Here is a 52,440-nt window from a genome sequence, read left to right on the forward strand (position 1 = left end):
GGTCTGGACTGCGCGGACGGAGCCGGGTTCGAGCCAGCCATCCACTTTCGTGCCGGAAACCCAGGTTCCCTGCCCGTCCTTGTAGAACAGGTAGGCGGGTTCCAGAGCGCTGGCATCCACCCCGTCGGGTACCGGAAGCTGTATGGTCACGGGCTCGCCATAAACCGTGCCGGGGTAAATTTCGTACGCGAAGCCAACGAACTCCGGCCGGTCCGCCGTTTCATCGGATTCCGCAATGGCAGCAGACCCTGCGTACACCGCGTCGCTTACAACAAACTCGTACGTGAAGGGCCCTATTGCCTGGCCGGAGACGGTGTAAGCGCCCGCCGTAAACGTGACGATTTCGTTGACCGCCCATGGCGTCTCGGGCTGGTATACGGCCCAGCCGTCGGCCTGATCAGCGTCAAGCGGCAGCCACAGCACGTTCTCGGATTCCGAAGCGCCCCAACTCACCGTGCCCCAGACCGAGTCCGCGGCGATGCCTGCGCTGCTGCGCAGACGGATCGCGAGCGGCGCAAGCGGAGCGCACAGGCGCATGCCGTTTTCGTCTTGCGCGGACGGCAGCACCGGCTCGAAGACCGTTGTCTCCGCAAACGGCTGGAACGCTTTGCTGACCCACGGACAGCCTGAGCCGTCTTGGGCGGTGTAGGCGCCCGTGACCAAAGCGGTGTCGCCGACTTCCACCGGAACGTCGATATTCTCGGGCGCGTTCCAGCCGGAGACGACCTGGAATTCGACGGTGCACAACCCAGCGGGAACACCTTCCTCGACAAACCCGCTGTCACGCCATTCCGCCGTTCCGACGCGCCGCCATTGCGCGCCGGCATCGACAGCCTCCTGCGGCGTAATGACCACCCAGAGCGAACCGGCGGGAACGATTTCGGTGTACGCCCCGGCTGCCGTCGTAGTTTCGCCGGCCGTAATGGCGACCGTCTGGTTCTCGGGCGTATTCCATCCGGAGACCGTTTGGAACTCGACAACGTGAGAGCCCTCGGGAACGTCCTCTTCCGTGCTGCCGCTGTCAAGCCACTGCGCGGTACCCGCGCGCCGCCACTGAGCGCCGGCAGCTACCGCCTCCGGAGGCGTGATCGTTACCAGAAGCGACCCGGACGGGATCTCGACATAGGTTCCGGTTGCGGATGCTGTCTCGCCGCCGACGACATCCACTTCCTCGTCGTTCGGCGTGGTCCAACCCACAACATCCTTGAACTCGACCGTGTAGGTTCCGGGCGCGATATCGGTTTCGATGGCGCCGCTGGGCAGCCAGTCCGAACCGGTATCCAGCTTGAACACCGCCGATTGCGCCTCTACCGCATCGAGCATCTGCTCCCCGTCGGAGGCCACAACGTTCTGGATGAGAAGGGGCACCGACGCGTCCGCATCCAGCGAACAGTCGAAGTACATCGTGCCAAGCAGGAACGGATTCTGGGCATCCCCGGGATTGCCGCCGCTGCGCACATCGTCGCGGGTCGTAACCGGAGCATTGGAGACGGAATTCATGAACACCAGCCGTACCCGCCCGGCGTTGGAACCGTCGGGTTCGCTCACGCTCACTTCATGTCCGTACCAGTTCGTCAAGTTGTCCGAACACGTGACGCCTGTCTGCTGCCCGGACTCCTCCACGCCAGCTTCCTGTCCGTTGCTGAAATACAGGACCGACGGGTCATAGACCACGTCAAACCCGAACACGGCGGGGGCCGGTCCGTCCGCAAACAGGCCGTCCTTGCTGAAGATGTCCTGAGACGTCACGTCGTCGCCCCGGAATAGCAGCAGGGGCACTTCGAGCACGGCGCCGTTGAGCACGGGCGCGCCGATACGGAACACGTTGCCTGACGTGACCTCGGTCTCGGTCTTGGCGGTGATCGCTCCGATACGCCGCCACATGGCGCCGTCGTCCCGCGCGCCCTGCGGCATGATGGCCACCTGAAGCGCGCCGGTGGCTTTCTCGTATGTTCCTGTCGCCGTGGTTCGCTCATCGAGTTCGATGGTGACGGCGATATCGCCGGGTTCGAGCCAGCCTTCCACGGCGCTGAACTCGATGACATAATCGCCTATCGGCACGTCAGACTCGATATAGCTGCCGTTACGCCATGTCGTGGTTCCGGCGCGGCGCCACTGCGCCCCGGCCAGCCGGGCTTCCACCGGCTCTATCATTACTTGAAGCGAGCCGCTTTCGATAATCTCGACATAGACGCCTGTCGCGGCGGCAGTCTCGCCCTCGACAACACTTACCATCTGGCTTTGGGGCGTCCGCCACCCCTCCAAGGCCTTGAATTCGACGGTATAGTTGCCTTCGGGGAGATTGCGCTCGGTTTCTCCGCTGTCGAACCAGTCCGTCGTGCCCGAGCGCCGCCACTGCGCGCCCGCGCTCACGGCCCCAGCCGGAGTGATAAGCACCTGGAGCGAACCGTACGCGATTTGTTCGTACGTCCCGGCCGCTTCGGCGGTCTCGCTGCGCGGAATGGTCACGGTCTGTGTAGCGGGCGCATACCACCCTTCGATGGCCTTGAACTCGACCCTGCACGACCCCATAGGCACGTCGGCTTCGGTCGCGTCGCTGTTGAGCCATGTGGTCTGCCCCACCCGGCGCCACTGCGCGCCCGCAGACACGGCGGCCGGGGGCGTAATGACCACGTGCAGCGAGCCAACCGTGATCTCGGTGTAGGTCCCGCTTGCCGTGGCTGTCTTCCCGGCCTCGACGGTCACGCTCGTCTCAGCGGGCTTAACCCATCCCGTGACATCGCTGAACTCGACCGTTTGCGGACCTTCGGGCACGTTCGCCTCGGTTGCGCCGCTGGCGAACCATGTGGGGGTGTCCTTTCGATGCCATTGCGCACCAGCGGTAACCGCCGCGGCAGGCGTGATCGTCACCTTGAGGGAACCGACACGCACATACTGGGCGTTCACGGTGGAGATTTCGCCTTCCTTGATTTCCACGGGCTGATCCTGCGGCTTGCCCCAGCCGTCTATCGGCTTGAACTGGACCATCTGCGAGCCCACGGGCACGTTCTGCTCGGTCTCGCCGCTGTTAAGCCACGCCGGCTGCCCAGACCGTTGCCACTGCGCCCCTGCGGCGACCGCCTCGGGAGGCGTGATGTTCACCTTGAGCGCGCCGATACGATAATACTCGCCACTGGTGCTGCTCTCTTGATTATGGGTAATGTTGACCGTCTTACTTGACGGCTCCCGCCAGCCGGCGATGGGCTTGAATTCGACGGTGCACTGTCCAGTAGGCACATCCGGTTCGGTCGTGCCGCTATCGCGCCAGACGGCCTGCCCCTCCCGCCGCCACTGCGCCCCCGCAGTCACTGCTCCCTCAGGCGTGATCGTCACCTTCAACGAGCCATGCCCGACGTAAGCGGCGCTCTCGTCGGTGAGCTGAGCGAGACTGGTGGTCACCGTCTTGTTGGCAGGGGTATCCCACCCAGGCAGGGACTTGAACTCGATGGTGCATTCTCCTACAGGCACCTCGGGTTCGGTCGCGCCGCTATCGAGCCACGTCGGCTGCCCGACCCGCCGCCACTGGGCGCCCGCGGTAACGGCCTCAGCAGGCTGGATCGTCACGCGCAACCGGCTATAGCCAAGGTACACGCCGACCTCGTTAGTGGTTTGGCGGAAGACGATCGCGACCGTCTTGGGTAGCGGGGTGTCCCAATAGTCAGGATTCAGTTCTTTGAACTCCAGTTCACAATTCCCGGCAGGCACGTTCGAGTCGACCTGGCCGCTGTTGAAATACTGGGACCACGTGGTGTCATCACCGCCAGCCGGCCGCCAGCGCCACTGCGCGCCCGCGCCCGCGGCTTCAGTCGGACTGAGCGTGACATGCAGCGAGCCAAGCGGGACATAGGTGCCGGTCTTCGAAGCTGTTTCGCCGCCCACGATAGTGACGCTCGTCTGAGCGGGCGTGGCCCAGTTAGCCACCGATTTGAACTCGATACTGTACGTGCCGACGGGAATACCCGTCTCGGACACACCACTCTCGAGCCATGTGGCGGTTCCCACGCGGCGCCACCGGGCGCCGTCAGTGACCGCTCCCGCAGGCTCGATGGTCACCAGCAGAGAACCAGTGGGTATGAGCACGTAATCGCCGCTCGTCGCGGAGAGCTGATTGAAAGCGATGCTGACAGGTTGGCTGGGGGGCGTGGTCCACCCTGCCACGGGCTTGAACTCGACCGTGTAGGCCCCGGGCAACACCTGCTCCTCGGTGGCGCCGCTATCAAGCCACTGCGTGGTGCCCGCGCGCCGCCACTGGGCGCCTGCGGCGACCGCGCCCGGGGGAGTGAGTGTCGCTGTCAGGAAACCAGCCTGTCGATACGTCGCCTGTGTTGAGGCCTGCTGGCCATAATTGACCGTGACGGTCACATTGTCGGGCGTCCGCCACCAGCCCGCCGCATCTTTGAACTCGATTTCGTGCGTGCCTGCGGGAACATTGCCCTCGATTGCCCCCGCGACCGTTACGCTGTCAAGCCACTGGCTGGTACCCACGCGCCGCCACTGAGCGCCGTCGCTTATCGCTTCGGGAGGCAGAATGGTCACGTCTATCGACCCGACGCGCAAGTAGACGCCATACACGGCAACATCGTCGAGATTCCATCCGCAGAAACGGTCCAGCGAGTCCGTGGGTCCCATGCTCCAGCGAAACCAGACTCTCAGATGCTGATCGGCGTATTGGGAGATATCGTAGGTAACCAGTTCCCAGACGCCCCCGTCCCCATCGGTAATATCTTCGTCAAGAGGGTTGCCCCAGAGTTGGCTCCAAGCAGTGCCGTTGGTGCTGATTTCAAGAACGGCGCTATCCGTCTTCTCGACGCCGAGCCAGCGCCGGAAGGTGAGCCGCGTGTCCGCGAAGTCGGTGCAGTTGATTGGGCCAAGGACGGCATATTCGGTCCCCGCCATTGAATTCTCATAATTGCCTTCGAGGTTGTAACCGACTACGGTGCTGCCGCTGTAGCCTGCCGAGGGATCGGGATTGCCGACCCCGTCCGCGGCCCCGCCGCCTGCCGGCACGCCCCAGGCCCATCCACCCTCGAAGGTCCACAGCGTACCTTGGGGATCCTCGCTCATGTCCGTGCTGTAGGCAACGCGATAGATACGGATGTCGGCGTCGGATTCATCTTTGCAGGTTGAGGTATCCCAATCCGCGCCGGTAAAGATCCGGACGCGGTAGTCGCCTCCGGGGACCATATTGAGCGGCAACGACCAATCGTAGCGGCTCCGGCCGTCGGCATCGGGATCGCCGTCGTAGGCAAGTCCGCTCGCGATGTCCTCAACTACGACATACTCGGAAGCAACGGAATCCCATTTCATAAGCTGAATGTTGACCGGGTCGGTCACATTCGCGGCCCATTCGATGGGGACCGTCAGGTCTTTGTTGGGTTGCCACACTTCCCCGCCGTTGGGCGAGAGAAGCCTTATGAAACCGCCTACGGTAAGGTTTACGGTTACATTTGCCGGAGAATTCAGCGCGCCGGGGGCGGTCACCGTCACGGTCCCCTCGTATGTGCCCACGGGAAGCACGGGCGGATTCTGGGCAAGGTCTATTGCGCGGATGTTGAGGTAAACGGCTTCGGTCATGTTTGCAACGCAGAGGCTCGAGGTCAACGTCGGTTCCAGCCAGTTCCAGGGCGCGTCGGAACAACTGCTGGACACGGTGTATTTCATGGAACCGCCGCCGTTGTTGAGCACGTCGACATGGTAGTCCGTCGAAACCGCGTCGTACGTGAGGTCCACATTCAATTCGGGAGGCGTCACGACGAGAACGTGCCGCTCGGCAACATCGAGGGTGACGTTAACGTTCAACGGCGGCGCCGCCGGTTCGGAAACGAACGTGAGCGTGCCTGTATACGTGCCAGGCGCAAGACTCGTGGCGTTGAAGGACACCGTAAAGTCCGCCCCTCCCACCGGCGCCAAACCCGAGCCCGGAGAGACCAGGAGCCACGGCCGGTTGCTCGTGACCTCGAAATAGAGAGTGCCCTGTCCGCCCGCGTTGTACACCCTGAAGCTCTGGCTGGGAGGGTTCTGTCCCCAGTTGCACCGGGCAACAATGGACGAACACGTCGCGGCGATCTTGGGGCTCCCCGCCACGCCGAGCACCTGCCACTTCGCCACGCCATAAGGATTGACGCCGATCACGAACGGCATGAAATGCCCCTGCGCGCCGAACGAATGGACGGCAAGTTTCGACACGATCGTGCGCCCCGCGTCCAAGTCGTCCCGGTTCCAGAAGCATAGATCCGGGTTGCTCAAGAAGACCTTGTCGGGATTGTTGGGGTCGGTAACGCCAAAAATGGGGTAATACGGCAGCGGAGGGTATGAGTACACAGGGTCCGCGCCATGCCCGAAGTAAAATGTGTCTTTTTCGTCGGGCAACGGGCTCGGATTCGCGTACCAGGGAGTGGTCGCGCCAGGCTCTGCTTCGATGACAAAGGCATAGTAGGGCGTTTTGAAGATCTCTTCCTTCGGGACGGTCGGGTCCTGAATCGAGCTCTCCTTGTTGCTGCCGGTCTGGTCTACATGCCAGACCACGAGGCCGCGCCCCGGCGCCGTCGCGCCCGCGCCGCCATATGGGCCTTCATAACCCGTATCGTTGCGGTTTTCGAGAAGGTAGAACTCAGTCGGCCGATCGGGATTCGTATACTTGTAAAAGCGGTTGCGGTCCGCCTGCAACAATGCATTCATGGGCAGAGTGTCATAAGGGACCTCGACAATCTCGGCCCAATTACCGATGTATTTCAGAATTGGAGCGAAGTGCGGGGGATGTTTGCCTCCGCCTCCGCCCATGAGGCAGTACCAGCCCACGATCGATGCGGATGTGCCAAGATACGAGGCCGTGTACGAGTACAAGTCGGGGAACCCGCAGACTAAGTGGCCGTTCTCGTGGCAGAATGTGCCGAGGGTCAGGCTGTTGCCCATGTCTGTCATCTGGTAAAAACCGGTGGAATGCGGCCAGAGTCCCCGCATCCACCCGGAACTGCGAGTGCCCGCGTAGAAGATATTGATAGCGTCGACCGTCCCGAAATCGAACCCTTGCTGGTCGAGAATCTCGAGCGCGGTTTGAACAAGCAGTGACGCTTTCCCCCCGCCTATCGAATTGTCGTCGTAGAAGAACTTGGGATGCGGCATGCGAACCCACGGGGTAACGATGTTGGTGTAATCAAGCTTGCCGTTGGACTCGATGTGGAAATACTCGTTGACCGAACACGCGTTGCCGAAGTCGGAGTAACCCGACGCCTCGTTCAGGAAACGGCCCACGTCACCTCTCGAGATCACGCCCTCCTCATCGGGGAAATCCACCAGAATGCACAGGCCGACCACCGGGCCCACGCGCTTGGCCAGCGCCTCGCCCTCTTGCACGATTCCCGTGGGGGCGAGCAATTCGCGAGCGGCAGCTCCCATTGCCTCCTTGCGGGCTTTCGCAAGCGCCATAACCACATCCAGGGGAAGCGTTTGAAGAGGCTGCGCGGCGCCGGCCGACAACGCCCCGGTCTTGCCTGTGACGAGCGAGCTCTTGTCGCGGGTGATCACGGGCGCCCCGGTGGAGACGAAGGAGCGCCCGTCCCCGGCCAGTTTGGCATAGCACCAGAAACCGGTGGCCTCATCCAGGACGACCTCACGCCCCTCGTCCGCCGTGCGCTGGTAGGCGAAAAACTCGTCGCCGTATAGCCTTACCCCGAACGTCGAGCCGTCCGGCTGATGGTAAGTGAAGACCTCTTCCCCAAAATAAGGCACCGCCGATGCGGCAGGGGCCAAGACGGCAACTACCATCAAGACCATCCACAGAGACCGTCCCGCCCATCGCCCGCGCACGCCGCCAGAGAAACATTCTTCGAACTTGCACATACCTCTCATAGCCCCCTCGTCAGAGCGTTGTCCGCATGCTGACTCGCTCCATGCTTCACAGAGTACGCAAAAAGCCCGTATCGAAATGATTCTACACCTGTTTCACAGTAGCAGAGGTCCACTTTCATGTCAAGAATTATTCGAGAGTTGCCGCCCGTTTTCAATGGCGCGGACTTGTCGGGCCAGCCCTGCTCAGCGCGGCGGAAAAACGGCTCCTTCTGAGGCCATTTCCTTCCTGAGGCAGGGTGTTTCTCCGGAATGTGGGCACCGGTGCGGAACAGGCCAGTGTAAGCCGTTAGCCAAAAAACCGCTTAATTAATTCGATTTGGGCGTCCTATTTGGCGGCGATGTCATAGGCGATGAGCACGTCTCCGTGGCGGATGTAGAGGCGTCCGCCGGAGATGACCGGGTGTGCCCAGTGATTGCCGCTTCCCTGGGTTACCTTGAAGGCCCCTGTCCGGGAGAATCCTTCGGGAGCAGCTTTGACGAGGCTTACGGCGCCCCCGCCGGGACCCTCGTATACGTACAACATGCCGTCGGCATAAACCAGCGCCCCCTGGCGAACCTCCTTAGCCTCCCACATCAGTTTGCCTGTTTGGAGTTGAAGACACATCAGGTTCTGGTTCTTGTGGCCGGTGCCGTAAATGTATCCATCCAAGAGGACGACGCCGTGGTGCTGGCAGTCGAGATTCTTGTCCGCCCATTGGGGCGTTACGCTCGAGCCGTCTTCCGACAGGAGCAGCATGCCGCCTCCGGAACCGTATCCCCCGGTGTAATAGAGCATCCTGCCCTCGAGCACAGGCGTCACGGCGTGAATATCGTAGTCGGTTTCGTGGGTATGGCTCCAGAGCAGCGCGCCCGTGGCGGCATCCAAGCCGACAACCGACTTGGCGGTCATGGTCACGATAATCCTGTGGCCCCCCACCTCGAACAGAGCCGGCGAACAGTAGGCGGACGGCTCACTCCACCCCTTGCTGGTCCACACGGTTTGCCCGGTCATCTTGTTGAGAGCGGCGATGCTCGCATCGGGTCCGCCGGGCGTACAGATGAGATTTTCGCCATCAATGAGCGGAGATTCGGCAATCGCCCATGCAACGACCTGGCCGTTAAACCGTTTCATCATGTCGACCTGCCAGAGAATGCCGCATTCGGGCAGCTTGAAACAGGTGACAACGCCCAGCCCGGATATCAGATACAGCCGGTCGCCGTCGATGGTGGGGGTGGAGCGGGGCCCGGGCGCCTGTTTCGTCAGGGTCTCCGGCCCGTACGCATGCTTGCTCTTGATATTTCCCGCGAGGTCGAGAACGAAGAGATAGCCTTGCTCGCCTTCGAGCATGCCGGGCACGTAGAGCGTATCGCCGACAATCGAAGGCGAGGCATATCCCTCGCCAATCCCGTTCGCGACCCACAGGACCGGCGGGCCGTTTTCCGGCCATTCCTTGAGAAGACCCGTCTCCGGGAACTTTCCGTCGCGATTCGGCCCGCGGAACTGCGGCGAATCCGCCGCCGCGGCGGCCCCGGCAATCACAGCACAAATCAGGATGGAAACGGCCACGTTTTTCATAGAATACACTCCAGATCAGAGATGTCAGCCACGCGCGAGACATTACGCTATTCAGGAACCCAAAGGCAAGGTGACAGGGATAGAACATACCGCGAATGGCGCATATTCCGTGCCCGCCATGGTTTAACGACGGTTTCGAACGTGTATGCAGGAACGGTTGCACCAAAAATGTTGAAGCGGAGCGAGGATTTCCGCATAATCGCACCCGTGGACACTCCACGGACAGCAATATTGTTACCTGCCTTGTTGTTCGTATGAAGGGCTTAGGGCACCATCACTTTCACAGGAGACTCATCACTATGACCCATAAGGACTTACGAAACCTGTGCGCCGGCGCGGTTCTGGCATGCCTCGTGCTGGCCGGCACCGCCTCGGCTGACTGGTGGCAGTTCCAGGGACCCAACCGCAACGGGACGTCCCCAGAAACGGGCTTGATGCGGGCGTGGCCCGAGGGTGGACCGAAAGAATTGTGGTCTTTCCCGTTGGGGCAAGGGTTCGCAGGGCCGGCGGTGCGGGACGGTGAGGTCTACATTCTCGACCGTCTTGAGGATAAGCAGGATATCCTGCGTTGTCTCGAGCTGGCTACCGGAGCCGAACTTTGGAACTACCCCTACGACGCTCCCGGAACCGTGGGACATAGCGGTTCCCGCACGCCGCCGACCGTGTCCGAGAAATACGTCTATTCGGTCGGGATGCTGGGCGATTTCCTGTGTATCGACCGCAAGACCCGCCAGCCGGTGTGGCACAAGAACATCCTGGCTGATTTCGGCAGCAAGCCCGCCAGCTGGGGGGTGTCTCAGGCGCCCAGCCTGTGGCGCGACCTCGTCATTGTCGCGCCCCAGGCCAAGAACGCTTTCGTGGCGGCATATCGCCAGGAGACCGGGGAACTGGTATGGCAAAGTCCCGGTCTGGGCAACGTGGGGTACGTGACGCCCGTTGTGACCACGCTGGCAGGGGTCGAGCAGGCGGTCATGGTCTCGGCGTTCGGCAACACCGCCGGCATTTCGCTGGAGGACGGCCGTATCTTGTGGGCCTACGACGGGTTTCAATGCCAGATCCCCATCCCCTATCCGACACCGCTGCCTGACGGCCGGCTGTTCATCACGGGCGGGTACGATGCGGGTTCCGCTATGATTCAGATCACACGCGACGGCGGCGCGTTCAAGGTGACGGAACTTTTCAAGACGGACGAGTGCGAGAGCCAGATTCACCAGCCCCTGTTTTACGGGGGGTACTTGTACGCGAACAGCAACACGAACTCGCGCATGGATGGCATGGTCTGCATGACCCTGGACGGCGAGCTCAAGTGGCGCACGCGCGACTCGCGCGACTTGCCGAAGTTCGAGCGCGGCAACCTTTTGCTTGCCGACGGCATGATTATCAGCCTCGACGGCAAGACGGGCATACTTCATCTCATCGAGCCATCTCCGGAGGGATACAAGGAGCTGTCCCGCGCCAAAATCTTTGACGGCAACCAGATGTGGTCGCCCATGGCCCTGTCGCAAGGCAGACTGCTGCTGCGCGACCAAAAGCAGATCAAGTGTCTCGACCTGAAGAACCCATGAGATTCGCGAGCCGCATTCCGGCACCGTGAGGATGATTGCATGAGGGATTCAAGGGCAAGCCGTATGCTGGCGGCTGCTGCCGCAGTCGTGACTGCCATCGCCGCAGTCATCGCGCTCCAGCAGTGGCTTGCCTACAGTCCCGCTGTCGACCTTTCGGCAAGCCTTCCGGGCCGCGATGGACGCCCGGAGGGCGCGTCTTCCGCCGGCTTCGCCACGGACCTCTCGGGCACTCATCAGGAATTCGGAGGCGTTCCCGCGGACCTGCCGGGTTTCTGGCCCCGGTTCCGCGGCCCCGATTTCGACAATATATGCAAGGAAGAATACGCGCTCACGGATTCGTTTGATGACGGGGGCCCGAAGCTCTTGTGGTCCGTTGAATTGGGAGAAGGGCACGCCGCCCCCGCAGTTCTCAACGGGCGGGTCTATCTGTTGGACTACGACGAGTCTGCCCGCGCCGACGCGGTTCGGTGCTTCTCCCTCGCTGACGGTCAGGAGATCTGGCGGCACTCGTATCCGGTAACCATTAAGCGCAACCACGGCTTCTCGCGCACGGTCCCCGCGGTGACAGACGATTTCATCGTCACAATTGGTCCCCGGTGCCATGTTGTATGTCTCGATGCAAAGAGCGGCGCTTTTCGGTGGGGCATCTCGATGCAGGACGCGTACGGCACGACCGAGCCGCTCTGGTATACGGGACAGTGCCCGCTGATCGACAACGGGCTGGCCATTCTGGCCCCGGCAGGCCCTGAGGTCCTGATTGCCGCCCTGCGTTGCGAAACCGGCGAAACCGTGTGGCAAACGCCGAACCCCAGGGGCTGGAACATGTCCCATTCGTCGATTGTGCCCATGACGTTCGAGGGAACGCGGATGTTCGTGTATTGCGCGATCGGGGGCGCCGTCGGGATTGTCGCGGACGGCCCGGACGCCGGCCGGCTCCTTTGGGAGCTCCCGTGGGATGCGAATGTCGTAGCCCCTTCGCCGGTGCCGCTCGACGATGGGAAGGTGTTATTCACGGCGGGGTACGGCAACGGCAGCCTGATGGCGCAATTGCGCAGACAAGGCGATGGATTCGCCGCGGAAGTGCTCTATGACCGCGGCCCCGCGGAATGGCTCGCCTGCGAACAGCAGACGCCGATCTATTATGACGGCCTGCTTCATGCTATCATGCCGAAAGATGCAGGCGCCTTGCGCGGTCAGTTCGTCTGCTACGACCCACAAGGGTCTCTTGTATGGTCCAGCGGCCAGGCAAACCGGTTTGGTTTAGGCCCCTATATTCTGGCTGACGGCAAGTTCTATATCTTGAGCGACGACGGCGTCCTGACCGTCATCCAGCAAAGCCGCGAGCAGTACATTCCCCTGGGCCAGGCGCGCGTACTGGATGGACAGGATGCGTGGGGGCCCATCGCCATCGCAGGCACCCGGATGCTGTTGCGGGATTCCACGCGGATGATTTGTATCGAAGCAGGTGCGGCACACCAGGAGCATGTAAACCAGTGAGCGAGGAAAATCGCCGGCTGATACCTGTTTGGATATGGGTGGCCGTCGCGTTCGCGGCGGTCGGCACGGTCATCTGGCTGGCCTCGACCAGCAAACGCCCCAACCCGCCCGATTCGTTCCGCTACGATGTCGCCGAACACGAAGAGGTCGAGCCCTCGCTGGTGCTCGCGTCAGAATCCGCGCCGCTCAAGCCCGGGGTAGCCGGTTTGAAGGCACTTGCGGCCACGCCCGATGGGCATATCGTTGTTGCGGGGGACCACACGCTCGTCGTCTGCAACATGGACGGCGTGGAAACGGGGCGGTATGCTCTCTCCACCACGCCGGAATGCGTGGCGGCCGCTCCCGATGGCATGATCGTCCTGGGAATGTTGGACCACGTCGAAATCCTTGATGCGGCCGGAAAACCGGAAAAGGTGTGGGCGTCATTGGGAGAGCGGGCCCACATCACGTCGGTCGCGGCGGACGAGGAGAACCTCTACGTGGCCGACGCGGGAAATCGTGTCATTCTGCGCTTTGATTATGAAGGCAACCTGCAAACGCGCATCGGCGAAAAGGACGAGGAACGGGAAATCCCGGGCTTGGTCGTTCCGAGTCCCTATCTCGATGTGGCGTTCGACAACATGGGCGCGCTGTGGGCGGTCAATCCGGGCCGCCACGGCCTCGAGCAGTACCGCCCGAACGGCGATTTGGTATCCGCATGGTACCGCCCCTCGATGGACCCGGACGGGTTCTGCGGGTGCTGCAACCCCGCCCACGCGGCTTTTCGGTCCGACGGGACGCTGGTTACCGCCGAGAAGGGGCTGAACCGCGTAAAACTCTATTCGGTCGATCAGAAGTTGTTGGGTTTTGTGGCTGATCCGAAGGTGTTTCGCGCCTCGTCGGGGGGACCCTTCTCGCCGGAGCTGGAAACGCCGTTCCGCGATCTCGCGGTCGATGCGAAGGACCGGATACTTGTGCTCGACGCCAATGCGAATGCGGTCCGGGTATTCGAGGTGAAGGAGCCAAACTGAAATGGATACGCCAGACATGAAGCGGCGCGAGTTCTTCACCGGCGTGGTGCGGGCATGCCTGTTGGGCGGCCTGACCCTCGTGGGCGGAGTACTCGTATGGCGTTGCAGGAAAGCCGGCGCGTGCGTTGATACCCGGGCATGCAGTGCATGCCGGGTCTATGCGGCGTGCCCGATCCGGCAACAACGCGATGAGGCCAAACCATGAGCGGGAACAGGCAACTCCGCCGCCGCGACTTCATCCGTGTCGCGGCCGCCGCGGGCGCGGGGGGAATCATCTGGAAAGCCGCCGCCCCGGCGCCGGGCGACACGGTGTGGCAGCTCGATCCGCAGAAATGCGTGCAATGCGGACGATGCGCCACCGAGTGTGTGCTCAGCCCCTCCGCGGTGAAATGCGTGCATTCATACCGGATATGCGGCTACTGCGACCTGTGCGGGGGCTACCTTCAAGCCACTGCCAGGAAACGCGATACCGGCGCCGAGAATGAACTGTGCCCGGTGTCGGCGATCAAGCGCACATTCATCGAGGACCCCTTCTTCCAGTACACGATTGACGAAGCCCTCTGCGTCGGGTGCGGCAAGTGCGTGAAAGGGTGCGCGCTCTTTGGCAACGGTTCGCTATACCTGCAGGTCAAGCAGGAGCTCTGCGTCCACTGCAACGAATGCGCCATCGCGCGGTCATGTCCGGCTGGGGCATACCGCCGCATCCCTGCGGAAGAGGGGTACTTGTTGAAAACGAGGCCGGAAGGGGGCTCGGTGCAGGAATGAACACTTTGAGGACCCGTGCGCACATACTGATCGCCCTGCTTCTTCTTGGCGGCGGCGCATGGGCGGAGTTCCGTTTTCCGATGCCCGAGTTCGAGTCCGGGTACGAATACCCCGAGATGCACACGCCGCCGGCGGGCCGCACCAACGATCTTTGGGACGCCGCCATTCTGGCCGCCGCGCTCGGGTTGGCGTCGTGGCTGGTGTTGAAGCGCCGGTCGCGGCCGGCGGTTCTTGGTTTGACCCTCTGCTCGCTGGCGTATTTCGGATTCTGGCGCGAGGGCTGCGTTTGTCCGGTTGGCTCCATACAGAACGTTGCGGAAGGCATGCTCGGCCTGGGCGCCGTGCACATGGCGGTGGCGGCGTTCTTCCTGCTTCCGTTGGTTTTCGCGTTGTTCTTCGGGCGGGTATTCTGCGCGGCGGTATGTCCTCTCGGGGCAATCCAGGAGGTGGCCGCGGTTCGCCCGGCAACACTTCCCCGGGCGGTCGACCGGGTGCTGGGCATCATTCCCTATCTCTATCTCGGGATCACCATACTGGCGGTCGCCACCGGTTCCGGGTACCTGATATGCCTGTACGACCCCTTCGTCGGTTTCTTCCGGTTTGGGGCGAGTCTCAACATGTTCCTGGCGGGGGGCATTCTGTTGCTGGTGGGGTTGTTCATCGGGCGTCCGTACTGCCGGTTTCTGTGTCCTTACGGCGTGCTTCTGGGATGGATGAGCCGTTTTTCAAAATGGCACGCGAGTATTACCCCGCGGGAATGCATACAATGCCGCCTCTGCGAAGACGCCTGTCCCTACGGCGCTATCAACTTCCCCGCCCCGGAGAAAACTCCGGTCACGAGAAGAGAAGGCGGGCGCAGGCTTGGCGTGATGCTTGCCCTGGCGCCGATCATCGTTGGGTTCGGCGCGGTAACGGGGTACGCGTCTCATGCGATGCTGGCACGGCTTCACCCCACCGTGCGGCTCGCCGAACGCATCGCGGGCGAAGAAATGGGCTATTACGATAATATGACCATCGAGAGCGAAGCTTTCCGCGCAAGTGTGAAGACCAATGCCGAATTGTATGCCGAAGCGCGTGCGGTACGGGCGGATTTCAAGTGGAAGTCAGTCCTGCTGGGCGCGTTTCTGGGAGTTGTGATTGCCGGAAAACTGGTTGGCTTGTCTATCGCGCGCAGACGGGAAGACTACGAAACCGACCGGCAGGCGTGCGTCAGTTGCGCCCGGTGCTTCCCCTACTGCCCGGTTGAGAAGGATGATGTCGCAGTTGCAGAACAGAAAACCTGAGTTTGTGCCGGACAAGGCGAAGTGGCGTATCGCGGCCACGGTCGCGGCTGTCGCGGGGATATTCACGCTCGTGCTGGCAGCGTTGCTGATCATCAACTACGTGCAGATTCAGGCAACCAAGCCTCTGGACAACCCCGAGCTCTTGAAATTGCGCGAACAGCTGGCCGCGTCCTCCGAACAAGACGATGCGCTTGTCAACCAGATTCGGGCGCTGGACCTGCTCGTGCGCAAAGCGTTCTTCACGAGCCAGGCGCAATTGCGAATCGGCGGCCGGCTGCTGTTGGCGGGGGCGATCGTGTTTCTTGCCGCTTTTCGCCTCGCGGCGCGCTGGAATCCCAAGACGCCGGTACCGGGAGGCGCCCCCGACAGCGCCGGGTACTGGCGCGTCCTCGCGCAGTCCAAGGAACTCATCACGGGCGTAGCCGTCATCCTCATACTGGTAACGCTGGCCGCTGCCTACATGACCCCCACCGATATCCCCGCCCCGGGTGCGGAAATGGCGGCCGCCGCCGAACCGGCGGAGAACGGTACGCCGCCTGGCACGGTTGCCAAAGAGTTCCCAACGTGGGAAGAGATGCTCACACAATGGCCGTCATTCCGGGGACCCGGAGGTTTCGGCGTCGCTCATTTCACGACCGCGCCCACCCAGTGGGATATTCAGACAGGCGACGGTATCCGTTGGAACGTTGAAACGCCGCGGGTAGACTTCAATTCGCCGGTGGTGTGGGGCAACCGGCTCTTCCTCAGCGGCGCGACGGAAGACGTGCGCGAGGTCTACTGCTACGACACCGAGACCGGCGAATTGGTCTGGCGGCAAGCCCTGCCGACATTTCCCGGCACGCCTGAGACTCCGCCGAAGATCTCGGAAGACACCGGCTATGCGGCGCCCACCGTGGCCGTGGATGGCGCGCGCGTATTTGCCATCTTCGCCACGGCTGACATCGCGTGTTACGATTTCGAGGGCAACCTGGTCTGGGGGCGCAACCTCGGTGTGCCCGAGAACCACTACGGGCACGCGTCATCGTTGCTCGCGTTCGAAGACAAGGTCTATGTTCAGCTCGACGACAGCAAACAGCCCCGAATCATGGCCCTCGAGGCGGCGACCGGCAACGAAGTCTGGGTGACCGCCCGAAAGAAGATCTCGTGGGCATCCCCCGCGTGCCCGCCGACGCCTTTCGGATTTCAACTTATCCTCGCGTCCGAGCTGGACGTGGATGGGTATGAGCCGCGGACGGGCAAGTTGTTGTGGACACAGGAGGGGCTCGACGGCGAGGTCGCGCCTTCCCCAACCATTTCCGGGGACGTGGTGTTCGTGGCCAACGAATACGCCGTCGCGACGGCGGTCCGTCTCTCGGGGTCGAACGAGGCCCCGCAATCCGAGATCATCTGGCAATGGGAGGACGCCTTGCCCGAAGTGTCGAGTCCGACGAACAGCGACGACTATTTCTATATCGCGACGTCGCTGGGCGAAATCGCCTGCCTGGACAAACAGACCGGCGAAGAGGTGTGGCTACACGAATTTGAACAGGGATTCTACTCGTCTCCGATTCGCGTCGGTGACCGCATCTACGCGGCCGACCTGCAGGGGACCATGAACATCTTCGGGACAGGCAAGGAATTCGAGCTGATAGGCGCGCCGGGGATGGGCGAGCCCGTGTACGCCACCCCGGCATACCTCGATGGACGCATGTACGTGCGCACCGAGCGCCGCCTCATCTGCATTGAGACCCATGACGGAAATTAGATTCTGCATAGACGATATCGACCGGCTCGTGGCGGAGATTGGCCGCGGCAAAGAGGCCGTAATACCGATTCTCCACGCGATCCAGGACCGGTTTCACTACCTGCCCGACGCCGCCTTGAACCGCGTGTGCGAAATCACCGAGATCACGCCCGCGACGATCGAGGGCGTGGCCACGTTCTTCACCCGGTTCCGCAGGCGCCCGATGGGCAGACACACCATCCGGGTATGCGACGGCACGGCCTGCCACGTGAAAGGCGCGCCGGCGGTCTTCGAGGCCTTCGCCAAGGAACTCGGCCTAGGCAAGGGAGAAGACACCGACAAACAAGGCGTATTCACGGTCCAGCGGGTCGCCTGCCTGGGTTGCTGCACCCTCGCGCCCGCCGTACAGATCGACCGCGTAACCTACGGCCACGTTGAGCCCGAGAACGTCTCGCAGGTCATCGAGGACTTCCTGGCCAACGAGGCTGACAAGAAGGAGCGCCCCCTTCAGCACGGCAACGGTAAAACCGTGCCCGAGGGTGAAATCCGCGTCGGTCTCGGTTCCTGCTGCGTCGCGGGCGGCAGCGACAAGGTCCGCATCGCCCTGGAAGACGTGCTCCAATCGATCGACGCGCATATCCGGGTCAAACGCGTGAGCTGCGTGGGGATGTGCCACCAGACCCCGCTGTTGGAGGTGCATCTGCCGGACCGACCGCCTTGTCTGTATGCGAAAGTGCAGGCCGAAGACGTCCCCGAGATCGTCCGCCGTCATTTTGCGCCGCGCAAACGAAGCGTGCGCATTCGGAAAGGCATCAGTAAGTGGCTGGAGAACGCGTATACGGGCGACCATCGCGACGTGATCGAACGGCACGGCATCGACGTGCGCGACAAACCGGTCGCGGCGTTCCTGAGCAAACAGCAGCGTCTAGCCACGGAATATTGCGGCCAGCTCGACCCCACCGATCTTGAAGAGTACCTGCGGTTAAGAGGATTCGAAGCCCTGGCCAAATGCCTGCCGGGGCCTGTACCCCGGGTGTCCGGTTCGGGGGCCGGTCTGGAACCGGACGCGATTATCGGCATCGTGGGCGCAAGCGGGCTTCGGGGGAGAGGCGGGGCGGGATTTCCGACCGCGCGCAAGTGGGAAGCGGTGCGCGAGGCGGCGGGCGAGCCCAAATACGTGGTCTGCAACGGCGACGAGGGCGATCCCGGCGCCTTCATGGACCGCATGATCCTCGAATCGTACCCCTTCCGGGTCATCGAAGGGATAATCATCGCTTCGCTCGCCGTCGGAGCGCACGAGGGCCTGTTGTACATCCGCGCGGAATACCCCCTGGCCATCGCACGCATCGAAGAGGCGCTTCGCATCTGCGAGACGGCGGGATACCTCGGCGATACCATACGCGGCAGCGGCCACGCCTTCCGTCTTCGAGTCATGCCGGGCGCGGGCGCGTTCGTGTGCGGAGAAGAAACGGCCCTGCTGGCCGCGGTCGAGGGCCGCCGCGCCACGCCGAGCATCCGGCCGCCGTACCCCGCGCAGCAAGGACTCCACGGCTGCCCGACGCTGGTGAACAACACCGAGACCTTCGCGCTGGTGCCCTGGATCATCCGCCACGGGCCGGAAGCGTTCGCCGCGTTGGGGACCGCTCACAGCAAGGGCACAAAAGTCTTCTCGCTGGCGGGAAAAGTGAACCGCGGCGGGCTTATTGAAGTGCCCATGGGCACGACTATCCACGAGATCGTGGAAGATATCGGCGGCGGGGTCCAGGACGGAAAGAAGTTCAAGGCCGTCCAAGTGGGCGGTCCTTCAGGCGGCTGTATCCCCGCCTCATTAGGCGATACGCCGGTCGACTTTGAGGCTTTGGCGGCCGCGGGCGCGATGATGGGTTCCGGCGGACTGGTTGTGCTCGATGACAGCGACTGCATGGTCGAGATGACCCGGTATTTCCTCTCGTTCACGCAATTGGAATCGTGTGGGAAGTGTACCCCCTGCCGCGTGGGTACGAAGCGCATGCTCGAGATCCTCGATCGGCTGTGCGAGGGCAAGGCCGAGATTGGCGACCTCGCGGAATTGGAGAGCCTCGCCCACATCGTGAAGAACAACAGCCTGTGCGGACTGGGCAAGACGGCGCCGAATCCTGTATTGACCACGTTGCGGTATTTTCGCGAAGAATTCGAGGCGCATGTCGAGGGACGGTGCCCGGCGGGCAAATGCAAGGGACTGATCACCTATTCGATAACCGAGAAATGCATCGGCTGCACGAAATGCGCGCTGAATTGCCCCTCCGGCGCTATTGCGTTCCGGCCCTACGAACAACACGAAATCGACGCCGGAATATGCACCCGGTGCAATGGCTGTTTCGAGATTTGTCCCGTAGATGCAGTGAAAGTGGAATGACACGATGCCGCGATTGACCATAGACGGCCAAACCGTGGATGCGCCCCCCGGCGCGTCGGTAATGGACGCGGCCGCCCTGCTCGGGATCGAGATTCCCGCACTGTGCCACGTCCGCGGAGTGCGCCCCCTTACGTCGTGCATGGTTTGCGTCGTTGAAGATAAGCAGACGGGCAAGACATTCCCGTCCTGTTCCACGAGGGCCAGCGACGGCATGGTCATCGAAACCGGTACCGGGGCGATACGCGCTGCGCGCAAGGAGGTGTTGCAGCTTCTGTTGAGCGAGCATGTGGGCGATTGCGAAGCCCCGTGCCGGCGCATCTGCCCCGCCGCGCTCGACGTGCCCCTCATGATGCGAAAGACAGGGGCCGGAGACCTGGACGCGGCCGCGCGCCTCGCCAAGGATGCGTTGATCTTCCCCGGAACGCTGGGGTGGGTCTGCAACGCGCCGTGCGAACGCGGATGCCATCGCGGAACCTTTGACGAACCATTGCTCATCAAGGAGATGCACCGCCGCCTTGCGGAAGAAGTCATGGCGCCGGGCAACGTTGTGCCCGAGCGGCCCGAGTCCACAGGCAGGCGCGTCGCCATTGTCGGGAGTGGCATCGCGGGGCTGTCGGCGGCATGGACGCTCGCGCGAAGGGGCCACAGGTGCACGGTATTCGAGCGCGAGGACCGGCCGGGCGGGCCTCTGCGCGACCTGAGCGAAGAGGAGCTGCCCGCGCGCGTATTCCAGTCCGAGGTCGAGTCTATCTTGAGCCTGGGGGTGGAACTGCGCACCAATTGCATGGTTGGGAGGGAGATTGCCATCGAGGAAGTGTTGAAAACCTATGATGCCGTGGTCCTGGCCTGCCAGGACGATGCCCTCGAGGACGCCGAAGACGAGGATCGCGTGTTCACGGCCATTGAATTCCCGATGGCGGTGAATGCTGTAGGAGAAGGCAAGGAAGTGGCGGACGAGGCGGACCGGTTTCTCCGGGGCCAGCCGTCCGCGTTCCACGAAAAACCGTTCGATTGCCGCCTTGTCGAGATCCATGAATCCGAGATGGCCGCGTTCGCCGCGCATCGCATGGAGGCCGCCACGCACGGGCGGGGACGCCAGCACGGCGTCATCGAAGACGAGGCAAGACGGTGTCTGCATTGCGACTGTCTGAAAAAGGTTTCCTGCAAGTTGAGGCAGTGCGCGACCGAGTATGGGGCGAAGCAGTTCGCATACCGTGAGGTGAACCGTCCGCCCATAGCAGCGTCCGAGGTAACCGGCTCCGTCTTCTTCGAGCCGGGGAAATGTATTCGCTGCGGTCTTTGTGTTGAGATCACGGCCGTCCGGGGGGAGCCGTTTGGCATGGCATTCGTCCAGCGCGGGTTTGATGTGCGCGTGCAGCCTCCTTTGGGACGGTCCCTCGAGGAAGCGTTGACCAAGACCGCGCGCGAGTGCGCCGAGGCCTGTCCCACGGCCGCATTGGCATGGCGGAATCAAGAGGAGCGGGAATCGTGAAAGTCGTGCAGTTGATTCCGGGAACCGGCGGGACATTCTACTGCCAGAATTGCATACGCGACGGCGCGTTGATGCGGGCCCTGCGCAGACGCGGGGTGGAGGTTACGCTGGTCCCCCTCTATTTGCCGTTGAAGGTGGACGCCGAAGGTCTTGAGGACCATGCGCCAGTGTTCTTTGGCGGGATCAACGTGTATCTGCAGCAGAAGTTCGGCCTGTTTCGGAGGACGCCGCGCTGGCTTGACAGGTTCTTTGACTCCGGCTGGATGCTGAAACAAGCGGCCGCCCGCGAAGGCTCGACCAATGCCGCCGCCCTAGGTCCGATGACTCTTTCCATGCTGCAGGGGCGTTTGGGCAACCAGCGCAAGGAAATTGACCGCCTCACCGAATGGCTCAAGAACCACGAAAGACCGGCTTTGATTCACGCGTCCAACTCGCTTCTGCTGGGCGTTGCCACGGAACTGAAACGCGCGCTCAACATCCCTCTGGTGTGCAGCCTCCAGGATGAGGACACCTGGCTCGACGCCATTCCCGAGCCCCACGGCAGCCAATGCTGGAAGACCATGTCCGAGCGCGCCCGCGAAGTCGACGGGTTCATCGCGGTAAGCAACTGGTACGCCGGTGTCATGACCCGCCGCATGAATATCCCGCCTGAAAAGCTCGCCGTCGCGCCCGTAGGCATTGAATTCGAAGACATCGAGCCCGCGCCGGCGCCGTCGGACCCGCCCGCGATCGGGTATCTGTCGCGCATGAGCGAATGCCTTGGCCTCGGACTTCTGGTAGACGCCTTCATCCAATTGAAACAGCGCGGCAAGATACCAGGCCTCAAGCTGCGGGTCACCGGCGGGCAGACCGCCGAAGACACCGCTTTTCTGAATCACATCCAATCCGAATTGCGCAAACGCCATATGGAGGCGGACGTCGAGTTCCTCGAACACTTCGACAGGGCATCGCGCCACGCATTTCTGCGTTCGCTGTCGGTCCTGTCGGTGCCGGTTCCAGGCGGCGAAGCGTTCGGCGCCTTTATCATCGAAGCGCTGGCGTGCGGGGTGCCTGTCGTGCAACCGGCCGCTGGCGCGTTCCCTGAGATCATGGAGAAGACCGGCGGAGGCACCGTGTACGAGCCGAACACGGAACATGGCCTGAGAGACGCCCTTGAACAGCTCTTGCTCGACCGTGCTGGCGCGCATGAACTCGGACGGCGCGGACGCGAGGCCGTCCTCGCCCAGTATAGCGTCGAGAAGACCATGGAAAACGTCCTGGCGGTCTACACGAACCTGGTGAAATCATGAAAGACTGCGCTCGTTGGCTTCTGCTCATGGCGTCGCTGGCCGTCTTGGGCCTGACCGGCTGCGGCAACGATACCGGGACGCCGCCGCAACAAGACTCCCCGGACTCCGCTGCGCAGGACGCAGACGGGCACACGGACGCCGCCAAAGGCCCGGCAGAAGTTCCGTGGAACACGTACCACGGCGATTTCTCGCTGAGCGGCATCACCGAGACGCCGTTGCCCAACGAGTTGACCCTCGCCTGGCGTTTCTTGGCAGGAGCACCGGTTGTCACCACCCCGGTAGCGGGCGGCGCGCGTATCTATTTCGTCAATAACAAGGGGCGAATATTCGCTATCGACAGTCAGGGCAATGAAATCTGGTCCGTGGCAATTCCGCGCGAGGCGCGCGACAAGTGGTCCCCCAAGGAACAGCAATTCGACGCGCCGCTCACCTATTTCCGCGATACGCTTCTTGCCGGCTCGGTAGACGGCATCCTGTTCGCACTCGATGCCGCGTCGGGCGAGGTGAAATGGCAGGCGGACCTGGACGGCACGATCCTGGGCGCGGCGAACGTGGCCGTAGTCACGCCGAAGGAGAGCGGCTCCGAGAGCGTCCGGGTGTACGTCATCGAGCAGGGCAGCGGCGTCCTTCATTGCCTGGATTTCCAGACGGGCCAGCCTGTCTGGCAGTCACAAGGGGTCGAGCGTTGCGACGGCTCGCCCGGCGTCGGCGGCGGAACGGCTGTTTTTGGAAGCTGCGCCGCGGCGTTGCACGTGTTTTCCGCCGAAACCGGCGAACGATTGCACGATATCCCCATGGGCGATGAATCCCAGGTGGCGGGCGGGGTCGCGGTTATCGATGATGAGGCCTACTCTGGCAGCCGCAGCGGCGCGGTTTTGAAAGCCAGGACGGAAACGGGCGGCGTCGCATGGCGCAATACGGACTGCACGGCCGAAGCGTTCACCACGCCTGCCGTAGACCGCCAGTGGGTGGTCTTCGGATGCGCCAGCGGCGATGTCCACGGGCTCGAACGCGAGACAGGCGCGTCGAAGTGGACCTTTCACGCTGGAGGGCTTGTGACGTCTGCCGTTATCGCCCGCGACAAAGTGGTTGCCGGTTCCGAGGGCACACTGTTCCTGCTGCGGCTTGAAGATGGGACCAAACTGTGGTCCCATGAGGTCAGCGACGAAATAACGTCGCCAGCCATCTTCGACGGACTGGTGATTGTCGGATGCGATGATGGAACAGTGGCCGCCTTCCGTTAGGCCGCAGTCAGGAGGCGCCTGTTTATGAATGAGACATCAGCTTTGCTTGAGGTCCGCGACGTCACGAAGACGTACGAGAGTTCTCCAAATCCTCCGCAGGTGCTGAAGGGGGTCAGCCTGCGTCTGGCGCGGGGTGAGTCCGTGGCCGTAGTCGGCCCGTCGGGGTGCGGCAAGAGCACGCTGCTCAACCTGATCGGTGCTCTTGACACGCCGACATCCGGTACTGTCACGTTCGACGGCCGCGATCTGGGCGCGCTGGATTCCGCCGAGCTGGCGAGATTTCGCAATACGTCGGTGGGATTCGTGTTTCAGTTTCATCATCTGTTGCCCCAGTGCACCACGCTCGAGAACGTGCTGGTCCCGGCCTTGGTGAATGGGGGGGCGCAGAGCAAGAAGGCGCGGGCGCTCGGATTGCTCGGACGCGTGGGCCTGTCCGGCCGGGCGGATTACCGGCCGGGCCAGCTTTCGGGCGGGGAGCGGCAACGCGCCGCCGTGGTGCGGGCGCTCATCAACGAACCGCGTCTCTTACTCGCCGACGAACCCACCGGCTCGCTCAATGAGGAAAGCGCGTCGGAACTGGTCGAGCTCCTGCTCGAACTCGGCCGCGAACAGGGCATGGCTCTGCTTGTTGTCACGCATTCGCTGGCGGTCGCGGCGCGAATGGACCGGATACTCGAACTTCGCGACGGACTGCTCAACCCGAGAGGGAAGACCCCATGACGTTGCTGAGGCTGGTACTCGACAGCCTCCGGTTTCACTGGCGCATGCACGCCGGGGCGGCCGCGGGGACGGCTCTGACGGGCGCTATTCTTACGGGTGCGCTCCTGGTAGGGGACAGCACCGATTATTCGCTCCGTCAATATGCCCTTGCCCGCCTTGGCGCGATTCATTTCGCGGTCGAATCACGGGGGGGCTTTTTCTCGCAGGACCTCGTTGCCGGATTACGCGAGAGCGTGCCGGCGCCGGGCGTCCCGGCCCTCGCCGTGCGCGGGATGGCCCTCGCAGACAATGTTGAGCAGTCCAGGCAGATCAACCAGGTGAGCGTGGTGGGCATCCCGGCGGACTTCTGGGACCTCGCCCCACCCGCGGCGCTTCCTTTGGGCGAGTATGAAACAGCCTTGAACGAGCGGCTCGCGGAAGCCCTGGGCGTCGGTGTGGGCGACAGGGTGGCGCTTCGGATCGTCAAACCGGGCGTCCTGCCGCGCGACGCCCCGCTCTCTTCCCGCACCGGGGATTCCTCGACCCGCGCGCTGTGCGCCGTGAAAGCCATCCTGCCGGATTCAGGTATTGGGCGTTTCAGCCTCGCGGCAGCCCAGACCGCGCCGTACAACGCGTTCGTTGACCTGCACTGGCTTCAGGAACAGCTCGGGCTCGAGGGGCGCGTCAACCTCGCTCTCGTGGGAGAAGGCGTCAGCCAGGCGGAACTGGAAACCGCCCTTCAACAGGTGTGGCGGCCGGATTACGTGGGTCTCAGATTGCGAACGCATTCCGGCGGGATCATCCAACTGGAAACGGACCGCATTTTCCTGCAACAGGCGGTGGCGGAAGCCGCCCTTGCACTGCCCGGCGCGCAGGGAACGCTCTCTTACCTGGTCAACTCGATTTCGAAAGGCGAGCGGTCGACGCCGTATTCCTTCGCGATTGCAGGCCCTGTTCCACGAGATATGCGCGACGGGCAGGCGGTGATTAACCGCTGGCTCGCCGACGAGCTCGACGCGAAACCAGGCGACGCCATCGAGGTGCGGTACTACGAATTCACGCCATCGAACGATTTCGTAGAGAAATCCCGCAGCTTCACAGTCCACAGCATCGTGGAAATGGCGGAACTCGAGACCGAACGCGGCCTGATGCCCGAGTTTCCCGGGTTGACCGACGTCGAGCGCTGCGAGGATTGGGGTATCGGCATGCCCCTCGACGAGGAACGTCTCGCTGACAAGGCGAACGAGGAATATTGGAACCAATACGGTCCCACGCCCAAGTTTCTGTGCACCCTCGCCGCGGGGCAGGAAATGTGGGGCAACCGTTATGGCAACCTCATGACAGTCCGCTTCCCCGGCACGGCTGCCTCGGAAAGCGCCATCCTTGATGCGCTTCGCCAACACGTGACGCCCGAGCAAGCGGGACTGTTGATCTCGCCGGTCCGCCAAGAAGCGTTTGAAGCCGTCGAGAGGGCCATCGACCTCGGCGGACTGTTTCTGGGGATGAGTTTCTTTCTGATCGTTGCTGCGCTGATTCTCACGGCGCTGCTGTTCGTGTTCGGCGTGCAGCACCGGGCGTCCGAGATGGGCATCTTGCTCGCCGTGGGGTTCCGCACGCCGCGCATCCGCATCGTGTTCTTGATGGAGGCGGCCGCGAGCGCCATTCTGGGGGCCGTAACCGGGGCAGGCGCAAGCACCCTCTACACACGGGCCCTTATCTTCGGGTTGAGCCATTACTGGCAGGGAGCGGTCGCTCAGACCGGCATTCTCTATCATGCGGCGCCCGGGACTGTGGCGACCGGGGCCGCGCTCAGTCTTGTGTGCGCCCTCGGAGCCATGGGCCTGGCGATGTGGCGCCAGACCCGCCACTCGCCCCGCGAACTACTCACCATGGACTTTTCTCAGGATGCGGCGGGCACGGCATCGCGACGAAGCCGCGCGCCTGCCCTGTGGCCGCCCGCGCTCATTCTCCTGGCTGCCCTGGGTTTGATCGTGTATGCGCTGACCGCAAACGTCGAGGAAGTAGCCCTGGTATTTTTCGGCGCCGGGGCGTTGCTGCTGGTCTCGGGCATTGGGTTCTTCCGCTGTCTTCTCGGGCGCATGCGCTCTCCGGGGTCCGTTGCGCGGCTCACGCTTGCGTCGCTCTCGCTCGAGAATACCGCCCGGCGGAGCGGCCGGAGCCTGAGTGTCGCCACGCTCCTTGCGACGGGCGCGTTTCTGGTACTGGCGGTATCGTCGATGCAGGAGGACGTCACCGCGAACGCGGGAAAGCGTTCTTCGGGCACGGGCGGATTCGAGTTGTTCGCGGAAACGACCCTTCCCCTGACGCAGAATCCCGCGGAAACGCTTGACCTGCCCGGCGTCGGCGCGGTGGCCCTGCGGGTTCGTGACGGAGACGACGCCAGTTGCCTCAACCTGAATCGTGCTCAGACGCCCCGGATTCTCGGGGTTGACGTGGATGAGATGGCTGCGCTCGGCGCGTTTCTGCCCGAGCAACAGCAAAGCGGCTTGTGGCAACTGCTGCGACTGGACCTTCCCGGCGGCGCGGCGCCCGCCCTCGTGGGCGATTCCGACACGGCGATGTGGGGGCTTCAAAAGAAGACCGGCGTTGATGACGGAGATACACTCACCTACCGCGACGACGCGGGAAACGAGGTCGGTGTGCGCCTGGTGGGCCGCCTTCCCATGCGGCTTTCCGTATTCCAGGGCGCCATACTGGTCTCCAACGAGTGGTTTACGCGTCTTTTCCCTTCGGAAGAGGGCTTTCGCGTCTTTCTGTTGGACACCCCGCCGGGCCAGGAAGAATCAGTGGCCGGCAAACTGAATGCGGAGTTCGCAAAATCAGGCATGGACGCCTCGTCCGCCGTAGCGCGGCTCCGCCGGTTCTACGCCGTCGAGTCCACATATCTGGCGATGTTCCTGGTGCTGGGCGGCCTGGGGATGATTCTGGGGAGCGCTGCCCTGGGGATTGTGGTCTTGCGTAACCTGCTTGAGCGGCGTCGTGAGATCGCCCTGCTCCGCGCGGTGGGCTTCCAGAACAAGGCTCTGCTCCGGCTGTTTCTTCTCGAATACGGGTTCCTGCTGGGAACGGGTGTTGCCATTGGCGGCGTTGCCTCGGCCATCGCCATGTTGCCCACGGTGGCATCTGCCGGTTCCTCCGTTTCCCTTGGCACTCAGGGGCTCATCCTCGCGGGCATCGCGCTTATGGGAACCGCATGCATCGTTTTGGCGGTCAGGATAGGCGTCGGACGCGACAACTTCGACGCCCTTCGTGCCGAGTGACCCGGCCTGCTGACCGGCGCCGTAAAGGCGCAGATTCTCCCATTCTGACGGGGAATAGGGCCGCCTACTGCGTCTTGGTTTCGGCAATTGCGTACAAGCGGCGCATCGTCGCCACGTAGAGAACGCCATTGGCGGCCACGGGCGTGCTGTTGATTGGCGCATCGAATTCGGTTGAAAACAGAACCTGTTTTTCCTTCGACAAGGCGAAGACATAAAAATCGCGTCCCTGGGACCCGACATACACCTTGCCGTCCGCCACGAGGGCCGAGCCCCACATTTCCCGTTTGAGCTCATGGGTCCAGCAGGGCGCGCCGGTCTCTGCATCGACACAGTGGAGGAGACCGCGGCAGTCCGTCACGAAGACGAGACCTCCGGCGATCGCCGGAGTCGAACAGGCGTGCAGTTCAAGCGGATACGTCCACAACTCGGCGGTTGCGGTGACGTCGCCGGTCTGAGCCGCGTCGATGCATTTGAGCCAAGCCTTTTTCTTGCCCTGCCAGATGTCGCCGCCTGCCGTTACGTAGATGCGATTGCTGTAAAAGACCGGCATGCCTTTGATATTGCTGGGCCCTTCCTGCAGGTTCCCCTGGTAGATGTGCACATTCTCCTTGGGACCGGCCGGGTCGCTATCAAACCGCCACACGCGTTCGAGCGTCTGAACCGTCTCCGGCGCCGCGGAAGGGTTCAGCGCTGTGAACGCGTAGCATACGCCGTCGCCGCCTCCGAAGAATACCAGCCTCCGGCCGTTGACCTCCCCCAGAGAGGGAGACGACCATGTGGAATGAAGAATCAGGGGGCCGATGTGCTCGCCATCCTGCGCCACGACCCGTCCCGTCGCCTTGTCGAGCGCGATCAGGCTGGGAGCGTCGGGCTTGCGGATTACCCTGTGCGTATTGTCGACGGCGTTGCACGTGTTGAGATAGAGAATCTGGCCGTCGAGCAGGATGGAACAATGGGCGGCGTCATGAGGATACATCCCCACGGCCTCCTTCATATCGGTCATCCAGATGATGTCGGCATCCAGGACGGACATGTCCATGGCCGGCTCGCCTCGGAGCGCCATGTGCTGGCCCTCGTCCGAATAGGGTCCATCGTTGCCGTTCGCCTGACCGTTGAGGTCAAGACAGACCACTTCGCACCGGTTCGTGACCGTGTAGACACGGTCTCCCTCGACGGTCGGGGGCGAGCACCAGCCGATGTTGGGCCAGTCGAGATACCGATCATCTTCCAGCCGCGGCACCGCGAGCTGCCACACGAAGCTCCCGTCGCTTTCATTCAGGCACAGCAGCACGGCGCGGTCGCCTTGATGCCTGGGATCGCGCGGCTCGGAATTGTTCGCTCCAATGAACACTCTCCCGGACGCGACCACCGGCGAAGCATAGGCGTCATTTCCCAGCGGGGCGGACCATTTGATGTTCTCGCCCGTGGCAAGGTCGAAATGTTGCGGCAAACCTGTCTCGGAGGACACCATGTTGCGGGAATGCCGTTCCCCCCACTGCGGCTGGTCAGCGGCGAAGCCGTGCCAGCAGACCCCCGCAAGGATTGCGAGGAGCAGGCATTGAGAAGGGGGCCGGCGGGTCTTCATTCAGTCATTCCTTGCTCGCTTGCCTGGGGTTCGAAGGCGGCTTTATGCGGAACACCACGGAATCGAAGCGCATACTGCTGGGGCGCACGGCCGCCGAGAGACTTCCGGAACCGGCCGCATGATACCTGCTTCACGGATTTTTCTCAAATGCCGGGACGGGAGAGAAGCGCCCGGGCACGCCGCGCAAAAGCGGGAAAAGCCTATCCTGCTCGTTGATGGGATGGGTTGTATCACCGGGTCACGACTTCGAACGGGATTGCGGGGAGAACCCCGACCGACATGCGCTGTGTCGTCTGGGTTGGGCCTTTGCCCGCCGGGCGCTCGACGAACGCTTCGACGATGAGGTTGCCGGCCAGTCCCGGCTCGAGCGCCTCGGAATCGGTCGACAGCATGAACGCCAGCCCTTCCGGCACAAGCTGAAGGTCCGTGAGCGCCAGGCCCTTGGGGGGATCGCTCAGTTCGAGTTTCACGGCCTCAAGCATAGGAACCTTTGGGACGTTCACGCGCACTTCCACCTTGCCGCCTTCGGGGATACGCACCACTCCGCCGTCTACGAGCTCGATGGGCCGCGCGGCTCGCCTCTTAGCCGTCACGGACACCATGAACTCTTCGGCGGGCGCCAGATGGCGGTAGAGAAACGCCTGCATCATATCCTCGGCCGGAGTTGCCAGCCGGCTGATTTCGCGTCCGTCGATCATAGCCCGGCCCACGAATTGAAGTGCGACGGGTCCGCCCGATACCCCTGCCAGCGCGGTCAGGGTCATCCGGACGCTGCTCTTCCCGCGTGGGATCCTCCCGCCATCCAGCCTGAAACCCGCCGGAGCATCCTTCAGCGCGACCTCTATTTCCCCGTCAAAGCCGTCCCGGCGCAAGGCGTGCATACAGATCGGCGCGGCGAGTCCGGTGGTGATGTTCACACTGGCAGGCGTTATCCGTAACGCGAAATCCGGTTGGGGAGGACCCAAGCGCAGCCGGTACGCGTATGCGCTTCCACCCTGGCCCTGCGCATCAGCAATCTGCACATAGTACAAGCCATCCTCAGGCAGTTGCGCCTGCAGGCAGGAATCGGCGTCATGGGTCAGCAATCCGCCCAGCCGGTAAAGGTACTGGTCCTTGTCCACAAAATCGTCGTTCCATCCCACCACGGTTCCCGAGGGTCCAACGAGGCGCACCAGCGAGTCAAGCGGCGAACGGAGCCGCCGCGCGAGAACCTCGGCCACGATGACATCGCCCGCCCGCCCCTGCACCTGAAAAACGTCCACGTCGCCCGGCACATCAATGCGGCCGTTGACAAGCATCGGCATTCCGAGCGCTTGAGCAGCGTCCGCTGTATTATTGGGTTCGGACTCGACGCACTCCTCCAGCTTGTCCACGGCGTAAACCACGGCGTTGGACAAGCACTGTCCGTTTTGAAGTGTGGCTTTCCGAATGCGCTTGGCGCCATGGTCCGTATTCAGCGGGAGCTGCGTTTCAGGGAGGTTCCATCCGTTGATTGCCGCAACAGTGTCATAGCCCGCGCGTCCCCCCAGCGGAAACATGTCGGTGATGAACGGCTGCTCGCCCACGGAAACACGGTACACGAAATCATCGCGTCCCCGGAATATCGAATCGCGGATCTCGAGTTCGTACACGCCGTCTTCCGGGATTTCGTAGAGCAGCACCGGATCCGGGTCGAACCGAAAATCGTCTACAAAGGCCAACTCGCCGCCCTTGGCATCATAGAGAGCCAGCTCCGCCTGGAACCAGCCGGGCACGGCATCCGCCAGATAGGGGACCAGGCTCCGGGCGTGGGTCTCGATGACCAGTTTTTGCCCCTGCGCGGCCCGGAACGCAAACCGGTCAACGTCACCGGGCATGATCTGGCCATTCAGCAGCACCGGCAGTTCAAGGGGGTCAGGCTTGGGGAGCTTGCTCTTGGCCTGCGGGTCGTTTGGCTCCAGTTCCTGCACTTCCGGCAAGGCGCCGACCTCGAAAACCATGGGGTTGGTGATACCCATAGCCGTTTGCAGCCGCATTTCGCGCGGGCCTGGCGCGGCATTCGGAGCAATGGTGACCTCGATTCGCGCCATCTCGCCAATCTGTGGATTCAATTGCCGTTTGCTGAAGTTCAGGAGCAGATACTGCAGGTGCTCGAGTTCTCTCAAGCTCATATCGCCGATGCGGTCCAGCAACGGGTGCGCGGGCACCTTAACGGGTTCTTCCGTATCGGACGGCGCCGCGCCTGGAGCGGGCACGCTTTCCGGGTTGGCTGCGAGCGCGGCGGCGGGATCCGCGCCCCTCAGTTCCGCCAGACGTTTATCGCGGGCTTCTTTCATGCGCCGGGCGATCTCTTTGCGCTCGTCCCCTTTCAGATTCCGAATCGGCCGGTAGACCTCAACAACGGTAGCCTGGATTCCTCCGCCGGTTACGCAGGCCTCGCCGCTCGCGCCGCGAAGGTTTTGTCCGCCGGCGATCACCTCGAAGGTTGTGCCTGCTTGTCCTCCCGCCGGGTACAGGTAGCCGATGTGCGGCGCTTGCTTGCCCTGCTGTGCCACGGCGGCCGCCGATGTCAGGACCAGCGCAACAACGAAGAACACGCGTACGAACATCCGCATCAGGAGACTCCTCGCGTCAGATGATTTCTGTCAGACGGCCGCCGCTCGGCACGCCGTCTCCCGGCTCGGGCAGGACTCTGAGTTCCATTCCCTTGGGATTCGGCAACGGGCCGTCGGGATCGATGCCCAGCAATTCGTACATGGCGCCGATAAGGTCCACCGGATACACAGGGTGCTCGGCAACCTCTTCCCCTCTGGCATCGGACGCGCCGACCACCTGACCGCCCTTGAATCCGCCGCCCGCAACCACCGAACAGAAGCATTTGCCGTAGTGCTGGCGGCCTCCGTTCCACGGGGCGTTCCATTCGACCTTCGGACTTCGCCCGAATTCGCCGCCCCACCACACAATCGTGCTATCGAGCAACCCGCGTTCCGACAAATCCTGCAACAGCGCGGCCATGCCCTGGTCCATCTCGGGCAGTTTGCGCTTCATGATCTCGAAATGCTGTTTGTGGGTATCCCAGCCTTTGTAGTTGATCGTGACGTACGGCACGCCCTTTTCGACCAGACGCCGGGCCATTAGACACGACTGGCCGAAGGTGTTACGCCCGTACCGGTCGCGCATTTCATCGCCCTCGGAGGCCAGGTCGAATAGCTGCCGGGCCTCGCCGAACATCAGCCCATAGGCATTTTCTTCGCAGGCGTCAAGCCGCGCAAACTGGGTGTTTCCGGGCATGGCTTTGCCCAGCGAGTCAAGGGCATGCAGCAAGTCGCGCCGCCCCAACTGGCGCTCATCCGAGATCCCTTCCGCTATGATGCCTTCCACGACGAACGGGTTCCGGTTGGGGTCTCCGCCCGTGGCAAACGGCTTATACCGTTGCCCGAGCAAGCCTGCTTCAGAAAACCGGCCTTGGGGCTCCGTTAACACTACATACGGAGGGACAATCCCCGCGTATCCGTGGTCGTACCCTTTGAAGAGGGCCACGACCGCCCCCACGCACGGATACACCAGGCGGTCCGGCTGACGCCCCGTCTGCACAATGTACGACGCCGTCTCGTGGGCGTTGACCCCGTGCGTCATGCTGCGGATGATCGCGTACTTGTCAGCCTGCTGGGCCAGCAAGGGGAGCGTCGCGTTAATCCGGATGCCGGCCACGTTGGTCTCAATGGTTTCATCCAGCGGACCACAGTAGTCGTATCCCGCGTCCGGCTTCGGGTCGAACGTGTCCAGGTGCGACGGACCGCCCCACATCCAGATCTGGATGACGGATTTTGCGCGCGCTTCCTTTGGGGCCGCGAGCGGGCGCCGCGTATTCAGGAAGGCCAGCCCTGCGGCTCCGAGAATGCCCCGCTGTAATGCCTCGCGCCGGGTGATGCCGTGCCGTGTCCGCTGCGATTTCATGGTTATGCCCTCGTCTCTCGCCCATTTAGTGGCGGCACAGAAACTCCTTGGTGTTCATCAGAGCCCACACGAGGTCGGCTGCCGCCTGGGGACCCGGCAGCCTGCTCTGGTCCATGTATTGTTTGACGGCAATCATCTCTTCTGGGGTGGGATACCGCGACAGAATGAGGAGGTACAACTGCTGCACCGCTCTTTGCGGCTTGCCCTTGTTGCTCTCGAGTATCTGGCGGAGCCGCCAGCTCCGCTGAATGTTCTGCTGAATATGGGTTGAGTTCAACATATGGAGGCGCTGGCCATCCGTCGGCTGGTTGTTCCGTTCCGATTCCAGCCCGGTATCCCGGGGCGGCCTCCCGAACATCTCGAGGAATGGACTGGTAATACTGCCGTCGGCCAGAAGGATTGTGCGCTGATACTCCGGAACATAGGTGAAGGGCTCCGGGATCATGCTCAGATAGCTCTCCTTCGAACCAAAAATCGAGCACAAGGCGTCTATCAAGACTTCCGCATCGAGCTGCCGCACAAGGTACTGGGCAAACAGCGACTCGGCCTCCGCATCGCCGCTGTTCGGAATAGACGACTGCTGGTAGGTTCGCGAATTGAGAATCAATCGGAAGATGTGCCGCAGGTCGTACCCGCCCTTTACCATCTCGTCTTCCAGGCAGGCCAATAATGCGGGGTTCGAGGGGGGATTGTCCGGCCGGATGTCGTCGGGTTCATGGATGATGCCGCGCCCCATAAGCCACGCCCACGCGCGATTCACGATGTTGCGCGCGAAATAGGGATTCCCTGGCGCAAGCAGCCAGTCCGCGAACACCCGGCGCGGGTCCTGGCCCGGCTCAATACGAACGGTTTTCCCGCCGGGAAAAACCGCTTCGAGGGGCTCCATCGCCGACGGATCGAGCATGACGATCTCTTCTTTCCACTCGGCTGTTGGCTTGTATGCGAGCCGCGAGAAGAACGCCGCCATGTCCGCCCGTTTCTGCTCGGGCCACGTGTCCAGGCGCACGCCCATGAATGTCAGCCCGACGGCATCGGCGATGTTTGAGGGGTCTCGTCCTTGTATCGCCCGGTAGAAATTCACCGGAGCTACGCGGAAATTGCTGCCGCTCGAAGTCAGGAGCTGGCGCGCAAACTCGTCATACGGCATATTGGCGCGGATAGCCTCATAAATCCATTTGTGATAGGCCTGCACGGCGTTCGGCCACAGATTAATGGGGAACTCTGCTTTGACCCGCAACAGGTCGCACCATTTCATCGACCAGTAAGCGGCGAATTCCTCGCGTTCAAACAGTGCGTCGATTAGCGCCGTCCGCTTGCCGGGGGTCTTGTCGTCCAGGAAGTCGCGGACTTCCTGGGGCTGTGGCAACGTGCCGATCACATCGAGATAGACCCGCCTGACAAAAACCTCGTCCGAACAGAGCGGCGCGGGTTCTATGGTTCGCTTGGCCAGCTCGGCCAGGACGCATTCGTCGATGGGATTCCCCGGCACGACCGTGCCGTCCGCTCTGAAGGGGTCTCGTCCTTGAAGCTCCCCGGCCCCGGCGCTCAGGACCGCCCCCAGAATCGCTAGCGCCAACATGGTTTTCTTCATCGCATTCCCCGGCATGTCTTCTTGGGATATGTTGAGCCGCTCTCGTGGAATGACTGCACCACCCGCGCAATCGTATTCGAACACTTCCCTCAGTACAACACCTTTTTGCCCGGAAAGTTCCTCTTGTCTCGGGTCCGGCTCCGGAGTTGCCCCGGGTGTTTGTGAAACGGAGACTTTGTCGCCGAGAGGCGCGCCAGCCGCCGAGACTCGCCTTGTTGAGCGGCGCGGCATGCTTGCCACATAATTGTCGTGTTTGAAAGAACTTAACTGAGGACAGCGTCCGCACAGGATTTCGAGATTCGTTCGCTGTCTCGGCAAGGAGGGCCCATGGGACGCGTTATCCTCGGCGGGAGCGGCTTGTGCGTTTCGCCGGTCGCATTTGGCACCTGGCAGCTCAGCCCGCGTTTCTGGGGCGACCAGTCCAAGGGGGACGCAATAGCCGCGATGAAATGCGCCTGCGACCTGGGAATCAACTTTTTCGATACGGCGGACGCCTACGGCGACGGGTACGCAGAGACGGTGCTCGGGGAAGCACTTAAGGAATTGCCCCGCAAGGAATTGGTGATTTGCACAAAATGGTTCAATCATTTCAATCTGGATGCTTCCCGCTACCCCGATCTTTCACCTCAATACCTGCGCGAGCGTTGTGAGGCCTCGCTCAAACGGCTGGGCCTGAAAACCATTGATCTTTGCCTCCTGCACATGTTTGATCCGCTTACGCCGCTTCAGGACGTAGCCGAGACGCTCGAAGACTTGCGCCGTCAGGGCAAGATCCGTGCCTTTGGAGTGAGCAACCACACTGTCGAACAGCTTCGCGCGCAACGAACGTATGCGGCGTATTCAGTCATCCAGCCATCCTACAGCCTCATCGACCCCGCTATCGAAAGCGACCTCCTCCCCTACTGCCAAGCGGAAAGCGTAGGGGTGATGGTCTATTCGCCAATGCATAAGGGTCTCCTGACGGGAAAATACAAGGGCGACGAAACCTTCACCGATTTTCGCGCCAATCATCCGGATTTCCAGGGGGACCGCTTCCGCCATCTTTGCCAATGTGTTCAGAATCTGCGCCCGATAGCCGATGGGTATGGACTGAGCATCTACCAACTCGTGCTGGCCGCCACCTTGATGCATCCCGGCGTTCACGTTGCCATCTGCGGTATCAAGAGGCCGGACCAGATTCGTGAAGCAGCGGGCGCAATCGGACGCACCATCTCGCGGGAAGACTATTTTGCTGTCCGCAAAATCCTCAATCCTCCGACCAAGGTCGCCGATGCGAGCGGCGTGCGGAAATGACGATGCCGAACTTCAAAACCTTTCATACCAGGGGTCTACTAACGCCATGAGTGACATTCGAGAGGTCGATATTGCCCGAGGCGAACCTGATTTTCACACACCCGACCACATTAAACTGGCGGCGCATCGGGCGATTGACCAGAATTTCACCAAATACACTCCGCAGCCCGGCATCCGGGAGTTGCGCGAAGCCATTGCCGCCAAGTTCGAAGCGGAGAATGGTTTCCATGCCGAGCCGGACGATATTGTGGTGTCGTGCGGCGGCAAGCACAGCGTGGCGCAAGCCATTCGCTGTGTTCTCGGCTCCGGGGACGAGGCCTTGCTCGTGACCCCGCACTGGTCCATGTACCCCGGGCAGGTGAAACTCGCCGGGGGACGCCCCGTTCTGGTCAAAGCATCTGAGGAGCGCGGATTCGTGCCAGCCATCGCTGCTATTCGCGAAGGCATTACCGGCAGAACCAGGCTGATCATTCTGAACTCCCCCGCAAACCCGACAGGAGCCGTCTATCCGCGCGCATTACTCGAGCAGGTGGCCGAACTGGCCCTCGAGAAGAACCTGTACGTTCTGTCGGACGAAGTCTACGAACATATCGTGTTCGACGGCGCAGAACACGTCTCTATCGCGTCACTCGACAAAGAGATCGCCCAGAGAACCATCACGGTAAACAGCGTTTCGAAGACCCATGCCATGACGGGCTGGCGGATTGGGTATGCTGCGTTTCCGAAAGGGCTGGCCGCGCGAGCGACCGATATCCAGCTTCATTCGACGTCCGCTCCGTGTGCCGTTTCGCAGCGGGCGGCGTTAGCGGCGCTCACGGGCGATTCATCTCATATCGCCATGATGCTTGCGGCCTATGTTCAACGACGTGCCCTTGTGCTCGAGCGGATTGGAAGACTCCCCGGCCTGAGCATGAATCCTCCCCTCGGCACGTTTTACGCTTTCGTAAACATCCGGGGGCTTATTGGCGGAGACATCCGCGGCCGGCGGCTCGACAACGCCGACGCGTTCACGGCCCTTCTCCAGAAAGAGGCCAGGGTCCGCGTATTGTCAGGAACGCCTTTTGGCGCAGACAGCCATGTCCGGCTATCCTTTGCGGTATCCTACGCTGACCTTGAGGAGGGACTCCGGAGAACGGCCTCCCTGCTCGAAGAAGGAGTTTGAACCTATGCGCATTACCGGGATCAAGAGTTTCTTGCTGTCGAAACCGCGCGACCTGCACATCATCAAGATCGAGACGGATGAGGGCATCTACGGCCTGGGCGAAGCAGGATGTTCTACACGGGAACACGCCCAGGACGGCATTATCAAGCATTTCCGCGAGTTTCTCGTGGGCATGGACCCGTTTCAGATCGAGCACATCTGGCAGGTCTGTTACCGCAGCGCCTACTACGAGGGCGGCCGCATCATCACAGGCACGCTCGCCGCAATCGATATGGCCCTCTACGACATCGTAGGCAAGAAGCTGGGCGTCCCGGTGTACCAGCTTCTGGGCGGAGCCTGCCGCGACAAAGTGTACGGTTTCATCACCCTCGGCAGCCTTAACGAGCCCGATTGCGACGACCGGGTCTCGGCCGCCGTCGCCGAAGGGTGGCCGGCAATCCGTTTCTCTCCCGCCGACGACATCACGCCCCGCGCATTGAGGGTCGACATTTCCCAGGAGGACGCCACAAACGTTTTCGACGTGCGCAGGTCCATCGCCGCAACGGCACGGCGTTTCTCCGAGGTGTGGCAGAGGACCGACAAGCGGGTCGCTCTTGGCATTGACTACCATCACCGGCTCAGCGTGGCGGAGGCCGCCCAATTCTGCCAGCTGGTCCCGCGCGGCAGCATGACCTTCCTCGAGGAACCGATCCGGTGTGAGAATCCGGACGCGTACGCCCAGTTGCGCTCGATGACCGACGTCCCCTTTGCCATTGGCGAAGAGTGGCCCAGCAAATGGGCGGCCGTTCCGTATATCGAGCGCGGGTTAGTCAACTTTGCCCGCGTGGATGTCTCGTGTATCGGCGGACTCACGGAGGCGAAGAAAGTCTCCGGCTGGTGCGAGGCGCACTACATCGACATGATGCCGCACAATCCCATCGGTCCGGTCTGTACGGCCGCGACCATTCACTATGCGGCGAGCATCAACAACTTCACGTGGGTCGAGGTCGTTCCGACCTTCAACCAGGGGGCCACCGACGTGTTTCCCGAAATGCTCGCACGAACGGGCCCGTTCTACCCCCTTCCGGCAAAGCCCGGCCTCGGCGTCGAATTCGACGAAGATGCCGCTCTTAAATACCCCTTGAAGATCTACGAACACCCACATTTGAAGCGCCCGGACGGGAGTTACACAAACTGGTGAGAAAGGAGGAACGCATGACCCTTGGGCGGCTGGCAGCACCGTTTGTTCTCATGGGCGCCCTCCTATGCAGCCCGCAGGGGGAATGCGCGGTCACCTGCGAGTCTTTCGGCAACGACCCGGGGTGGGAGGCCGTTAACAACATCCCGCCTGAAGACGCCTGCCAGGAGAAGACGCAGGATTTCCGGTACCGCGATACCTCCCGCGCGGGAGGAAAACCGGGCGAGATCGGCGGCTGGCTCTACCGCTCCCTTACCCCCAGTTATTACGCGGCGCCGATTGAGAAAAAGACTCTTGAAGACACCCTGAAAGCCTCGGGGCGATTCGCCGTGACTCAGTCACAGGCAGGAAGCGGCGTCTTGATAGGCTGGTTCAACAGCGCCTCGCGCGGCTGGCGTACGCCCAATTCCCTGGCGGTGCGCATCGACGGGGAAGACGGCAAGTTCCGCGTCTTTTTCGAGTACGGCACGCGGAACTGGCAAACCGGCGACGGCACGACGTTCGAGGGCCGGTACCAGACGACAACCACTCCAATGCATCCGGCCGACGGGACGCCTCACCAGTGGTCTTTCGAATACCATCCTGACGGGGCGGGGGGCCAGGGCGAAATGACGTTTACCCTCGATGGCACTGTCTTTCGGGCGGCTCTTGCTGAGGGTCATAAAGAGGACGGCGCGCTTTTTGACCGGTTTGGCGTGTTCAACCAGCAGATCTCTGGAAACGGAATGGAAATATACTTCGACGACCTCTCGATAGACTGCGGGAAACTGCCGTTTGACCAGGAGCCGGGTTGGGAAGGCCTGAACAACGAGGTCACTTTCCTGGATTGCGCCGTTCGGCCCTACCACGATTTCGGATACCGCAGGTCCGCCCGGGCCGGGGGCGAGCCGGGGGAGATCGGCGGCATCGTTTGGCGCATCGAGAGCATGCTGCCTCAGAATTCACTGATTTTCGGCACACCTGTATCGCCGCTCACTTTTGATGACAAGGTGAAGGCTTCCGGCAAGGTCGCGATGACGCTGGGTTCCGCGGACAGCGGCCTCCTGATCGGCTGGTACAACAGTCATACGCCCATCGGCGCTCCGCCCATGAATTTCCTGGGCATCTTCATTGAAGGGCCCAGCCGGATTGGGCATTACTTCCGGCCTGCGCTGGGCACATCCGACAACGGCGCCCAGGTTGGGGGCAGCGGTCCGGTCATACGCGCCGATGGCGCATCTCATGCTTGGACATTCGAGTACGACCCGGCCGCCAACGATGGTAAAGGGCGCGCCACCGCGACCCTCGACGGGGCGTCGGCTGTCCTCGACGTGTCGGAAGCGGCCCGGAAAGGAAACGCCGCGTTCGACCGGTTTGGCGTGTTGAGCTGGCTCCGGGGCGGGCATTGCGCTGAACTTTTCTTCGACGACCTCGCCTTCACGTCAGGGACCGAGTCTCAGCGTTAACCGGCCGGAGAGGGCCGTCATTCGACTAGGTCGCGGCGGACAATGGCAAACCAGTTCCATTCTCTCGCCGACTCGGTGACCGCCGGCGAGAAGAAGCTTGCCGCGTATCCTGTGAGCAGGGTCGCGGCGAGTCCCATCGACGAGGGCCAGATGAAGCTCAGTACGGCGCCTCCCTCGGACACAGCCCTCGGGAACAGCCGAAGCAGGAACGGCAGCGATTCGTTGAGCAATGCGGGCGAACTCCAGAAGATACCATAGAGCGAGGCAAGAGTTCCGGCTATCCCGCCTATGAACACTCCCCGCTCGTTGGCCCTGCGCGTAAACATCCCGAGCAGGAAGATCCCGAGGATAGGTCCCGTGAAACCGTTGACCAACTTGTTCGCGATCTCGAAGATGGAACCGAGCCGCGAGACGTTGCAGGCCAGCACTACCCCGGCTGCGCCGATGGCGCAGGTGACGATCCGCGAGACCCGCACCTGTTGTCGTTGCGCCGCCTCCGGCAACTCCCCCGCGTTTTCCATCCGCTGACCGAGATACAGGCGGTTGTAGAAGTCCGACATCGCGACGGTGCTCAGCGAGTTGATCGCCGAGTCGATACTCGAGAGCGAGGCTGCAAGAATCGCCGCGATCACCAGCCCTGTGAATCCTATCGGGAATACCTGGCCCATGAAATAGGGGAAGAGCTGGTCGGGTTTTTCGCGGATTCCGGGTGGAGGCCAACCCGCGCCTTTGAAATAGGTGAACAGGGCCAACCCGATGAAACACAAGGCGGTCATCCAGACAGCGTCGCCCAGCGCGGTGAGGATAAACCCTTGACGGGCCTCCTGTATCGACTTGGACGTCTGGAATCGTTGTATCATCACCTGGTCACTGGTGTAGTTGGTCAGGCGGCTCACCAGACAGGCAACCAGGTAACCGGCAACGGGCAAAGGAACGAACAGGTAATCTTTCATGTGCCCGAGGAATCCGCGCGTGTGCAGGGCCTCGGCGGCGGGGTGCGTATCTGTGCCGACGTTTCCCAGATTCGCCAGAATGGCCGCCGCCCCGCCTTCCACGCGCCACAGAATGATGCCAAACGTGATGGCCAGCCCCGCGAACATGATGCAGAACTGGGCCACGTCGTTCCATATGACCGCGCGAATGCCTCCAAGCATCGTGTATAGCGTAACAACCGCCCCGAGGACCACGATCATCAGCGTCAGGCGCTCCTCCTGACCCGATGCGGCCGATATGGCGAGGCAGGGGGTGTACAGCGCCGTGCCCATCCATCCCAGCCGCCATAGCATGAAAATCCCCGCGGTCAATGCCCGCACCGCCGGTCCAAAACGGTACTCGAGATACCCGTACACGGAATAGCACCGCATTCGCCGGAACATGGGCAAGGTGACGAAAAACACGTAGGGGTATAGAAACAGCCAAGACAGGTTGACGATGAGACACACCGCGCCGAATTTGAGCATGGCCGCCGGCTGCATGATGTAGTCCATGCCGCTGTTCAGCGCCGCCATCAAAGACAGCCCGATCGGAACCCAGCCCATGGATTGCCCGGCAAGGAAGTAATCACTGAGATTGCGCTGCCGCCGCGAATGCACCACGCCCACGACAATCAGCGAAGCCAGGTAGGCCAGCAATATGGTGAGGTCAAGCCAGTGCAGGTGAATTGCCTGGTTCACTGTGTCGACTCCCTCTTTCATGCACAGATTACGCTCTCACCATCTCGGTTTTGCCCCCTCCCCGCCCGCAAGCATACTCAAGAAACGCCCCTGCCACAACACCGCCGGACAGGAGCGATGCCGGCGAGTAGTCAACCCGCCCCGAAACCCGATCATTTACTCAAAACCGTTGCTTCTATAGACTGATGATTCATTGCTGTTCGGGATATTGCCGGCTTTGGGGCGCGTTCGCGCGTCCGCCGGAAGAGGAAGAAGAGGGGATGCGCCGATGAACGAGACCCGCGCAAGCAAGACACTGGCCAAGGTCGAACGCATGAACAAGGCCTTGCGCCACGAAGAACCCGACCGCGTGCCCGTGGGCGAGTTCTTCTGGGGGAGCTTTCTCAAACGCTGGCGCCGGGAACTGGGTTTACCGGATGATACGGACCCCTACCAGTATTACGACCTCGACTGGATCGTCACGACGCCGAATATGGACCCTCACATCAAGCCATTCGAAACGTTGCGGGAAACCAACGAAGAAGTGGTTGTGCGCACGGGCTTCGGCGGCGTCGTGCGCAAACGGTTCGACCTTCCCATGCCGGAGGCCGTTTCCTGGGAGACGGACACCATTGAAAAGCTCGAGGCTTTCGAATTCGACCCGCCGGATGATCCCCGGCGCTTTTTCGAGGGCGGAGACAACCAGATTGCGGGCGTCGGAGACGGGTTCGCACGCAACAGCCCTCCGTGGCTCGACACCGTAAAGTCGCTTCGGAAAGACTATGCCCTTTACGGGAGCATGATCGAGACCTCCGAGTGCCTGACGCGCATGATCGGGCAAATGAATACGCTCATGTGGGTGGGCGAGTATCCGGAACGCCTGGGCCAACAGATTCTCCGGATAGGCGATTTCTACTACCAGTGCTGCAAAGCGGAGATCGAAGCCGCCGAAGGCCTGCTCGACGGCATGGTGATCTGGGGCGACGTGGCCTATTCCGCCAACATGTTTTTCGCTCCGGAGTATTGGCGCACGTACTTTCGGCCCGGCGTCGAAAAAATGATTGCCCTCTGCCACCGGCATTCCCTGCCCGTCATTTACCACGGCTGCGGCAACGTGAAGGCCATACTGCCGGACTTCATCGAGATGAAGCTCGATGCCTACAATCCTCTCGAGGCCAAGGCGGGGCTTGACGTGGTCGCTCTTCGCCGGCAATACGGCCACTCGATTGCGTTCTGCGGCAACGGCAACATCCAGGTTTGGGAGGCGGGCCAGGAAGAAGCACTCCGCCGGGAAGTTTTGCGTAAGCTGAACGCCGCCAAGGGCGGCGGCTTCATATTTCAATCCGACCATTCGGTCAGCAGCGGGGTCTCGGGCCATACCTACGATTTTATCGTCAACCTGGTCAGGGAATTCGGCCAATATCCGCTCGAACTGGGCGAGTATGACGAGCAAATGTGAGGAGGCGATAGCATGAAGCGTTACGGTTCGGTCATCGGAGTGCATCCCGACAAGATCGAGGAATACAAGAAGCTGCACGCGGCGGTCTGGCCCGGCGTACTCAAAACGATCAGGGACTGCAACCTGCGCAATTACTCGATATACCTGCGCCAGCTTCCCGACGGCGCCTGGTACCTCTTCAGCTACATGGAATACGGCGGAGACGATTTCGAGGCCGACATGGCCCGTATGGCCGCCGACCCTCTTACGCAGGAGTGGTGGGCGGTGTGCATGCCGTGCCAGATTCCTCTTGCCAACCGCGCCAAGGGCGAATGGTGGGCGGAAATGCAAGAGGTGTTCCACTGCGAATAGCGGCCGGACGATTCCGGGAGGTTCACGGGGAAAATGCTTGCAGGGGGCATTCCGCGGCCACGCCGGCACTCTGACGGGTGTTGTTGAACAAAACGGTGTATGTTGACGGGCGGCTGCGATGAATGCCGGGAACCTTGCGGGCACTATCCGGTGAGAGAAGACTATCGCGCCGTTTGTCTGGTCCCCCGCATGGTCTCCATCATGGTTCGGTCCCGTGGTCAAGGCGATGAGGTAGCGCTGGAAAAGGCCGTTGAATGAACGAAGCTTCGACATCCCGGGCGGGAAGTGCGCATGGGCCGGCGCCGGCCAGAGTCACTTTGCGCGTTCTGTTGGGGGACTTCCGGCCATCCTGGAAAGCCCTTCTCCTGGCAAACGGACTCGCCAAACTCGTGGCGTCTTGTGTGCTGGCGCCGCTCGCGGGCCTTCTTCCGTACGCGTTCCTTCGCCTCACGGGGGCCACGGTTGTCACGGACCAGGACATCTTGTTCTTCTTTCTGCGGCCCATCGGTTTGGCGGCCCTGATCGCGATTGGCGCGGCCGCCCTTGCGCTGCTGGTCGCGCAAAGCGCCGTGCTTCTCACCATCGCGTTCGCCGCATGTACAGGCAAACGTGTGGGCGTGGTGTTCGCGCTGAAACACACCGTTTCTCACGCCTGGGGAATCCTGGGGTTATCGTCCCGGATTGTGGCCAGAGCGCTCTTGATAGCCGCGCCGTTTCTGGCATTTTCCGCCGCCGTGTATTTCGTTCTGTTGGGGCGGTTCGATATCAACTATTACCTGCGCGAGAAACCGCCCGTGCTCTGGCTCGCCGCGGGGCTCGTCTCTATCGCCGTGCTCTGGCTGGCATACCTTCTCATCCGCAGGATTGCCGGGTGGGTATTCGCGTTTCCGATTCTGCTGTTCGAGAAACTCCCGCCCAGGGACTCCTTGCGGGCCGCTATCGAACGCACGAAAACGCATGAACGGGCGTTGCTTCTCCACCTTGGCGCCTGGGCGGGGTCAGCGCTGGCGCTTTCGGCCCTCGCAAACGCCTCCTTGGGCTGGTTGAGTGCCTTCGTCTTTGTCAAAACGGAAGCGTCTCTGTCAGCCATCGTATTGCTGCTGTGGCTGTTCCTGGCCGTCTGGGCGGTAGTGAACGTGGCCGTGACGTTCGTGAACGGGGCAATGTTCGCCCTGCTGACCGCCCGCCTCTACCAGCAGCGGCTGACCGGGCCGTCCGGCGAGCCGGAAATGCGGGGCGAGCTTCAATCCGTCGACACGCAGGGGCTCGCACACACCCGCGCCCGGGGAATAGCCTTCGGCGCGGGCGCCGCGATCCTTGCCGCGGGATTCCTTACGGGCGCCGGCCTGCTGAAAACGGTCCGGTTTGATGAACGGACAACCGTGACGGCCCATCGTGGTGCGGCGGGGGCCGCGCCAGAGAACACCCTCGCCGCAATCGCAAAAGCCATCGATGCGGGCGCCCGCTGGGTAGAGATAGACGTACAGGAGAATGCTGACGGCGAGGTCGTTGTCGTTCACGACAGCGACCTGAAGAAAATCGCGGGAATCGATCTGAAGATCAGCAATGCAACCTCAAGACAACTGCGCCAGATCGACATCGGAAGCTGGTTTGGTTCCGAATTCCGCGACGAGCGGGTTCCCACACTGGCCCAGGTCCTCGATGCCTGCAAGGGCAAGGCGGGCGTGATCATCGAACTCAAATACTATGGCCAGAGCCGCCGCCTCGAGGAGCGCGTAGTAGAGATCGTCGAGTCTCACGGCATGGCTCACGATGTTCGCGTCATGTCCCTGGAGTACGAAGGCGTTCAAAAGCTCCGTGCGCTGCGCCCGGACTGGAAGATTGGCTTGCTGATTACGGCCGCCATGGGCGATCTCGAGTCGCTGGACATCGACTTCCTGGCGGTAAACACGGGTCTGGCGTCGCTCTCGTTCGTTCAGAACGCGCAGGAACACGGCAGGGAGGTCTTTGTTTGGACCGTCAACGACCCCATCCTGATGGCCACCATGGCCGCGCGCGGAGCGGACAGCCTTATCACCGACGAGCCCGCGCTCGCAATGAAGGTCTTGCACGAAATCGAGCAGCTCGATTCCGCGGAACGGATTCTGCTGCATATCGCAGGGGAATTGGGACTGCTCAAGGGGCGGCACGTCTCCCGCGCCCGCGCGGAGGGCGTATAGGCGGCATAAGCCATCCGGGACGGCGTCCGCTCGTTTACGGGGAGCCGCCCCGGCCTTGAATCGGGTCCCCGCTTAACGGCAGACGAACTGATACGACCCGGAACCTGCCGCGAACACTCTCCAGTCGCCGTCCGGCTGTCCCGCGGAGATGCCGGCCTGCCCATGCACGTACTGGCCATTCTCCCAGACCGTTTTGCCGCTCTCCGTGATAACGGGATTGGTCTTGCCGAGCGTGGGGACGGCAATCATGGCGCGGCAATTGGGAGGAACCGTCACCTCCAGGGTCAATTCGTCGCCGTTCCTGCGCCAGTTCGAGATGTACCGGCCGTATTGCGTGTCGAAAGTGGTTTTCACGTGCGCGAGGTCGCCGACAACGTAGGGTCTGACGCTGGCCACTTGGAAACCGGGCGCCGCCGGGGCCGGCCGGATACCCCCGAGATACCCGTAGAACCACGTCATCAAATCGCCCACCAGCATCACATGGTTGCCCGAGTTCATGGCAGGATCCGCCGTGTCGCCGTTCCACAGCTCCCAGATGGTCGTAGCCCCCTTTTCGATCATGTAGCCCCAGCTCGGATAGGTCTTCCGCGTGGACAGCGTATACGCAAGATCGGGGCGGCCGTTGTCGGTCAGCGTTCGCATCAACCATTGCCCGCCCACGAGCCCGGTGCCGATGTGGCTGTTCGTCTTCTGCTCGATGTTCTGGACCAGATTCGCGAACACTCCCGCGCGATGGCCTTCGGGCACCAGTCCGAACGCGAGCGTCAACACCGAAGACGTCTGGGTGCCGTTATCGTAAAGGTTCGTGTCCTTATTGAAGTACTTCTCGTTAAACGCCTTCTCCAGCCGCGCAGCCAATGCGTCGAACCGCACGGCGTCATCTTCCTTCCCCAGCATACGCGCGTACCGCGCCATCAGTTTCAGGTCGTGGTAGAAGAAGCTCGTTCCCAGGAGCGTGCCGCTCGTTTTCCGCGACGGGTCTTGCGAATGGATGAGCTCCGGGGACTCCGGTGGCACGCACCAGTCGCCATAATTGTCGCGCGGCATGAGGTCGTTCTCGAGATAGCCGGTCATGTGGTCTATCCAGCGGGTCATGGCGTCGTAGTGCTGCTCGATCGGCCGCGCATCCCCGTACTGGTCAAACAACATGCCCGGGGCAATGATGAAGGTGCTCGGCCACGTGACGTTGTCGTTGTACAGCGGCCAATACGGCGGGGAAACATCCGAGATGCTCCCGGACTCGTCCTGGCTGTCGTCGATGTCCTGCATCCACTTCGTGTAAAGCGGCGCGATGTTGTGCACGTAGCTTTCGCCGCGGCATTCTTCGGAACGGTCGCCAAGCCAGGCCTGCCGCTCATCGCGTTGCGGACAGTCGGTCGGGAAACTCCGGTAATTGCCGCGAATGCCCCAAACGATATTCTCGTGCAACTGGTTCAGGAGCGTGTTCGAGGTTTCGAACCAGCCTACGCGCTCGAGATCGTCGTGCACGACGCAGCCTTCGAGCGCGTCGAGACCGGGCGTGCCGGGGAATCCAGTGACCTCGACAAAGCGGAATCCGTGGTAGGTGAACCGGGGTTCATAGACCTCGACGCCTTCTCCCTTGAGAATGTAGGTATCCACGCATTTGGCGCCCCGAAGGTTTGCCATGTACAGCGCGCCGTCTTCCTTGAGGGTCTCGGCGTGCCTCAGGCGCACGGTGGTCCCGCGCGGACCCTGCACCTTCAGGCGGCACCAGCCCACCATGTTCTGTCCCATGTCGTATATGAAGACGCCGGGCGCGAGTTCGTTCACGCTGATAGGCGAACGCGTCTCGACCACCCGTATGGGCGGGGTCATCTGCGCCGAGAGCGCACCCTCCGGTCCCGCCACGGCTTCGACGGGCCGCCAGCTGCTGTCGTCATATCCCGGCTTCGACCACCCGCCCAGCTCCATTTGCGCATCATAGACCTCGCCGTCGTATTCGTTGTTCTCGCGAATGGGCCCCTGCGTGGTGAGCTTCCAGGCCTCATCCGAGTCGATGTCGGTCACGGAGCCGTCCGCGTGCTCGATGCGCAGGTTCAGCATGAGTTTCGGATAGCCGTAGGTTTGCGTGTTGGTGGGCGACTTTCTGCGCGGCGCGAAATACCGGCCGTTGCCCAGGATCACCCCCACCGCGTTATCGCCCTGGTTCAGGGCATCCGTTACGTCGTAGGTCAGATAGAACGCCCGCTTGGGATACTGCGTAAGGCCGGGAACCAGGACGTCGTTGCCCACCTTCCTGCCGTTCAGTTCCAACTCGAAGAGTCCCAGGCCGCAGATGCGCGCCGTGGCCCTTTCGACCGGCTTCTCGAGACGGAACGCGCGCCGCAGATACCGTGCGCTCAAACGCTGTGAATCGTCGCTCGAAACTTGGCCCCACGGCTGCATGCCGTAATCGCCCAGCTCCTGCGCGCGCTCCCACGCCGAAACATCCAGCCCCGGGTAATACCAATCCGCTTCAGAGTCCGCCGTAACCCGCCAGGTCTTGTCCGTAGCGGCTGCCAGTGTTTCACCGCCTTCAAACTCGACAACCAGTGCGCCAATGAGGCCGGCAGGATTTGCCGCGTCCCCTTCATTCACGGCTTCGACAGCCAGTACGTTCGTGCCCGGTTTGAGCGATTTCGTGATGTCTACGGGCGGCGCCGCTGCAAAACTGTTTCCGGATGCCACCCTCTTTTCGTTGATCATCAGGACAAACCGGTTGTCTGCCGTGAAACAGGCCGTCGCCTTGGCTATCGTCTTTCCGTCGGGCAGGTCTACGAGCTTGCGAAAATACCGCGCCGCCGCGGGAGCGCTCTGGGCCGGCGCGCCCTCCGGGAACCAGATCCATTTAGCCGCGGACAGCGGGGTCTCCGGACCGCTCTCGTCGCCGTCAAGCCCGATCCACTTGCCGGTCCAATCCCCGGCCTTCAACAGGCCCATTGTCCACATGCCGGCGGGACTCCAGCCCGATGCCGTGTCCGTTCCGTCCCACACACGCACTTTCCAGTAGCAGCGCTGCCTCGAATCGAGCGCCTTGCCGGCGTACGGCACCCGCACAGACTGGTTGGTCTCGACCTTTCCCGAATCCCAGAGGTTTCCCGTATCGGTGTCCAGAGCCGCTTTCGAATCCGACACCAGAATCTGGTAGGCGGTCTGCGACACATCCCGGTCCTGTGACTCGATGCGCCAGCTCAGCCGGGGGTCAGGACAGTCAACGCCAAGAGGATCGGCGAGATATTCGCAACGCAGAGCTGTTACCGTAATGCCGCTGCCGGCCGCACTGGCCGTCATGGATGCCATCGCCATCACGAACAACGTAGTCGTGCAGCCCATGGAAGTTCTCCTCGGTTGTGTTCCAATGGTTACCAGTCGTTTCCGCAACCCGAAGCCGCCCCGGCCGAATGACCCGCGTCCGGGTGGCCAGGAACGTCATGACGACGCGTGCGGGCCGGTCACTGCAGCCCGCCGAGCACCTTCTGAGCGTTGTCGCGGATACCCGTGTCTTCACACTTCGCCAGCACCTCGTTGAGCGCTTCGATGGCGAGGGCTTTGTGTTGGGCGTTTTCCTTCTTGACCTGGCCCGCAATCCCAATGATGGCCAGCGCCGCTTCGTTGCGCACGTCGGGCTGGTCAAGATACGGCTTCAGCGTGCTCAGAGCATTTGGGTTCTGCAAGGCGCCCCACGCGCCAAGGACCAGCTTGACCTCTTCCGGACGCCGTGCGAGTTCCAGACCTTTCGAAAGCATTTCCAGCTGCCGGCCGCCCTGGGCATTTTCCCGGGCAAGCCGCACGTAGCCACGCAGCCCAAGCACATAAGCCGTTAGATCCTCGCTCCCGGCCAACGTCTCGAGATGCGGCGCGGCATCGAGCGCGGGCCAGTTCGACAGCATCCGCACCGCCTCCGACGCTATCTCGGGATTAGCATCCTTCATCGCCGCGAGCACCGCCTCGAGAGCCTGCGGGCTTCCGATCTCCGCCGCGCTGCGAAGCAGCACCAAACGCACCGTGTCGTTGGCCGCCCCGCGCATGCTCTCGAGCACGACGGGCAGAACTTCATCGCCCTTTCGCGCCGCGATAGCGTTCAGGGCGCTTTCAGCGCTGCCTCTTTCGGACTCATCCTGCGCCTTCGAGATGACGCCGATCACCGCAGAGGCCTCGGCGGGGCCGCCCAGGAGGGCCAGCGCGTCGAGGGCTGCCGTGCGCACGCCCGCATCGCCGTTTTCCACGGCCGCAATCGCTGATGGAATCGCCTGCGGCGCCCGCCGGCTCGCGAGCAACGCCAGAACCTCTGCGTGAACCGCGGGACCTGCCCCGGCAAGGCTCGACGCGAGGGCCCCGTCAACCTCGTCTCCCCGCATGGACACCAACGCGGTCGACGCGGTCTCGAGAACAGCCCCGTCCTCCGAAGACAGAAGCGCGACCAGCGTGGCAACATCTTCGGCGCGGCTGCCCAACGCGCCCAGCGCCTTGACGGCAGCCACTTTTACCTGCGCATCTCCGCTCTTTACCGACTCGATAACAACTTTCCTAGCCGCGGGGTCGCCCCGGTCCGCGAGACCCCGCAACAAGGCGATCTGGCCTCCGGAAGGCAGCGCGGGCAGCGCCTTGGCGTAGAAAGCCGTTATGTCGCTGCCTTCCGTCTCCGCGACGATTTGGGCCGCGAGGTCGCGAAACAGGGGGTCGTCGCCTTTGAGCGCTCCGATAAGGAGCTGAGGCGCCTTCGCGGGTTGCGCGCAGGCGAGACCGCGAAACGCTCCCATGCGAACCTCGACAGGCGCATCCGCCGCGAGGAGCTGTTCATACACCGGCGCCGCCTGATCGCCTTTGCCCTCATCGGCATAACGCTGAGCAGCAGCAAGCAGAGCCTCATTGACCGCCGCCCGGGTCGCATCGGGCGCGTCTGCGCGATATGCCAGCAGCGCTTTGGTTGCCTCAGAGGTCGCGATCCGCCCCAGAGCGCCCGCGGCCGTCCGGGCTATGTCCGGGCTGGCGTCCTGTAACAAGGGAATCAGCAGCGGCACGGCCTGGGCGTCGCGTCGCGCTCCGATCGAAATGATGATTCCCGCTTTGGGCGTTCCGGCGGCCGCGGCAAGCGCTTCCCGCAATACCGTATCCACCTCGGGATACGGCATTGCTTCGAGCGCGAACCGGGCCATATGCGACAAGGTCTCATCGGGCAGCAGCGCCGCCAAGGCGGGTATTGCCGCCTGCGTTCCGATCTCGCGCAAGCGGCGGCAGGCATCCTGTTTCTGTAACCAATCGGCATCGCTTTGGACAACTGCGATGAGTTCGGCCTCGGTCGGCGGCGCCGGAGGAGCAGCCTCCCCGGCAGCCTCGCCGGCACAGGCCACGAACGAGATCAACGCCCCAGCTACGAAAAGCGCGGCGAAAAAGCTCCAAATTGCTGTAGTCTTGTTCATGATTCAAAGCCTCTTTTCTGACGAAACGTAATCTCCAACAACGCAGCGGCAACGCCCTTTTACAGGTACCACGGCTCCCGGTACGCGCGCGACCGCAGCCGGTTCGCTTCTTCGTCGCCGATGAATTCCTCTTTGACGGGGTCCCATTTCACGGGACGGCCCAGGCGCTTGCAGATATTCGCCACGTGGCACGCGGAAATCGACCGGTGCGCAACCTCTGCGTTCGATACGGTGTTCTGGCGCGTTTTCACGCAGTCCAGGAAGGCCCGCACATGATTGTCCGAAGGATAGCCGCCTTGGAACTGCCGTTCCGCAAGAAGCGAGGCCGGATGGACCTCGATCTCGCCGGAATCGCCGGTCTCGACCCATCCCTCTTCTCCCTCGAACCGGACGGGGCACGAACCAAACCGAAGCCCTGTGCGAATAACCAGTTTCACCCCGTTGGCATACTTGCCCACCCACCAGTCGCCTTCGCGCGCAAACTCGACGGGCCCGGTATCGTCCGCGTCATTGGCCCACTGGCATAAATCCACGGTATGGCTCCCCCACTCCGTGATCGACCCGCCGCTGAAGTCCGTATGGGCGCTCCAGAATCCCCGCGTGGGGTATTTGGCATTGTACGGGCGCCACGGCGCGGGCCCCAGCCACCGGTTCCAGTCGAACTCCTCGCGCGGAGGCTCCGGCTCCGTCGGCAGAACCGTCTCGTAAAGCTGCTGGAACCCGGTCGATTCTTCCGCCTGCATCTCCTTGAGCCGCCCCAACTTGCCGCTTTGGACCAGGTCCACCGCGAACCGGAAATTGCCCAGGCTGCGCCGCTGCGTGCCGCATTGGAATACGCGGCCCAGCCGCCGCATCGTGTCCGCAACCGCGCGCGATTCCGTAATGGCGACGCTCAGCGGCTTCTCGCAATACATGTCCTTTCCCGCCCGGGCAGCCATGATCGACGCTCCCGAGTGCCAGTTGTCTCCCGTTGCGATAAGCACCGCGTCGATATCGGGGCGGTCCAGCAGCTCGAGCATGTCAGTGTACGAGACACAATCCTGGTTGCCATAGTGCTTGTTCACTTGCTGCACGCCAGCCTCGCGCTTTTCCCGGAACACATCGCACACAGCCACCACCTGGGTATCGGGTTGGGCCATGAACGCGGTCATGACGCTGGTCCCGCGCCCTCCCAGGCCAATCACGCCAACCGTGATGCGCTCGCTCACCGCCGCGCGGCCCTCGGCGCCCAGTGCCGTACCCGGAACAAGGAACGGCGCAGCGATAACCCCGCCCATCCCGGCGGCAGCTCGTTTCAAGAACGCGCGCCGGACCAGCTGGCGACTTTTCTTCGGTCGATTCATGCTTCTCTCTCCTCAAATTGACAGGGCCTTGATTGCTCGTATGTTATCGCGCCGCCACCCGGCTCGCACACGCAAACACGGACCATTCCTGACCGGTGGAGCGGCCCTATGGGAACGGCAGGCGATTCCGCGAAACAGACAGTTCGGTAACGAGCATACCCCCTGACAACGCCAGTATCAAGATTGCCATCGTCATCAGG

30 protein-coding genes are annotated in these 52,440 nt (G+C 62.4%); 20 read left to right on the forward strand and 10 right to left on the reverse strand.

Features of this window, described 5'->3' with window-relative positions:
* On the reverse strand, positions 1-7,764 hold a 7,764-nt coding region (locus PLJ71_06940; GenBank protein HQM48407.1), incomplete at its 3' end, for a M6 family metalloprotease domain-containing protein.
* A gap of 409 nt (positions 7,765-8,173) precedes the next feature.
* Positions 8,174-9,403, reverse strand: coding sequence for a PQQ-binding-like beta-propeller repeat protein (locus PLJ71_06945; protein HQM48408.1), 1,230 nt, complete (start codon positions 9,401-9,403; stop codon positions 8,174-8,176).
* Between the two features lie 299 nt (positions 9,404-9,702).
* Between PLJ71_06945 and PLJ71_06950 the strand changes: the two genes are divergently transcribed.
* Genes PLJ71_06950 through PLJ71_07010 form a run of 13 tightly spaced genes read left to right on the forward strand, consistent with a single transcriptional unit; the run spans position 9,703 to position 27,646 of the window.
* Positions 9,703-10,968, forward strand: a complete 1,266-nt coding sequence (locus tag PLJ71_06950; GenBank protein HQM48409.1) for a PQQ-binding-like beta-propeller repeat protein — start codon at positions 9,703-9,705, stop codon at positions 10,966-10,968.
* Between the two features lie 39 nt (positions 10,969-11,007).
* Positions 11,008-12,465, forward strand: a complete 1,458-nt coding sequence (locus PLJ71_06955; GenBank protein HQM48410.1) for a PQQ-binding-like beta-propeller repeat protein — start codon at positions 11,008-11,010, stop codon at positions 12,463-12,465.
* Entirely contained in the window at positions 12,462-13,475 is a 1,014-nt protein-coding gene (locus PLJ71_06960; GenBank protein ID HQM48411.1) for a hypothetical protein, read from the forward strand. Before PLJ71_06955 ends, PLJ71_06960 begins: the two co-directional genes overlap by 4 nt.
* A 1-nt stretch (position 13,476) precedes the next feature.
* Positions 13,477-13,680 carry a hypothetical protein gene (locus tag PLJ71_06965; protein HQM48412.1) on the forward strand — a complete coding sequence of 68 codons (204 nt, stop codon included), beginning with the start codon at positions 13,477-13,479 and terminating at the stop codon, positions 13,678-13,680.
* Positions 13,677-14,240, forward strand: coding sequence for a ferredoxin (locus PLJ71_06970; GenBank protein HQM48413.1), 564 nt, complete (start codon positions 13,677-13,679; stop codon positions 14,238-14,240). Before PLJ71_06965 ends, PLJ71_06970 begins: the two co-directional genes overlap by 4 nt.
* Positions 14,237-15,523 (forward strand): 4Fe-4S binding protein, encoded by a 1,287-nt coding sequence (locus PLJ71_06975; GenBank protein HQM48414.1) that lies wholly within the window; start codon positions 14,237-14,239, stop codon positions 15,521-15,523. The genes PLJ71_06970 and PLJ71_06975 overlap by 4 nt, the downstream gene beginning before the upstream one ends.
* Positions 15,504-17,267, forward strand: a complete 1,764-nt coding sequence (locus PLJ71_06980) for a PQQ-binding-like beta-propeller repeat protein (GenBank protein ID HQM48415.1) — start codon at positions 15,504-15,506, stop codon at positions 17,265-17,267. The genes PLJ71_06975 and PLJ71_06980 overlap by 20 nt, the downstream gene beginning before the upstream one ends.
* Positions 17,254-19,641 (forward strand): NAD(P)H-dependent oxidoreductase subunit E, encoded by a 2,388-nt coding sequence (locus PLJ71_06985; GenBank protein HQM48416.1) that lies wholly within the window; start codon positions 17,254-17,256, stop codon positions 19,639-19,641. Before PLJ71_06980 ends, PLJ71_06985 begins: the two co-directional genes overlap by 14 nt.
* A 4-nt stretch (positions 19,642-19,645) precedes the next feature.
* On the forward strand, positions 19,646-21,133 hold the full coding sequence (locus tag PLJ71_06990; protein HQM48417.1) for an FAD-dependent oxidoreductase: 1,488 nt from the start codon (positions 19,646-19,648) through the stop codon (positions 21,131-21,133).
* Positions 21,130-22,422, forward strand: coding sequence for a glycosyltransferase family 4 protein (locus PLJ71_06995; GenBank protein ID HQM48418.1), 1,293 nt, complete (start codon positions 21,130-21,132; stop codon positions 22,420-22,422). Before PLJ71_06990 ends, PLJ71_06995 begins: the two co-directional genes overlap by 4 nt.
* Positions 22,419-23,666 carry a PQQ-binding-like beta-propeller repeat protein gene (locus PLJ71_07000; GenBank protein ID HQM48419.1) on the forward strand — a complete coding sequence of 416 codons (1,248 nt, stop codon included), beginning with the start codon at positions 22,419-22,421 and terminating at the stop codon, positions 23,664-23,666. The genes PLJ71_06995 and PLJ71_07000 overlap by 4 nt, the downstream gene beginning before the upstream one ends.
* A gap of 24 nt (positions 23,667-23,690) precedes the next feature.
* Positions 23,691-24,386, forward strand: coding sequence for an ABC transporter ATP-binding protein (locus tag PLJ71_07005; GenBank protein ID HQM48420.1), 696 nt, complete (start codon positions 23,691-23,693; stop codon positions 24,384-24,386).
* A complete protein-coding gene (locus PLJ71_07010; GenBank protein ID HQM48421.1) occupies positions 24,383-27,646 on the forward strand; it encodes an ABC transporter permease in 3,264 nt (1,087 codons plus the stop codon). Before PLJ71_07005 ends, PLJ71_07010 begins: the two co-directional genes overlap by 4 nt.
* Before the next feature lie 64 nt (positions 27,647-27,710).
* Here PLJ71_07010 and PLJ71_07015 read toward each other — a convergent pair whose 3' ends face one another.
* The 4 genes from PLJ71_07015 to PLJ71_07030 all read right to left on the reverse strand — a co-directional run bounded on the left by PLJ71_07015 (position 27,711) and on the right by PLJ71_07030 (position 34,758).
* Positions 27,711-29,231 carry a PQQ-binding-like beta-propeller repeat protein gene (locus PLJ71_07015; protein ID HQM48422.1) on the reverse strand — a complete coding sequence of 507 codons (1,521 nt, stop codon included), beginning with the start codon at positions 29,229-29,231 and terminating at the stop codon, positions 27,711-27,713.
* A gap of 230 nt (positions 29,232-29,461) precedes the next feature.
* A complete protein-coding gene (locus tag PLJ71_07020) occupies positions 29,462-31,825 on the reverse strand; it encodes a hypothetical protein (protein HQM48423.1) in 2,364 nt (787 codons plus the stop codon).
* Positions 31,826-31,841: 16 nt separating this feature from the next.
* Positions 31,842-33,167 carry a DUF1501 domain-containing protein gene (locus PLJ71_07025; GenBank protein ID HQM48424.1) on the reverse strand — a complete coding sequence of 442 codons (1,326 nt, stop codon included), beginning with the start codon at positions 33,165-33,167 and terminating at the stop codon, positions 31,842-31,844.
* 25 nt (positions 33,168-33,192) lie between these two features.
* Positions 33,193-34,758, reverse strand: a complete 1,566-nt coding sequence (locus PLJ71_07030; GenBank protein HQM48425.1) for a DUF1553 domain-containing protein — start codon at positions 34,756-34,758, stop codon at positions 33,193-33,195.
* Between the two features lie 327 nt (positions 34,759-35,085).
* Between PLJ71_07030 and PLJ71_07035 the strand changes: the two genes are divergently transcribed.
* Genes PLJ71_07035 through PLJ71_07050 form a run of 4 tightly spaced genes read left to right on the forward strand, consistent with a single transcriptional unit; the run spans position 35,086 to position 39,835 of the window.
* Positions 35,086-36,051, forward strand: coding sequence for an aldo/keto reductase (locus PLJ71_07035; protein ID HQM48426.1), 966 nt, complete (start codon positions 35,086-35,088; stop codon positions 36,049-36,051).
* A gap of 46 nt (positions 36,052-36,097) precedes the next feature.
* The gene (locus PLJ71_07040) at positions 36,098-37,213 is read left to right on the forward strand and encodes a pyridoxal phosphate-dependent aminotransferase (protein ID HQM48427.1); all 1,116 of its coding nucleotides are present in this window, start codon (positions 36,098-36,100) and stop codon (positions 37,211-37,213) included.
* A 4-nt stretch (positions 37,214-37,217) separates the two neighbouring features.
* Positions 37,218-38,393: a mandelate racemase/muconate lactonizing enzyme family protein gene (locus PLJ71_07045; protein ID HQM48428.1), complete on the forward strand. Its 1,176-nt coding sequence runs from the start codon at positions 37,218-37,220 to the stop codon at positions 38,391-38,393.
* 14 nt (positions 38,394-38,407) lie between these two features.
* Positions 38,408-39,835, forward strand: a complete 1,428-nt coding sequence (locus PLJ71_07050) for a hypothetical protein (GenBank protein ID HQM48429.1) — start codon at positions 38,408-38,410, stop codon at positions 39,833-39,835.
* Between the two features lie 17 nt (positions 39,836-39,852).
* Here the strand turns inward: PLJ71_07050 and PLJ71_07055 are convergent, their stop codons facing one another.
* Complete coding sequence (locus PLJ71_07055) at positions 39,853-41,508, reverse strand: sodium/solute symporter (GenBank protein HQM48430.1); 1,656 nt, start codon at positions 41,506-41,508, stop codon at positions 39,853-39,855.
* A gap of 268 nt (positions 41,509-41,776) precedes the next feature.
* On the opposite strand from PLJ71_07055, the gene PLJ71_07060 reads away from it, so the two are divergent.
* From PLJ71_07060 to PLJ71_07070, 3 genes are all read left to right on the forward strand, one after another.
* A complete protein-coding gene (locus tag PLJ71_07060; GenBank protein HQM48431.1) occupies positions 41,777-42,946 on the forward strand; it encodes a uroporphyrinogen decarboxylase family protein in 1,170 nt (389 codons plus the stop codon).
* Positions 42,947-42,958: 12 nt separating this feature from the next.
* On the forward strand, positions 42,959-43,297 hold the full coding sequence (locus tag PLJ71_07065) for an L-rhamnose mutarotase (protein HQM48432.1): 339 nt from the start codon (positions 42,959-42,961) through the stop codon (positions 43,295-43,297).
* A 254-nt stretch (positions 43,298-43,551) separates the two neighbouring features.
* Positions 43,552-45,477, forward strand: a complete 1,926-nt coding sequence (locus tag PLJ71_07070; GenBank protein ID HQM48433.1) for a glycerophosphodiester phosphodiesterase family protein — start codon at positions 43,552-43,554, stop codon at positions 45,475-45,477.
* 72 nt (positions 45,478-45,549) lie between these two features.
* Here the strand turns inward: PLJ71_07070 and PLJ71_07075 are convergent, their stop codons facing one another.
* From PLJ71_07075 to PLJ71_07085, 3 genes are all read right to left on the reverse strand, one after another.
* Positions 45,550-48,810, reverse strand: a complete 3,261-nt coding sequence (locus tag PLJ71_07075) for a family 78 glycoside hydrolase catalytic domain (protein ID HQM48434.1) — start codon at positions 48,808-48,810, stop codon at positions 45,550-45,552.
* Between the two features lie 119 nt (positions 48,811-48,929).
* The gene (locus PLJ71_07080) at positions 48,930-50,897 is read right to left on the reverse strand and encodes a HEAT repeat domain-containing protein (protein HQM48435.1); all 1,968 of its coding nucleotides are present in this window, start codon (positions 50,895-50,897) and stop codon (positions 48,930-48,932) included.
* Positions 50,898-50,956: 59 nt separating this feature from the next.
* Positions 50,957-52,240 carry a Gfo/Idh/MocA family oxidoreductase gene (locus PLJ71_07085; protein ID HQM48436.1) on the reverse strand — a complete coding sequence of 428 codons (1,284 nt, stop codon included), beginning with the start codon at positions 52,238-52,240 and terminating at the stop codon, positions 50,957-50,959.
* Between the last annotated feature and the right edge of the window lie 200 nt (positions 52,241-52,440).

The organism is Candidatus Hydrogenedentota bacterium, from assembly GCA_035416745.1.
GTDB lineage: Bacteria > Hydrogenedentota > Hydrogenedentia > Hydrogenedentales > SLHB01 > UBA2224.

Bases quoted from the DNA above. Each gene is read 5' to 3' on its own strand.
- PLJ71_07045 (HQM48428.1), top strand. From the start codon at position 37,218: ATGCGCATTACCGGGATCAAGAGTTTCTTGCTGTCGAAACCGCGCGAC.
- PLJ71_07065 (HQM48432.1), top strand. From the start codon at position 42,959: ATGAAGCGTTACGGTTCGGTCATCGGAGTGCATCCCGACAAGATCGAG.
- PLJ71_06970 (HQM48413.1), top strand. From the start codon at position 13,677: ATGAGCGGGAACAGGCAACTCCGCCGCCGCGACTTCATCCGTGTCGCG.
- PLJ71_07025 (HQM48424.1), bottom strand. From the start codon at position 33,167: ATGAAATCGCAGCGGACACGGCACGGCATCACCCGGCGCGAGGCATTA.
- PLJ71_06985 (HQM48416.1), top strand. From the start codon at position 17,254: ATGACGGAAATTAGATTCTGCATAGACGATATCGACCGGCTCGTGGCG.
- PLJ71_06950 (HQM48409.1), top strand. From the start codon at position 9,703: ATGACCCATAAGGACTTACGAAACCTGTGCGCCGGCGCGGTTCTGGCA.
- PLJ71_07030 (HQM48425.1), bottom strand. From the start codon at position 34,758: ATGAAGAAAACCATGTTGGCGCTAGCGATTCTGGGGGCGGTCCTGAGC.
- PLJ71_07000 (HQM48419.1), top strand. From the start codon at position 22,419: ATGAAAGACTGCGCTCGTTGGCTTCTGCTCATGGCGTCGCTGGCCGTC.
- PLJ71_07075 (HQM48434.1), bottom strand. From the start codon at position 48,810: ATGGGCTGCACGACTACGTTGTTCGTGATGGCGATGGCATCCATGACG.
- PLJ71_06945 (HQM48408.1), bottom strand. From the start codon at position 9,403: ATGAAAAACGTGGCCGTTTCCATCCTGATTTGTGCTGTGATTGCCGGG.
- PLJ71_07070 (HQM48433.1), top strand. From the start codon at position 43,552: ATGAACGAAGCTTCGACATCCCGGGCGGGAAGTGCGCATGGGCCGGCG.
- PLJ71_06965 (HQM48412.1), top strand. From the start codon at position 13,477: ATGGATACGCCAGACATGAAGCGGCGCGAGTTCTTCACCGGCGTGGTG.
- PLJ71_07060 (HQM48431.1), top strand. From the start codon at position 41,777: ATGAACGAGACCCGCGCAAGCAAGACACTGGCCAAGGTCGAACGCATG.
- PLJ71_07080 (HQM48435.1), bottom strand. From the start codon at position 50,897: ATGAACAAGACTACAGCAATTTGGAGCTTTTTCGCCGCGCTTTTCGTA.
- PLJ71_07035 (HQM48426.1), top strand. From the start codon at position 35,086: ATGGGACGCGTTATCCTCGGCGGGAGCGGCTTGTGCGTTTCGCCGGTC.
- PLJ71_06975 (HQM48414.1), top strand. From the start codon at position 14,237: ATGAACACTTTGAGGACCCGTGCGCACATACTGATCGCCCTGCTTCTT.
- PLJ71_07040 (HQM48427.1), top strand. From the start codon at position 36,098: ATGAGTGACATTCGAGAGGTCGATATTGCCCGAGGCGAACCTGATTTT.
- PLJ71_07085 (HQM48436.1), bottom strand. From the start codon at position 52,240: ATGAATCGACCGAAGAAAAGTCGCCAGCTGGTCCGGCGCGCGTTCTTG.
- PLJ71_07010 (HQM48421.1), top strand. From the start codon at position 24,383: ATGACGTTGCTGAGGCTGGTACTCGACAGCCTCCGGTTTCACTGGCGC.
- PLJ71_06990 (HQM48417.1), top strand. From the start codon at position 19,646: ATGCCGCGATTGACCATAGACGGCCAAACCGTGGATGCGCCCCCCGGC.
- PLJ71_06955 (HQM48410.1), top strand. From the start codon at position 11,008: ATGAGGGATTCAAGGGCAAGCCGTATGCTGGCGGCTGCTGCCGCAGTC.
- PLJ71_07050 (HQM48429.1), top strand. From the start codon at position 38,408: ATGACCCTTGGGCGGCTGGCAGCACCGTTTGTTCTCATGGGCGCCCTC.
- PLJ71_07015 (HQM48422.1), bottom strand. From the start codon at position 29,231: ATGAAGACCCGCCGGCCCCCTTCTCAATGCCTGCTCCTCGCAATCCTT.
- PLJ71_07020 (HQM48423.1), bottom strand. From the start codon at position 31,825: ATGCGGATGTTCGTACGCGTGTTCTTCGTTGTTGCGCTGGTCCTGACA.
- PLJ71_07005 (HQM48420.1), top strand. From the start codon at position 23,691: ATGAATGAGACATCAGCTTTGCTTGAGGTCCGCGACGTCACGAAGACG.